This is a genomic window from Streptomyces sp. ISL-36 (assembly GCF_018614205.1).
GTDB lineage: Bacteria > Actinomycetota > Actinomycetes > Streptomycetales > Streptomycetaceae > Streptomyces.
The window spans coordinates 56,414-112,966 of sequence record NZ_JAGGOS010000043.1 but is presented as its reverse complement, the minus strand read 5'-3'; the positions used below and the strand labels follow the sequence as shown (position 1 = coordinate 112,966).

50 protein-coding genes, 1 tRNA gene and 3 pseudogenes (2 of these 54 only partly in view) are annotated in these 56,553 nt (G+C 70.6%); 28 read left to right on the top strand and 26 right to left on the bottom strand.

Translation table 11 applies throughout. The features are described 5' to 3' along the window. The 3 genes from J7E93_RS11765 to J7E93_RS11755 all read right to left on the bottom strand — a co-directional run. On the bottom strand, nt 1-555 hold the 5' portion of the coding sequence (locus tag J7E93_RS11765) for a nucleoside hydrolase (RefSeq protein WP_215068201.1). 408 nt of this gene lie to the left of the window's left edge; only the first 555 of its 963 coding nucleotides appear in the window; the start codon lies at nt 553-555; the stop codon falls past the left edge of the window. A 146-nt stretch (nt 556-701) separates the two neighbouring features. Further along, nucleotides 702-1,661, bottom strand: coding sequence for a D-2-hydroxyacid dehydrogenase family protein (locus J7E93_RS11760; protein WP_215068199.1), 960 nt, complete (start codon nt 1,659-1,661; stop codon nt 702-704). A 179-nt stretch (nt 1,662-1,840) separates the two neighbouring features. Continuing rightward, nucleotides 1,841-2,584: a PP2C family serine/threonine-protein phosphatase gene (locus tag J7E93_RS11755; RefSeq protein ID WP_215068264.1), complete on the bottom strand. Its 744-nt coding sequence runs from the start codon at nt 2,582-2,584 to the stop codon at nt 1,841-1,843. Nucleotides 2,585-2,789: 205 nt separating this feature from the next. On the opposite strand from J7E93_RS11755, the gene J7E93_RS11750 reads away from it, so the two are divergent. Continuing rightward, entirely contained in the window at nt 2,790-3,089 is a 300-nt protein-coding gene (locus J7E93_RS11750; RefSeq protein WP_215068197.1) for a hypothetical protein, read from the top strand. Between the two features lie 108 nt (nt 3,090-3,197). Here J7E93_RS11750 and J7E93_RS11745 read toward each other — a convergent pair whose 3' ends face one another. Further along, nucleotides 3,198-3,374 (bottom strand): hypothetical protein, encoded by a 177-nt coding sequence (locus J7E93_RS11745; RefSeq protein WP_215068195.1) that lies wholly within the window; start codon nt 3,372-3,374, stop codon nt 3,198-3,200. A gap of 222 nt (nt 3,375-3,596) precedes the next feature. On the opposite strand from J7E93_RS11745, the gene J7E93_RS11740 reads away from it, so the two are divergent. After that, nucleotides 3,597-4,052, top strand: a complete 456-nt coding sequence (locus J7E93_RS11740; protein ID WP_215068193.1) for an iron chaperone — start codon at nt 3,597-3,599, stop codon at nt 4,050-4,052. A 632-nt stretch (nt 4,053-4,684) separates the two neighbouring features. Beyond that, a complete protein-coding gene (locus J7E93_RS11735) occupies nt 4,685-5,191 on the top strand; it encodes a hypothetical protein (protein WP_215068186.1) in 507 nt (168 codons plus the stop codon). Between the two features lie 37 nt (nt 5,192-5,228). Here J7E93_RS11735 and J7E93_RS36985 read toward each other — a convergent pair. Then, nucleotides 5,229-5,566, bottom strand: a pseudogene (locus tag J7E93_RS36985) (hypothetical protein); the annotation flags it as partial. Nucleotides 5,567-5,973: 407 nt separating this feature from the next. On the opposite strand from J7E93_RS36985, the gene J7E93_RS11730 reads away from it, so the two are divergent. Together J7E93_RS11730 and J7E93_RS11725 are read left to right on the top strand one after the other, a co-directional pair. After that, a complete protein-coding gene (locus J7E93_RS11730; protein ID WP_215068184.1) occupies nt 5,974-8,079 on the top strand; it encodes a M14 family zinc carboxypeptidase in 2,106 nt (701 codons plus the stop codon). A gap of 14 nt (nt 8,080-8,093) precedes the next feature. Continuing rightward, nucleotides 8,094-11,552, top strand: coding sequence for a S8 family serine peptidase (locus J7E93_RS11725; RefSeq protein ID WP_251066407.1), 3,459 nt, complete (start codon nt 8,094-8,096; stop codon nt 11,550-11,552). A 227-nt stretch (nt 11,553-11,779) separates the two neighbouring features. Here J7E93_RS11725 and J7E93_RS11720 read toward each other — a convergent pair whose 3' ends face one another. From J7E93_RS11720 to J7E93_RS11710, 3 genes are all read right to left on the bottom strand, one after another. Then, complete coding sequence (locus J7E93_RS11720) at nt 11,780-12,775, bottom strand: hypothetical protein (RefSeq protein ID WP_215068180.1); 996 nt, start codon at nt 12,773-12,775, stop codon at nt 11,780-11,782. Between the two features lie 368 nt (nt 12,776-13,143). Further along, complete coding sequence (locus tag J7E93_RS11715; RefSeq protein WP_251066406.1) at nt 13,144-13,998, bottom strand: ABC transporter permease; 855 nt, start codon at nt 13,996-13,998, stop codon at nt 13,144-13,146. Further along, on the bottom strand, nt 13,995-14,915 hold the full coding sequence (locus J7E93_RS11710) for an ABC transporter ATP-binding protein (protein ID WP_215068178.1): 921 nt from the start codon (nt 14,913-14,915) through the stop codon (nt 13,995-13,997). The genes J7E93_RS11715 and J7E93_RS11710 overlap by 4 nt, the downstream gene beginning before the upstream one ends. 348 nt (nt 14,916-15,263) lie before the next feature. Between J7E93_RS11710 and J7E93_RS36980 the strand changes: the two genes are divergently transcribed. The 5 genes and pseudogenes from J7E93_RS36980 to J7E93_RS36975 all read left to right on the top strand — a co-directional run. Continuing rightward, on the top strand, nt 15,264-16,319 hold the full coding sequence (locus J7E93_RS36980) for a sensor histidine kinase (protein WP_215068176.1): 1,056 nt from the start codon (nt 15,264-15,266) through the stop codon (nt 16,317-16,319). Further along, nucleotides 16,316-16,987 carry a response regulator transcription factor gene (locus J7E93_RS11700; RefSeq protein WP_215068174.1) on the top strand — a complete coding sequence of 224 codons (672 nt, stop codon included), beginning with the start codon at nt 16,316-16,318 and terminating at the stop codon, nt 16,985-16,987. The genes J7E93_RS36980 and J7E93_RS11700 overlap by 4 nt, the downstream gene beginning before the upstream one ends. Nucleotides 16,988-17,475: 488 nt before the next feature. Beyond that, a complete protein-coding gene (locus J7E93_RS11695) occupies nt 17,476-17,691 on the top strand; it encodes a DUF6243 family protein (RefSeq protein ID WP_215068172.1) in 216 nt (71 codons plus the stop codon). Nucleotides 17,692-18,325: 634 nt separating this feature from the next. Then, the gene (locus tag J7E93_RS11690; RefSeq protein ID WP_215068170.1) at nt 18,326-19,534 is read left to right on the top strand and encodes a serine/threonine-protein kinase; all 1,209 of its coding nucleotides are present in this window, start codon (nt 18,326-18,328) and stop codon (nt 19,532-19,534) included. Nucleotides 19,535-19,868: 334 nt separating this feature from the next. Beyond that, a pseudogene (locus J7E93_RS36975) lies at nt 19,869-19,967 on the top strand (DUF4287 domain-containing protein); the annotation flags it as partial. A 55-nt stretch (nt 19,968-20,022) separates the two neighbouring features. Here J7E93_RS36975 and J7E93_RS11680 read toward each other — a convergent pair. Next, complete coding sequence (locus tag J7E93_RS11680) at nt 20,023-21,714, bottom strand: helix-turn-helix transcriptional regulator (protein ID WP_215068168.1); 1,692 nt, start codon at nt 21,712-21,714, stop codon at nt 20,023-20,025. Between the two features lie 111 nt (nt 21,715-21,825). On the opposite strand from J7E93_RS11680, the gene J7E93_RS11675 reads away from it, so the two are divergent. Both J7E93_RS11675 and J7E93_RS11670 read left to right on the top strand, forming a co-directional pair. After that, nucleotides 21,826-25,059 (top strand): M36 family metallopeptidase, encoded by a 3,234-nt coding sequence (locus J7E93_RS11675; RefSeq protein WP_215068166.1) that lies wholly within the window; start codon nt 21,826-21,828, stop codon nt 25,057-25,059. 38 nt (nt 25,060-25,097) lie between these two features. After that, nucleotides 25,098-26,207 (top strand): S8 family peptidase, encoded by a 1,110-nt coding sequence (locus J7E93_RS11670; RefSeq protein WP_215068164.1) that lies wholly within the window; start codon nt 25,098-25,100, stop codon nt 26,205-26,207. A 662-nt stretch (nt 26,208-26,869) separates the two neighbouring features. On the opposite strand, the gene J7E93_RS11665 is transcribed toward J7E93_RS11670, so the two are convergent. The 8 genes from J7E93_RS11665 to J7E93_RS11635 all read right to left on the bottom strand — a co-directional run bounded on the left by J7E93_RS11665 (nt 26,870) and on the right by J7E93_RS11635 (nt 31,231). Continuing rightward, nucleotides 26,870-27,526, bottom strand: a complete 657-nt coding sequence (locus J7E93_RS11665; RefSeq protein WP_215068162.1) for a contact-dependent growth inhibition system immunity protein — start codon at nt 27,524-27,526, stop codon at nt 26,870-26,872. A 13-nt stretch (nt 27,527-27,539) separates the two neighbouring features. Further along, the gene (locus J7E93_RS11660) at nt 27,540-27,839 is read right to left on the bottom strand and encodes an RNase A-like domain-containing protein (protein WP_215068160.1); all 300 of its coding nucleotides are present in this window, start codon (nt 27,837-27,839) and stop codon (nt 27,540-27,542) included. A gap of 57 nt (nt 27,840-27,896) precedes the next feature. After that, nucleotides 27,897-28,484 carry a hypothetical protein gene (locus J7E93_RS11655; RefSeq protein WP_215068158.1) on the bottom strand — a complete coding sequence of 196 codons (588 nt, stop codon included), beginning with the start codon at nt 28,482-28,484 and terminating at the stop codon, nt 27,897-27,899. A gap of 23 nt (nt 28,485-28,507) precedes the next feature. Beyond that, nucleotides 28,508-28,957, bottom strand: coding sequence for an RNase A-like domain-containing protein (locus J7E93_RS36970; RefSeq protein WP_285440902.1), 450 nt, complete (start codon nt 28,955-28,957; stop codon nt 28,508-28,510). 185 nt (nt 28,958-29,142) lie between these two features. After that, nucleotides 29,143-30,282 carry a hypothetical protein gene (locus J7E93_RS36965; RefSeq protein ID WP_251066404.1) on the bottom strand — a complete coding sequence of 380 codons (1,140 nt, stop codon included), beginning with the start codon at nt 30,280-30,282 and terminating at the stop codon, nt 29,143-29,145. Further along, nucleotides 30,282-30,587, bottom strand: coding sequence for a WXG100 family type VII secretion target (locus tag J7E93_RS11645; RefSeq protein WP_215068155.1), 306 nt, complete (start codon nt 30,585-30,587; stop codon nt 30,282-30,284). The genes J7E93_RS36965 and J7E93_RS11645 overlap by 1 nt, the downstream gene beginning before the upstream one ends. 19 nt (nt 30,588-30,606) lie before the next feature. Continuing rightward, nucleotides 30,607-31,008, bottom strand: coding sequence for a WXG100 family type VII secretion target (locus J7E93_RS11640; RefSeq protein ID WP_215068153.1), 402 nt, complete (start codon nt 31,006-31,008; stop codon nt 30,607-30,609). A 152-nt stretch (nt 31,009-31,160) separates the two neighbouring features. Then, nucleotides 31,161-31,231, bottom strand: a tRNA-Gly gene (locus J7E93_RS11635). A 152-nt stretch (nt 31,232-31,383) separates the two neighbouring features. On the opposite strand from J7E93_RS11635, the gene J7E93_RS11630 reads away from it, so the two are divergent. From J7E93_RS11630 to J7E93_RS11620, 3 genes are all read left to right on the top strand, one after another. Beyond that, nucleotides 31,384-31,563 carry a hypothetical protein gene (locus J7E93_RS11630; RefSeq protein WP_215068151.1) on the top strand — a complete coding sequence of 60 codons (180 nt, stop codon included), beginning with the start codon at nt 31,384-31,386 and terminating at the stop codon, nt 31,561-31,563. A gap of 65 nt (nt 31,564-31,628) precedes the next feature. Next, nucleotides 31,629-32,204, top strand: a complete 576-nt coding sequence (gene dcd / locus J7E93_RS11625) for a dCTP deaminase (RefSeq protein WP_017240230.1) — start codon at nt 31,629-31,631, stop codon at nt 32,202-32,204. A 13-nt stretch (nt 32,205-32,217) separates the two neighbouring features. Continuing rightward, nucleotides 32,218-32,715, top strand: a complete 498-nt coding sequence (locus J7E93_RS11620) for a phosphoribosyltransferase (protein ID WP_215068149.1) — start codon at nt 32,218-32,220, stop codon at nt 32,713-32,715. 138 nt (nt 32,716-32,853) lie between these two features. Here J7E93_RS11620 and J7E93_RS11615 read toward each other — a convergent pair whose 3' ends face one another. The 3 genes from J7E93_RS11615 to J7E93_RS11605 form a co-directional block, all read right to left on the bottom strand. Then, the gene (locus tag J7E93_RS11615) at nt 32,854-33,708 is read right to left on the bottom strand and encodes a Yip1 family protein (RefSeq protein ID WP_215068147.1); all 855 of its coding nucleotides are present in this window, start codon (nt 33,706-33,708) and stop codon (nt 32,854-32,856) included. Nucleotides 33,709-33,875: 167 nt separating this feature from the next. After that, a complete protein-coding gene (locus tag J7E93_RS11610) occupies nt 33,876-36,173 on the bottom strand; it encodes a (Fe-S)-binding protein (protein WP_215068145.1) in 2,298 nt (765 codons plus the stop codon). Nucleotides 36,174-36,316: 143 nt separating this feature from the next. Beyond that, nucleotides 36,317-36,910 (bottom strand): sugar transferase, encoded by a 594-nt coding sequence (locus J7E93_RS11605; RefSeq protein ID WP_215068143.1) that lies wholly within the window; start codon nt 36,908-36,910, stop codon nt 36,317-36,319. 215 nt (nt 36,911-37,125) lie between these two features. Between J7E93_RS11605 and dnaK the strand changes: the two genes are divergently transcribed. The 4 genes from dnaK (at nt 37,126) to J7E93_RS11585 (ending at nt 41,340) form a co-directional block, all read left to right on the top strand. Further along, the gene (gene dnaK, locus J7E93_RS11600) at nt 37,126-38,970 is read left to right on the top strand and encodes a molecular chaperone DnaK (RefSeq protein WP_215068141.1); all 1,845 of its coding nucleotides are present in this window, start codon (nt 37,126-37,128) and stop codon (nt 38,968-38,970) included. Further along, nucleotides 38,970-39,623 (top strand): nucleotide exchange factor GrpE, encoded by a 654-nt coding sequence (gene grpE / locus J7E93_RS11595; protein ID WP_215068134.1) that lies wholly within the window; start codon nt 38,970-38,972, stop codon nt 39,621-39,623. The genes dnaK and grpE overlap by 1 nt, the downstream gene beginning before the upstream one ends. A 72-nt stretch (nt 39,624-39,695) precedes the next feature. Further along, on the top strand, nt 39,696-40,886 hold the full coding sequence (dnaJ, locus tag J7E93_RS11590; RefSeq protein ID WP_215068132.1) for a molecular chaperone DnaJ: 1,191 nt from the start codon (nt 39,696-39,698) through the stop codon (nt 40,884-40,886). Nucleotides 40,887-40,890: 4 nt separating this feature from the next. After that, entirely contained in the window at nt 40,891-41,340 is a 450-nt protein-coding gene (locus J7E93_RS11585) for a heat shock protein transcriptional repressor HspR (protein ID WP_215068130.1), read from the top strand. A gap of 111 nt (nt 41,341-41,451) precedes the next feature. On the opposite strand, the gene J7E93_RS11580 is transcribed toward J7E93_RS11585, so the two are convergent. Next, entirely contained in the window at nt 41,452-42,435 is a 984-nt protein-coding gene (locus tag J7E93_RS11580; protein WP_215068128.1) for a helix-turn-helix transcriptional regulator, read from the bottom strand. Nucleotides 42,436-42,563: 128 nt separating this feature from the next. On the opposite strand from J7E93_RS11580, the gene J7E93_RS11575 reads away from it, so the two are divergent. Both J7E93_RS11575 and J7E93_RS11570 read left to right on the top strand, forming a co-directional pair. Further along, entirely contained in the window at nt 42,564-42,842 is a 279-nt protein-coding gene (locus J7E93_RS11575; RefSeq protein WP_215068127.1) for a hypothetical protein, read from the top strand. Then, complete coding sequence (locus J7E93_RS11570) at nt 42,839-43,159, top strand: (2Fe-2S)-binding protein (protein ID WP_215068125.1); 321 nt, start codon at nt 42,839-42,841, stop codon at nt 43,157-43,159. The genes J7E93_RS11575 and J7E93_RS11570 overlap by 4 nt, the downstream gene beginning before the upstream one ends. Nucleotides 43,160-43,392: 233 nt before the next feature. On the opposite strand, the gene J7E93_RS11565 is transcribed toward J7E93_RS11570, so the two are convergent. Continuing rightward, entirely contained in the window at nt 43,393-43,806 is a 414-nt protein-coding gene (locus J7E93_RS11565) for a pyridoxamine 5'-phosphate oxidase family protein (protein WP_215068123.1), read from the bottom strand. Between the two features lie 95 nt (nt 43,807-43,901). Here J7E93_RS11565 and clpB point away from each other — a divergent pair, with 95 nt between their 5' ends. Continuing rightward, nucleotides 43,902-46,487 (top strand): ATP-dependent chaperone ClpB, encoded by a 2,586-nt coding sequence (gene clpB, locus J7E93_RS11560; protein ID WP_215068121.1) that lies wholly within the window; start codon nt 43,902-43,904, stop codon nt 46,485-46,487. Between the two features lie 59 nt (nt 46,488-46,546). On the opposite strand, the gene J7E93_RS11555 is transcribed toward clpB, so the two are convergent. Beyond that, the gene (locus J7E93_RS11555; RefSeq protein ID WP_215068119.1) at nt 46,547-46,993 is read right to left on the bottom strand and encodes a hypothetical protein; all 447 of its coding nucleotides are present in this window, start codon (nt 46,991-46,993) and stop codon (nt 46,547-46,549) included. Between the two features lie 107 nt (nt 46,994-47,100). Between J7E93_RS11555 and J7E93_RS11550 the strand changes: the two genes are divergently transcribed. Next, nucleotides 47,101-47,637, top strand: coding sequence for a YbjN domain-containing protein (locus J7E93_RS11550; protein ID WP_215068117.1), 537 nt, complete (start codon nt 47,101-47,103; stop codon nt 47,635-47,637). 12 nt (nt 47,638-47,649) lie between these two features. Here the strand turns inward: J7E93_RS11550 and J7E93_RS11545 are convergent, their stop codons facing one another. Continuing rightward, a complete protein-coding gene (locus tag J7E93_RS11545; RefSeq protein ID WP_215068259.1) occupies nt 47,650-48,735 on the bottom strand; it encodes a glycosyltransferase family 39 protein in 1,086 nt (361 codons plus the stop codon). A gap of 305 nt (nt 48,736-49,040) precedes the next feature. After that, nucleotides 49,041-49,340, bottom strand: a pseudogene (locus tag J7E93_RS11540) (aminotransferase class I/II-fold pyridoxal phosphate-dependent enzyme); the annotation flags it as partial. Between the two features lie 257 nt (nt 49,341-49,597). On the opposite strand from J7E93_RS11540, the gene J7E93_RS11535 reads away from it, so the two are divergent. Beyond that, entirely contained in the window at nt 49,598-50,152 is a 555-nt protein-coding gene (locus J7E93_RS11535) for a Uma2 family endonuclease (protein WP_215068115.1), read from the top strand. A gap of 63 nt (nt 50,153-50,215) precedes the next feature. Then, entirely contained in the window at nt 50,216-52,309 is a 2,094-nt protein-coding gene (locus J7E93_RS11530) for a hypothetical protein (RefSeq protein WP_251066402.1), read from the top strand. 49 nt (nt 52,310-52,358) lie between these two features. Here the strand turns inward: J7E93_RS11530 and J7E93_RS11525 are convergent, their stop codons facing one another. Further along, nucleotides 52,359-53,540 carry a pyridoxal phosphate-dependent aminotransferase gene (locus J7E93_RS11525; protein ID WP_215068113.1) on the bottom strand — a complete coding sequence of 394 codons (1,182 nt, stop codon included), beginning with the start codon at nt 53,538-53,540 and terminating at the stop codon, nt 52,359-52,361. A gap of 121 nt (nt 53,541-53,661) precedes the next feature. On the opposite strand from J7E93_RS11525, the gene J7E93_RS11520 reads away from it, so the two are divergent. The 3 genes from J7E93_RS11520 to J7E93_RS11510 form a co-directional block, all read left to right on the top strand. Next, a complete protein-coding gene (locus tag J7E93_RS11520) occupies nt 53,662-54,276 on the top strand; it encodes a hypothetical protein (protein ID WP_215068112.1) in 615 nt (204 codons plus the stop codon). Between the two features lie 214 nt (nt 54,277-54,490). Then, nucleotides 54,491-55,009 carry a DUF2617 family protein gene (locus J7E93_RS11515; protein ID WP_215068110.1) on the top strand — a complete coding sequence of 173 codons (519 nt, stop codon included), beginning with the start codon at nt 54,491-54,493 and terminating at the stop codon, nt 55,007-55,009. A 75-nt stretch (nt 55,010-55,084) separates the two neighbouring features. Beyond that, nucleotides 55,085-56,553, top strand: partial view of a spermidine synthase gene (locus tag J7E93_RS11510; RefSeq protein WP_251066401.1) — the 5' portion only. The gene runs 283 nt beyond the window's last position; the window shows 1,469 of its 1,752 coding nt (coding positions 1-1,469); it begins with the start codon at nt 55,085-55,087; its stop codon lies beyond the right edge, outside the window.

Below are 56,553 nucleotides of genomic sequence, written 5' to 3'. Positions count from 1 at the left end.
CGGCAGCCCGCTGGTGAAGACGATGTCCGCCGCCTCCGGGTCGCAGAAGATGTTGAATTCCGCGGCCGGCGTGGTGTTCCCGCGCCCCGCCGAACCGCCCATCAGCACGATCCGTTCGATCCGGTGGATCAGCTCCGGATGGGCGAGCAGAAGCGTGGCGATGTTGGTCAGCGGCCCGGTCGGCACCAGTGTCACGGGCGCGGGGTGGGCGAGCAGGGTGTCCCGGATCAGGCCGAGGGCGTCCCGGGGGTCCTGCGGGACGTCCGGTTCCCCCTCGCCGAAGCCCGGACCGTCGAGGCCCGAGCCGCCGTGGATGTTCTCGGCGACCAGGGGCGCACCGTGCAGCGGCCGGTCCCGGCCCGCCGCGATCGGCACCCCGCGGATCCCGGCGACGGCGCAGACCCGGCGGGCGTTGAGGGTGGTCTTCTCCACGGTCTGGTTGCCGGCCACGGTGGTGATGGCGAGCAGCTCGACGGCCGGATGGGCGGCGGCGAGCAGGATGTTGAAGGCGTCGTCGTGACCGGGATCGCAGTCGAGGATCACGGGTACCGGCATACGGCCACCGTCCCACACCGCCGCCCCGCCGTCACGTGTACGCGTGCTGCCCCGCGCGCCTTCGATGCCACCCTTCGATGCCTCCTCCGCGCTTCACGGCGGCTGCCGCCGGGGCGACCGTCGGGGCGACCGCCGGGGCGGGGATGTCACCCGAGGACGCGTACCGGTGCACCGGCAAGGAACGCCTCGATGTCCTCGACCGCCTGCCCGAAGTAGCGGCCGTAGTTGCCCTCCGTCACGTACCCGAGGTGGGGCAGGGCCAGGACGTTCGGCAGCGTGCGCAACGGGTCGTCCGCCGCCAGCGGTTCGGCGTCGAAGACATCGAGGCCCGCCCCCGCGATCCAGCCCTCCCGCAGCGCCCGCAGCAGCGCCTCGCGGTCGACCAGGCCCGCGCGCGAGGTGTTCACGAGGTACGCGGACGGGCGCATCGCGCGGAGTTCCTCCGCACCGATCAGGCCCCGGGTGCGGTCCGAGAGGACCATGTGGAGCGAGACGACATCGGCGCTCTCCAGCAGCTCCGACTTGCTCGCCGCCCGTCGCACGCCGTGCTGGGCGGCCCGTTCGTCCGTCAGGTGCGGGCTCCAGGCGAGGACGTCCATGCCGAAGGCGAGCCCCACGCGGGCGACCCGGCCGCCGATCTTGCCCAGGCCGACGAGCCCGAGCGTGCGCCCGGCCAGGTCCATGTCGACGGTGGACTGCCACGGCCCGCCCTCGCGCAGCGCCTGCGCCTCGGTCCGTACCTGTCGGGCCAGACCCAGGATCAGCGCCCAGGTCAGCTCGGCCGGAGGCTCCGAGCTGCTGTCGGTGCCACACACCGTGATCCCGAGGCCGGCGGAGGCGGCCAGGTCGATGGAGGCGTTGCGCATTCCGGAGGTGACGATCAGCCGCAGCCGCGGCAGGCGCTTGAGCAGCTCGCCGTCCAGCGGCGTCCGCTCCCGCATCACCACCAGGACCTCGCAGTCCTCGACGGCGGCGACGAGCGCGTCCCGGTCGGTCAGGTGCTCGCGCAGCACACGTACGTCGACGCGGTCGGCGAGGGGGCTCCAGTCGGCGGAGGCGAGGGCGACGCCCTGGTAGTCGTCGAGTACGGCGCAGCGCAGCTTCATGGACGCATGATCGCGCAGGGAGCCGCCCGGACGACAGGGTCGACGAGGTGCGAGGGCGGCGGCGCCCACGGGGTGCGCGACGGGGCGAGGAGGCCGTCCACGGGGTGCGCGCGGGGCGAGGAGGCGTCCACGGGGGGCGCGACGGGGCGAGGGGGCTACTCGGGCGGCGTCGCGTCCGCTCAAGCGCCGACGCGGACCAGGGCGAGCGTGATGTTGTCGGGGCCACCGGTCTCGATGGCGGCCTTCCACAGCTCGAAAGCGGCCTTGCCGTCGTCGTCGTGGGCCCGCAGCAGCTCCTCGATCTCCTCGTCGGGCAGCGGATCGGTCAGCCCGTCGCTGCACACCAGGCAGCGTTCCCCCGGGGAGAGCGGGAAGGCCTCCACGTGAGGGGTGACGGTGCTGGGGAGGCGGCTGCCGCCGAGCGTCTGGGTGACGGCGGACGTGGTGCGCCGTCCCGGCGCCGGCGGGGGGCTGTCGTCCACGCTCACCTGCCGCAGCCCGTCCTCCGCCATGCGGTACACCTTGCTGTCACCCACGTTGAAGGAGAGCGCCGACTCCTCCAGAAGGAGGAGCCCCGCGACCGTGGTCCCCATCGTGGTCAGCTCGGGGCGGCCGGCGGCAGCCGTGTACACCGCGTGGTTACAGCCTTCGACGGCCTCGCCGAGGCTCTCCGCGCCGTCCAGCTCCGGCCCGGCCGAGGCGAGACGGCGTACGACGATCGCACTGGCCACTTCGCCGGCCGGCTGGCCGCCGAGCCCGTCGGCGACCGCGACGACGAGCGGTCTGCCGAGCGGGAAGAGCAGCGTCTGGGGACTTTCGGTCACGGTCGCGCACAGGGTCCACGGCCCGACGACCAGACTGTCCTCGTTGTGCTCACGGACCAGCCCTGCATGGCTCAAGGCGGTCACAGCGATGTACGGCACCACGACGTCCCGCCTCTCCACGACGGAAGGGGGCTTCCGGCCCGGGCTCGCACCCGGGCTCCCACCCCATTGTCCCGCCGTCGGCGGGACCGGCTCGGTGGGCGGGGCGCGGCCTCGGCGTGCGGGGTCCGGCCCGGCGGAGCACGCTGGTCCTGGAGCTGCCGGTTCACCGACCGGTAGCCCGGTCAGGAAAGGACTTCCGGCGATGTTCGCGAGGCTGAGCACCTACCAGGGGTCACCGGTTCCGCCGGAGGGCGACCTCACCGCGAAATCGGAAGAGATCGTCCGGCTGGTCCGGGACCTCCCCGGCTTCCGCGGCGCGTACTACCTCGTCGACCGGGCCACCGGGAAGGCGAGGTCGCTGACGCTCTGGGAGGACGAGGCGGCGATGCGGGCGAGCGAGGACCGCGCGGCCGAGATCCGCGAGAAGGCGTCGGAGCGGGAAGGCCAGCGCGTGGTCTCCGTCGACCACTTCGAGGTGGCCTTCACCACGCTCGACCGGTGACGTCCTCTTCGCAGGTCGCAGGGTCGTCCGCTCAGCGTGGCCCGCGAGGCCGCGTCCCGCTGCGCCGCGTCAGCTCCGCGAGGCCGCGTCCCGCGAGGGCCACGAGGGTCACTCCCTCCCGCCCTCGTCCTGGGTGTACGGGGGCTCGTCCACGGGTGGCTCCGGGTCGTGCCACTCCTCCGCCCGGGTGGGGTGGCCGGAGCGGACCTGCCCCTCCACCTCCTTCTTGCGTTCCTCGTCGAGCCTGGGCCCCGACTTGTTGCTTCCCCGATCCGGTTCCTTCATGGGGAGACCTCCTCACGATGTGTTTCCACGTGTTTCCACGTGGGGACGCGTGCCCGTTATGCCCCCGGACATGCGCCCACTGCGGCGCGCCCGCCACTGCGCACCGCCTCGGCGGGGAGGTCGTGGTGGGCGGCGGTCGATCAGTTTCGGAGAAGCCACGGCCGGGGCCGGATCCCTAGCATGAGAGGGACCGAACAGGCCGTGCACGAGGGGAAATCCGCAATGAAGGACACGCAGACGTCCGGCAAGACGTACGACGGATTCACGGACGAGGAACGGGACGCGATGAAGGAGCGCGCCAAGGAGCTGAAGGCGTCCGCGCGCCGCGCCCCGCGCGCGGCCAAGGCGGACGGGGAGAGCGACGTACTCGCGAAGATCGCCGAGATGGGGGATGCGGACCGCGCCCTCGCCGAGCGGATCCACGCCCTCGTCAAGGCCGGAGCGCCGGCCCTCTCGCCGAAGCTCTGGTACGGGATGCCCGCGTACGCCAAGGACGGCAAGGTCGTCTGTTTCTTCCAGAGCGCGCAGAAGTTCAAGTCGCGGTACGCCACCCTCGGCTTCAACGACCCGGCGACCCTCGACGACGGCACCATGTGGCCGACCGCCTACGCCCTGACAGAGCTGACCGCCGCCGACGAGGAGCGCATCGCCGCCCTCATCGCCAAAGCGGCCGGCTGACGGGGCGGGCGGGGCGAGGGCGGCGGGACGGTTGCACACTCTCTTCACCCGGTCCGGGACGACGCCGCAGCATCCCCTCAAATCTTTGCATCAGCATCACAAGGGGTGCGCATCAAGACCGAGGTGTGCCGCTAGCGTTACTGGCCGCTCGATCCCACGTGCGAACGTGAAAGCGCCTCCGGCCTCCTCGGCGGCGCAGTCACCAAGTCACCACAGAAAGATCGCAGATGGACTACTGCTCCTCGTGCCGCCGGAACCTCAATGGGGCGCTCGTGTGTCCGGGGTGCGGTGCCTACGCTCCTGACATAGCCCCGCCTTCCCGTCGTGCCCACAACACGGTCGCCTCCCCCGCGACGACGCTGGAGGTGTGGCCGGCAGCGGAGGGTCTCGCTCCGGGGTCCTCCGGCGGCGCCTCTCACTCCGATGCCGCACCGATCGGTGACGCCGCTTCCGCGGCCGCGGTGGCGGATGCCTCGCACACCGATGCGTCCGGTGGTCTCGAAGGCGCCGACCGTACGGGGCAGGGCCGGGCGGCGCGGCGGCGGCAGTTGGCACGGTGGAAGAAGCACCGGCGTCGGGCCGTGGCCGCGACCGCGGTCGCCCTTGTGGGTGGCGGCCTCACCATTGCCGCGATGCCGTCCAGCAGGCCGTCGACCAGCCACACGCACGCCGCCCCGCCGCCGGAGCCGGTCACGGCGCCGACCGCGTCGCAGGCAGCGGCCACCGCCGGGTCGCAGGAGCAGCCGGACGGAGCGGCCGCACGACAGCCCGGCACCCCTCCCCGTACGACCGGCCGGGGGCAGGACGCAGCCACCGCCATGCCGCGCACGTCGACGACGAACCGGCAGCCGGAAACCGACGCCACGACCGAGCTCTCCGCGTCCCGCAGCGGGACGCCGCACACCGCACCGGCGCCGGCCGCCCCACAGACCGCACCGGCGGCGTCCACGGGGACGGACACCGGCACCGCCGACACCCCGGCCCCCGAGACGACGACACCCGAGACGACGACGCCGGCTCCCACTGCGGAGCACCCCGCGGCCACCGGCACCTCGCTGCTGGGCCTTGTGCCGATCACCTCGCCGTCGGACCCGGCGTCGCCGACGCAGGTGTGCCTGATCGGCGTGTGCCTCGGCTGATCGCTCGACCGCTGATCGCCTGATCGCTCCGGCGCCCTCACGACCCTGACCGGTACGTAGCGGCAGGCAGTGGCAGGCAGCGGCAGGCAGTGGCACGCGGTGGTTCACGCGCACCGGGACGGCCTTTCTCCGCCGACCCCACCGCCGCACCGTCGGTGCGGATCGTGGCGGCCACGGCGGTCGCCCCTGCCCGGGTCCCGGGGGTCAGGGCCGTCTTGAGCGCGACCGACAGGGACTTGAAGGCCGGATTCGGACCGTCGTGCGCCGCGCCGATGCCCAGGTCGGCCAACGACCGGCCCAGTACGGCTGGTCCGCCATCTGGGGCACCAGCACCTCATGTGCACCGGCCCGGGCGGCCGTCGTCGTCGTGCCCGCGTTCCACGAGCGCTGTCAGCCGTCGCGTCCGACGGCCGGGCCTTCGACGACGACCTTTGGCTGTCAACGCTCGGACGGCGGGCGACGGTCGCAGGTGCAGTCGGCCGGAGAGCCGGAGAGCCGGAGCGCCGGAGCGCCGGAGCGCCGGAGAGCAGGGCGTCGGGATTGCCGAGGTCGAGGCGGAACGGCACGCACGCACGCCGCCGTAGTCCGGCGCGCCCTTCACGGAGGGGCCGGAACCGCCGGAGGGTTGCCTTCCGGATCTTTCGCGCAACTGCTCGTGTACATGCCATGACCTGAGGTATGTTCCGTGCGCCTCCCCCCATGGAACGGGCAACGCCCGGTGAGCCGGCAGCCCACAGGCGTGCCGTTCCCACTCGGCGCAGCTCCTTGTGACAGGAGTTCATGTGGTCGCTTCATCCCGACGATCTCGCAGATTCAGGGCGATCGCCGTCACCGTCGCCGTGGCCGCCGTGACCGGTGGCGGACTGCTCCCCATGGGTACGGCGCCCGCTGCCGCGGCGGAGACGTTCCGCCCGCAGCTGGTGACCGTCGACACCCCCACCCGCGCCGACAAGGACAGGCTCGTGGCCCTCGGCCTGGACCTGACCGAACACGCCGGACACGACTACGTCGAGGTCGTCCTGCACCATGCGGGCGATGCCCTCACGCTGCGCGCCGCCGGCCTCGACTGGCAGGTCCGCATACCCGACCTCGTCCGGCGCGCATCCGATGTCAACGCCGCCAACCGCGCCTACGCCGCCGCCACCACCGCCTCGCCGCTCCCCTCCGGGCGCGACTCCTACCGCACGCTCTCCGACTACAACGCCGACCTCGACCGCCTGGCGGCTGGGCACCCCGGCCTCGTCCGGAAGTTCGCGCTGCCGTACAAGAGCCTCGAAGGCAAGCAGGTGTACGGAGTCGAGATCGCGGACCACGTGGACGCCGTCGACGACGGCCGGCCCGTCTTCGTCATGCTGGGCCTGCACCACGCCCGCGAATGGCCCTCCGGCGAGCACGCCGTCGAGTTCGCCTACGACCTGGCCGAGAACCACGGCCACGACGCCCGCATCACCGACCTGCTGCGGAAGGCACGCGTGATCGTCGTCCCCGTCGTCAACGTGGACGGCTTCGAGAAGTCGGTCAACGACGGGCAGCTGGTCGACCTGCGCACCGTCGACGAGGGCGGCACCGGCTCGATCCTGGCCACGCCCGGCAACGCGTACAAGCGCAAGAACTGCCGCATCATCGACGGCCTGTCCCCCCTCGCCGGCGAGTGCGGCCTCGTGAGCAGCCCCGGAGGCTTCGGCGCGGGCATCGACCTCAACCGCAACTACGGCGGCTTCTGGGGCGGCCCGGGCGCCGCGGCGGAGCCCGTACAGGCCACCTATCGCGGCGCCGCCCCCTTCTCCGAGCCGGAGACCCGGAACATCCGCGCCCTGGTCAGCGGCCGCCAGGTGACCGGCCTGATCACCAACCACACCTTCTCCAACCTGGTGCTGCGCCCCAACGGTGTCGCGCCCGACACCATCGGCCAGGACGGGCTGCCCGTCGGCGACCCGCCGGACGAGGTGGCGCTGAAGGAACTCGGCGACCGGATGGCCGCGCAGAACGGCTACACGAGCCAGCACAGCTGGGAGCTGTACGACACGACCGGCACCACCGAGGACTGGTCGTACAACGCGACCGGCGGCTACGGCTACACCTTCGAGATCGGCCCGGACGAATTCCACCCGCCGTTCCCCGAGGTCGTCGACGAGTACCTCGGCGCGGGCGCGTACGCGGGGAAGGGCAACCGCGAAGCGTTCCTGCTGGCCCTCGAGAACGCCGTCGACCCGCGGGCGCACTCCGTCCTCACCGGCAAGGCACCCGCCGGCGCCACCCTGCGGCTGAAGAAGACCTTCGCGACCCCCACCTGGGCGGGCGTCGTCCAGGACACCCTCGACACCACCCTGACCGTCGGCGCGGCCGGCTCGTACACCTGGCACGTCAACCCCTCCACGCGGCCCGTCGTCCAGGCCCGCCAGACCCGGGTGATCTCCTCCGAGCCGCTGAAGCGGCAGTCGTACACCGGCACCACCGCGCCCACGCTCGCCACCGACCAGGAGTTCACGGTCGACCGGGCCGCCGACCTCCTCGAAGTGAAGCTCGACTGGCCGACCCCCGACGACCTCGACCTGCGCGTGCTGCGCAAGAACACCGACGGCACCCTCACCGAGGTCGGCAGCTCCGCCGGATCCGTCGGCGTGAAGGAACGGGTGCTCCTCGACAGCCCGGCGCAGGGTACGTACGTCCTGCGGGTCGAGAACTGGGCCTCCGCCACGCCCTCCTGGACGCTCACAGCCTCCCTGTACGACGCGACCGAGCAGCAGACCGGCGGACTCGTCGAGAACTGGACCCTCTCCTGCGAGAAGAACGGCACGGTCCTCGAACGGGTGCCCGTCGTCGTCGACCGGGGCGGGCGCGTCAAGGCCGACCTGAAGACCTGCGCGAAGAAGTGGAGCAACGGCTGATGAGGCGCGCCTGGTTGAAACGCATCGCCGCCGGCACCTCGCTGGCGCTCGCGGTGTCCCTGCCCCCGGCCGCCGTCGCGGCCGAAGCCCCTGGCATCTCCGTCGGTACGGTCGGCGACCAGCAGGTCGTCGACGGTACGGTCAGGCAGCCGGTCAGCGGCACCGTCGACGTGACCGGCACGGCCCGTACCGGCGCCCCCGGCACGCCCGGGACGCCCGGGACGCCCGGTGAACCCGCCCCGGTCCACGCGGACGCGGGCGACAGCTCCTTCGTCACCGCGGGCGAGAAGGCCGTGCTGATCGGCAGCGCCTACGGCGGCACCGCGCCCTACACCTGGGCCTGGACGGCTACGCACGGCACGCTCACCGACGCGGACGCGGCGAGCGCCGCCTTCGACACGACGGGCCTCGCCCCGGGCACGTACGAGGTGAAACTCACCGTCACCGACGCCGCGGGCGCGATCGCCACCGACACCGTGAAGGTCGCCGTGGGCGAGGAGACCCGCCGCGACCTGCTGAACGAGACCAGGACGGACCCGACCCCCGGCGCGTTCCCCACCGGCCAGACCGTGGAGTTCCCCTTCGCCGTCCCGTCCGGCGTACGGTCCCTGGACGTCACCCTGTCCTGGAAGACCACCGCCCAGGACTACGACCTGCGGGTCACCGACCCGTCCGGGACGGTCGTGGCGAAGTCCGAATCGTCCGGACACCCGGAGAACACCTCCGTCGCCTCGCCCACCCCCGGCACCTGGAAGGTCGTCGCCGTGAAGTGGGCGACCGCGGCCGACGAGCTGACCGCGCGGGTCGTCGCCCGCACGGGCACTGCCGACCCGAGGCCTGTCGTCACGGCCGGAGGCCCGTACACCTTCGAAACGGGTACGGAACAGCGGCTCAGCGGCACGGTCACCGGCGGCACCGCCCCCGTCGCCACCGCCTGGGACCTCGACGCCGACGGACACTTCGACGACGGTACGGGCACGTCCCTTTCGGCCCGACTGCCGGACGGGCGGCACCTGGTCACCCTCAAGGCCACCGACGCGGCCGGCCTGGAACGGCGCGAGACGACCTCCGTGCTCGTCGGCGCCGCCGACCGGCTCGACACCGCGCCCCCGGTCACCGTCATCGGGATCGCCGACACCGGAATCAACCCGTACCACCTGGAGTTCTCCGCCCGTACCTACCCCGACCCCGACGTCCTGGCGCTGACGAAGAACTTCACCCGCCACCCCTCGGAGTACATCCCCGGCTACCCGGCCTCCGCCCGCGCGATCCCCGTCACCCTCGCCAAGGGCTATCTGCCGGCCGAGGACAAGGACCTGTGGACGAGCACCCGGGTGCCGGGCGGCAGCCTGCACTGGATCCCCGGCACGAAGATCATCGGCGCGTACTCGGCGAGCCTCGACGGCGTCCACCCCGTCCTCGACGACCACGGCCACGGCACCGGATCGGCATCCGTCTCGGCCGGCAACCGCTACGGCTACTGCCCCACCTGCCTCCTCGTCATGGTCGAGGGTCTGGACGAGACCGTCGCCACCACCTACCCCTGGGTCGACATCACCTCGCACTCCTTCGGCTACGTCGGCGGCCTCCCGGCCGGCCCGGTCGTCAGCGGCGAGGAGGTGACCAAGGCGGCCGCCGAACGCGGCCAGACCGTCCTGTTCGCCGCGGGCAACGGCGTCGGCAACGCCTTCGACGTACCCGTCAGCACCTGGCACTCCGACCAGACCGGGCCCGACTGGAACATCACCGTCGGCGCGCTGCGCCGCAACGACCAGCGGGCCGTCGTCGGCGACGGCATGCCCGTCCACCTCTCGTCCTGGGGGATCGGCAGCCTCCCCTCGGCGTGTCACACCGGCGTCCACTGCCAGGACCAGTTCAGCGGCACCTCCGCCGCCACCCCGTACACGGCCGGTGTCTTCGGCACCACCCTCCAGCGGGTCCGCGAGGCCCTCGGCGACCCGCGCGCCGGGCAGAAGAGCGGCCAGGTCGTCGCGCAGGGCACGGCCGTGCCCGAGAGCGCGTACCTCCACGACGGCCGGCTCACCCGCGCCGAACTCCGCGAAGCCGTCCTGAAGAACGCCTACCCGCTCGGGGAGGACAACCTGCCCTCCGCGACCTGGCCGGTGGGCTCGCCCCACACGCCGGGCAACGTCCTCTTCGAGGGCTACGGCGCCGCCACGCCCGAAACCGCACGCCGCGCGGTGGACGTCCTGCTCGGCCGTGCCCTGCTCCCCGAACGCCCCGTCGAGGACGACTTCTTCGCCGCCGACCGCGCCGTCCGGGACAGCATCTGGGGCGGCTACGACCGGGACGGCGACGGTACGGACGACCCGTCGCCGCTGCCCACCGGGATGTCGACGGACCTGACCGACGTCGCCACGCCGACGGCCGCGCTGGACGTACTGAACCGCACCCTCAAGGCCCAGGACGCGGCACCCGCACCCCAAGGCCCCTACTCCTCCCACTCCTTCACCTACCACCTCCACCAGCCGCCGGACTGCTCGGCCGAGCGCACCATGGACCGCACGGACCGGGCGGGCGACGCGGACGGCTGCGCCGTCGGCGACACCCTCTCCGCCGCGGCCCCCTACCTGCCGACCGCCGCGCACCCCGCCACGGACACCCTGACCGAGCCGCTCGCCGCGGGCTCGAAGGCGCGGGCCGAGCTGTACGTGAAGACCGGCGCCCCGGCCGCCCTGGTGGGGCCGACGGTCGTCCTCCACGCCACCGACCGGGAGATCGGCCGCGGCAAGGCCACCACCCAGCCGGTCACCGGCGCCTGGACGAAGCTCACGATCGAGTTCGAGACCGCCCGGCACGCCTTCACCGGGGAGCAGCTGACCGTCCACCTGCTCTCCGACACCACCGCGCTGCTGACGGTGGGCTACGAGGGCGACCACGCCACGAAACTGGCTCTGGACCCCGCCCCGCTGCCTGCGTCCGGCCTCGCGTTCGGCGTCACCCTCGCCGCACCCGGGGACGGCACCGAGGCCGTCGAGGGCGAGACCGTCGTCGCCGGAGGCCGGTTCGCCTTCCCCGACCCGGGCACCGACCCGGAGGGCGTCGGCGGCCGCCCGGAGACCCACCGGGTGCAGCTGTCCGTCGACGACGACAGCTTCGCCACCCCGGTCTCCGCACGCCTCGACGACACCACCGGCACCTGGCGGGCCGAGGCCGGCCGCCTGCCCGTCGGCGACCACGTGCTGTACGCCCGCGCCGTCCGGGACGGCACACCGTCCCCGGTCACGCGGACGAGCTTCCGGGTCACTCCGGACGCCCGCGTCGAATGGCAGGTCGTCCCCCGCAACGCCCCCACCACCCCGGACGCCTGGCACCCCGCCGAGGGCCTCGCCGCCTGGTCGTTCCCCCTGCCCACCTCGACGTACGGCACCGGCCACCACACGATCGTCGTCCGCCTCCTGCACCACGACACCGAAACGGCCCGGGACCTGACACGGGCCCGCTTCCGCTGACGCACTGACGCACCAACGACGAAGGCCCTGGTCTCTGACCAGGGCCTTCTTCCTGTGGTTATGGCACCCGGCCGGTCCGCTGGGGCCGCCGTTTCGGCGCTTCTGACGAACGTTGTTCGCCGCTCTTCTGGGCACGGATGGGGCACGGAGCGGCGACGTCGCGTACACCGCCGAAGGTCGGCCGGGAGTTTGCCTGGACCGCAGGCCGGACAGACGCCGGCCGTCCCTCATATGAAGAGCGCCCGGATCGGCATGGCGATGTACAAGGCCAACAGGCCGAAGCAGGCCGCCCCGAGTTGCACACTGCCATCGGAGAACGTGCCCGACAGGTACGGCAGGGCGGCCAGCAGAATGCCCGTGACGGCGGCGGCGTGCACGGTCTGTTCGACCGGGGACCATGCCAGGTCCTGGAGGTTGTCCGCTTCGGCGCCCACCGATATGGGCAACATGCACGCCAGCACCAGCAGTAGGGCGAACGCCGTGATGACCATCCCGTACAGCGTGAGGCCCCACTCGCGGTCCAGGTGGCGCTCGAGTGGTTCGCCCTCTGCCACCACACCGCCCAACGCCGTCGCGGTGGGCGCCCAGAGCACCTCGACCCGGCTGTTCGGCTTCGGTTCGTCCTCGGTGTAGGCACCCTGCGAGCGGACCCGGCTGCCATCGGGCAGGGCCAGGAGCAGTGTGGCGTGGTAGCCCGTCACCCTGTCCTCGTCGTCACGTATCTCCGTGACGTCGACGACCTCCGTCACTGTGGCTGTCGAGTACGCGGCTCCGGCCCGGACCAGCGAGCGGATGTGCTGCGACGTGTGCGAGTGGCCGAGGACGCTCAGCGCCATGAAGGAGAGCAGGACCAGCAGCCAGACGGCGGCCTGCCGCATGTACACCCAGGGCACGCTCGCGTACTCGTACGCCGCCAGTCGCCGCAGAACGCTGGGCCGCTGCCGGCGTACGCTGCCGGCGCCCTTCTCCAAGGACAGGGGCCTTGCGTCCGACCTCTCCGTGCGGGATCGGTGAGCCGGCATCCAGAAGTAGTTGTCGTCGGACCACCAGAGCCAGAGCGCGACGACCCGCAGCCAGACCAGGACGACCACGGCCCAGGCCAGGGCCACGAGCCCGGACGCGGGCAGCGCGACGCCGGCGGGCAGCCCTGACACCCACAGGCTCAGCAGCGCGGCCGCCGTGTAGGCGAGCCCGCCTGATATGCGCACGAACCAAGCCGGCATGCTGTCCCCCCCTGTTGATCGACGACGGCCGAGTATCGCAGTCTCGGCAGGGGGTCCGTGACGACGCGGCAGGCCCCGCCCTGGACGGTTCTCGCTGACCTCGCTGACCTCGCTGGGCGTCGCTGAGAGAGGGTTGCGGGTGCGAGCAGCGTCGGCCCGGGCCATCGGCCTGGTGCGGTCTCGTTCTTCCGCTTCGGTCGTCAGCGCATGCGGAGGCAGGGGTCCCACCGACTCGGTGAGGGCGCCCGAGACGCACCCCGTGGGAGTGCGATGTGTACGCGTCGCTCGACTCCACGTGCACCCGCTGTCCAGGCTACGGCCGTTGCGGTCATGGCCGACGTCCGCACCGGCGCGCCCCGACGGCATGTTCACACGTCGCGGCGCCGTACGACGACCACCGCGAGCGCGACCGCGATCAGCGGCCAGAGCGCATACACCAGCCACGAGCCGGTGACCGAGGCCATGAAGATGTGGCTGTCGGGCGACGGCCCCCAGTTCTGGACCAGGCGCTTCCAGGCGGCGGACACCATGGTGTGGTTGATGTCGGCGGACCAGCGCTCGCCCTCCGAGAAGAGCGTGGGCAGCATCAGCAGCGTGAAGACGGTGGTGACCATGGTCGTGGCACTGTGCCGGATCAGGGCGCCGAGGCCGAGGCCGACCAGCGCGCAGACCGGGGCCAGCAGCGCGGACGCCACGAGTGCCCGAAACACCCCGGGGTGGGTGATCGGGACCCCGGCGCCGTGCCCGTTCAGGATGGCCTGGGAGACCAGGAAGGAACCGGTGGAGACGACCGTGCCGACCGCGGTCCACAGCGCGGCGGTGACGACCGCCTTGGCCAGTACCGCCGAGCCTCGGGCGGGGACCGCCACGGTGGTGGTGCGGATCAGGCCGCTGCTGTATTCGCTCACGACGGTGATGGCGCCGATGCTGCCGGCGACGAGGATCAGCGTCCAGTAGCCGGCCGCCGGATAGGCGTCGAAGGCCAGGAATTCTTTGGGCCGCGGGGCGTTCGGGCCGGAGTTCGCGAGGTGGTCGCGGTCCGCCAGCGTCGCCGCGGCGGAGGACCCGATGACGAACAGGGTGATGAGTCCGATCGTCCACGTGATGGAGCGCAGGGACCGCGTCTTGATCCACTCGGAGGCGAGCAGGTCGCGGAAGCGGACGGGCGGCTCGTCATCGGGTCTGGCCGAGGTGGTCGGGGGGACGGAGGCGAGTGGGGTCATCGGGGCTGTCCTGCCAGGTATTCGGCGCTGTCGGCGGTGAGTTCCATGAAGGCTTCCTCCAGAGAGGCGGTTCTGGTGGTCAGCTCGTTCAGCAGGATCTGGTTCTGGGAGGCGAGCGCCGCGATACGGTCCGCCGGAAGCCCGGTCACGGCGAGCTTCTCGGCGCCCGCCGAGCCCTCGGGCTCGACCGACGCGCCTGCGGCGGTCAGCACCGCTGCAAGCTCGGCGGCCTGCTGTGTGCCGACCACGACGCTGAGGCGGGTGCCTCGGGCGGCGAAGTCCCGCACCGATTCAGCGGCGATGAGCCGGCCGCGGCCGATGACGACGAGCTGGTCGGCGGTGTTCTCCATCTCCGACATCAGGTGGCTGGAGAGGAAGACCGTGCGTCCCTCGGCGGCCAGGCGCCGGAAGAGGCGGCGCATCCAGAGCACGCCCTCCGGGTCCATGCCGTTGACAGGCTCGTCGAACATCAGCACGGGCGGGTCGCCGAGGAGGGCGGTGGCGATCCCGAGCCGCTGCTTCATGCCGAGCGAGAACCCACCGATGCGGCGGGTCGCCGCCTCGGCCAGCCCCACTTCCTGAAGCACCTCGTCCACCCGGCGCCGCGGGATGCCGTTGCTGCGGGCCAGGGCGGACAGGTGGGCCGAGGCGCTGCGTCCGCCGTGGACCTGGCCCGCGTCGAGGAGGGCGCCGACGTGCCGCAGTCCGCGCGGGTGGCTGCGGAAGGGGACGCCGCTGACCGTGGCTGCGCCGCCGGTGGGCGCCTCCAAGCCGAGGATCATCCGCAGAGTGGTGGTCTTGCCTGCTCCGTTGGGGCCGAGGAAGCCGGTGACCTGGCCCGGCCGCACGGTGAAGGACAGATGGTCGACGGCGGTCCTGCCGCCGTAGCGCTTGGTGAGTTCGCTGACTTCGATCACAGGGAAAACCCTGCCGGGATGCCCCCGTCCGGGCATGGGGCCGTGGGCGGCAATCGCGCGGTCGTGTTGGCCCGTGGGCGTACGTCCCCGGGCCGATGCCGCGCGGGCAGCGGCTGGCTAGTCTCGCGCCATGGAGCCCACACCGACCACTCCCTTGCCTGAGCGCGTTTCGCATCGCGGTCTCCCTCTCGAAAGGGCACACCGCCGATGACGGGAACAACGGGAACAACGGGAACAAACGTCGTGGCCTGGGTGGGTGGTGTCCTCTACCTCTTCATCGTGGGCCTACTGGTGGGGGGTGCGACGCGGGCTTCGGGCACGCTTCACGCCGTCGGAGCACTGCTGGCTGTGAGCCTTCTCGTCGGTGTGCTGCGACGGACGCCGCTGCTGGCTCTGGCCATGACGCTCTTCGGATCCACTGCCGTGGTGGTGGGCACTCCCAGCTCCGTCCACGCGAGCCTGTCGGTGTCGTACCAGGGCCAGTTTCTGTCGTATCTGGCGGTGGACCTCGTCCTGGGTTTCATCGTCGCCACCCGCGCGCGGCGAGCTTCGGTCCTCGCCGTGGCCGTCTCGTTCGTCGTGCAGCTCCTGGTCGTCGGCAGCTTCTCCCACGGGGACAACCTGACCGTCAACGGCGTGATCGCCCTCCTGGCGATGGGCACATCCTGCATGGTCGGTCTGCTGAGCCGCGAGCGGCGCGAGCACGCGGTGGCGCTGCGTACGCAGGAGGTGGCCGAGGCGGTGACCGCCGAACGGCTGCGGATCGCACGGGAGTTGCACGACATGGTCGCGCACAGCATCGGCATCATCGCCATCCAGGCCGGGGTGGGGAGCCGGGTCATCCGGACGCAGCCCGCAGAGGCCCGCGAATCCCTCCTGGCCATCGAGGCCACCAGCAGAGAGACTCTGTCGGGCCTTCGGCGCACCCTGGTGGCGCTTCGGCAGGCCGACTTGGGCGCGGCGACCTCGGAAGAGGCGCCCCTTGCGCCCTCGCCGGGGCTTGCGGACATCGAACGGCTGGCGGCGGCGACCGCGGACGCCGGGGTACGCGTCGACCTGCGCCGCAGCGGGGAGGAGCGCCCGCTGCCGGCCGACATCGACCTGTCCGCCTACCGCATCGTGCAGGAGGCCCTGACCAACGTGGTCCGCCACGCGGGCACCGGGTGTTGCCGGGTGGCCATCGACTACGGGGGCGAGGAGCTGTCCGTGGAGGTCGTCGACGACGGGCGCGGCCCCACGGCGAACGGGGGCGTGACCCACGGCTTCGGCCTCGTGGGCATGCGGGAGCGGGTCGGCCTGCTGCACGGCCACCTCAGCGCCGGACCGCGTCCCGAGGGCGGCTTCCGGGTGGCGGCTCGGCTGCCGCTGCCCGAACCCGTCGGAGCTTCGGTGGAGGCCCGATGACCGGCCATCCCGTACGTGTCCTGCTCGCCGACGACCAGCCGCTGGTGCGGTCCGGTCTGCGGGTTCTCATGGCCGAGCACCCCGACCCGGAGGTCGTCGGTGAGGCCGCCACCGGCGCCGAGGCGGTCCAACGGGTCGGCGAGGTCGGTCCCGACGTCGTGGTGATGGACATCCGGATGCCCGTCATGGACGGGATCGAGGCCACTCGCCTGATCACCGCCGGTGCGGCAACCACCCGCGTCCTCGTCCTGGCCACCTTCGACGAGGACGACTACGTCTACGGCGCGCTCCGGGCCGGCGCGAGCGGCTTCGTGGTCAAGGACATGGCGCTGGACGACATCCTCGCGGCGATCCGCGTCGTCGCCGCAGGCGATGCCCTGATCGCACCGGGGGTGACGCGCCGCCTGATCAAGGACTTCGTCGGCCGCCCCGGGGCCGCCCCGGAGCGGGTCCCACGGCCTGTCGAGGGCATCACCGAGCGGGAACGGGAAGTGCTGACCCTGGTCGGACGCGGCCGCTCGAACACCGAGATCGCCGCGGATCTCTTCATCACGGTGGCCACCGCCAAGTCGCACGTGTCCCGGCTGCTCGCCAAGCTGGGCGCGCGGGACCGGGTTCAGCTCGTGATCACCGCCTACGAGATGGGCCTGGTCACGCTGCCTCACTGAGCGCGCCCTGGGCCTTCCCACAAAGCGGATGACGGGAATCGACCCCGCGCTCTGACCTTGGGAATCACCCGACGCTTCGGCCAGGACAGGGTCCTGACCTGCGGAAACGACCGTCAGTGGCCCCGATACTTGGTGCGGTGTGGTGTCGGTCCTCTTGCTGACCGCTGTTTACCGTCCCTACCGGCACGTTGTGGCACGACGTTCGCCGGGGATCAGGAGGGATCCGCGGCCCACCCGGCGGTGCGGGCGGTACTGAGATTCCCGGAAGGAAGCTCACCCCGGGCGCTCGCCGAAGGCCCGGCCGACGCCGGGGCGGCGAAAAGCCTGGCGTGCGCGGCCGACGGAACCGGGTAACGTCTTTGTCATGTTCTTCCAGACGCCGATTTACAGGTGAGGGCGTGACGGGCCCCCGCTGACGTCCTTCGTCGCCGCGCCCGTCCCCAACCGATGAATCCGTAGATCACTTCACATCATCACCGGGAGAACCCGTGACCGACAGCAAGAACATCAACAACCCCGTGGGCCAGGGCGGCGGCCAGCGCAAGAAGCTGTCCCGCGCCGAACGGCGGAACAACGGTCCGCATCGCAACCTCGACCGCCAGGGTGCCGCCGAGCAGAAGGCGGAGCTGGTGCGCAAGATGCGAGAGAAGGCACGCGCGGCTGAGGGCGCCGGGCAGGCGGGCGACGACACCGCACAGAGCTGACACCCCGCCGCCGCAGGACGGCACTGCCCGGGGCTGGGCCCGGGAAGTGGCGGCCGGCCTTGACGGGTGGTGCAGGCGGCTCGAGAGAAGGCTGCCGCGCAGACGTAACGGAGAGCATGTGGTGCACAAGTGGTGCGCGGCTCCTGGATAGGCCTAGACAACGAAGAAGGCCCAGGTCACTGCCCTGGGCCTTCGTTCAAGAGCGGATGACGGGAATCGAACCCGCGCTCTGAGCTTGGGAATCACCCGGCACTTGGGCCCGGGAAATGACCCTGACCTGCGGGAACACCCATCGAAGGCCGCTTTCTGGACGCCTCGTCGACCCCTTTGTTGTCCGCTCTTTACCGCCTCTATTGGCACGTTATGGCACGACGGGGCTGCCTGACCGTTGTGTGCCTCGACGGCCCCACGGCACAGCGTGCGCTGCCGGAGCGAGAACGCGGTGCCTGCTGCAGCGGACACGTCAAGTGGAAGTACGATGCGGGGGCAGATCACCTCGATCCCTGGACGCGTGGGTTCCCCCGTGCTCGCGTGTGCCTGCCGGACGCGGGCGAGATCCTTCGCCCGCGTCCCGCTTTGTCGTTGCCATGGGGGGTGGGCGAGACAGGGGACCGTGTTGGACACCGGCCTACTGATGGCGAACCGTTACGCGCTCGAAGAGCTGCTGGGCCGTGGGGGCATGGGGGAGGTCTGGCGGGCCACGGACCGGATGCTGAACCGGCCGGTCGCGGTCAAGCTGCTGCTCCCCGGGGGCGACGGCGTCGCGGCCGAGCGTTTCCAACGAGAAGGTCGTATCTCGGCCCGTCTCAATCACCCGAACATCGTCGCGGTGTACGACTACGGCACACACGACGACCGCCTTTTCCTCGTCATGGAGTTCGTCGAAGGCCGCAGTCTGGCCCAGGAGCTGGCCGCCCATGGGGCGCTCGCGCCTGACCGGATGGAGCGCATCGCCGGCCAGGTCGCGGAGGGTCTGGCCGACGCCCATCGGCATGGCGTCGTCCACCGCGACATCAAGCCCGGCAACCTCGTGCTCGCCGCCGACGGCTCTGTGAAGATCGCCGACTTCGGGATCGCGTACCTCGCGGACGACGTCGCTGCCGCGCTCACCACCACGGGCGAGGTGATGGGCACCACCACGTACCTCGCTCCCGAGCGTGCCCAGGGCCGACCGGCCGTGCCGGCCTCCGACGTCTACGCGCTCGGCTGTGTCCTGTATGAACTTCTCGCCGGACAACCGCCGTTCCGCACGCACAGCGTGGGCGGCACGATCTACCAGCACATCAGTGCCGCGCCCACGCCGCTCGGTAAGCTCCGCGCGGGGGTTCCGGGCGCCGTGGACGACTATGTCCATCGTCTGCTGGCCAAGGACCCGGCCACGCGTCCCACCGCGGCCGAGGTGGCGGACTGGTTCAACAACTGGACTTCGTCAGGCACATCCCGGTGGCCCGCTGCCATGCCGCCCGCCTCTCCGAACCGGACGGCGCGCCTGGCCGTGCCCGGCCCGCCCCGGAAGCCGCCCACCCGACGGCGCGGGCGGGCGAGGATACTGGCGGGCGTCGTCGGCGCGGCAGCCGTCGGTACCGTCGTCGTCGTGGGCATGACCGTGAACAGCGGGGAGCGGGGCCAGACCGGCCCCCAGCCCGCACCGCCGAGCCTGACGCCGCCTCCCGCAACGGCCTCCCCCTCGCCTTCGGACACCGCCACCAGTGTGCCGTCGACGGAGACAGCCCCTACGCTGACGACCGAGCGGAGCAGCACGGCCCCGTCCACCGCGCCGGCGAAGAAGACGGCGGAAAAGAAGACGGCGGAGAAGAAGCAGGGAAAGAAGGGCCGACGGTAGCCGGTCGCCCGTCATGCGAAGACCGGCCAAGGCCGTCGTCTTCGCGATCGGCGTCGGGCCAGCCGAATCGCCGGAGCGGATCACGGTGCCGCACGTTGGCTTCAAGGGCTCTCGCGGGAGCGTGGCTGACAGTGGCGAGGGGACGCCTGCCGTCATCGATTCGGTGACGCGCCGGCTCGCACCGGCGGTCAGGGCCACCACCCTCTCACCCGCGGCCACGACGGCCTGCCGGGCGTTCACGGCGGCGACGGTCGCCTGCCGGTTCTGGAGCGGAAGCGTCATGGCGCTGTCGAGCTCTTCCGCGCAGCGGTCGCGCCATCAAGATCATTTCGTCGAGTGGAAGGACCTTATCCGCGCCTCCCCGCTGGCCCGGCACATGGAGCTCGTCACCTGGCTCAAGTCCGACCACGGCGTGGGCCACGCCCTTGCTTCGCCATGGCAACGGCCGGGCATCGCCCCGCACCCGGTGCTCCTGCGTGCCGGCGAGTTCAGTCGAGCTCGCAGCCGATGCCGAGTATCAGCGCCAAGCGCCTCTTGGGTACGGAACCGAACTTCCGGCGAACGTTCATGATGCAGTTGCGCGCGGTTCCGACGGTGATGCCCAGACGGTCGGCGATTTCCACCGCGGTGAACCCCTGGGCCGCGAGCACCACGACATCGCGCTCGCGGGGCGTGAGCCCGGCGTTCACCTGGTGGCGCTGGTTTTCCGGCACATGGAGCAGGCCGCGGTGCAGTGAGCGGTCGCGGGCGAGCATGGCCAGTGATCTGTCGGCTCCCGCCGAGGTGAGGAGCTCGGCGGCGCGGTCGAGGGCGTGGGCCCGTCCGGGCGGGAAGGGGGCGACCTTCGCCGCGGCGTGGTAGGCGCGGCCCGCGGTGATGGGTTCGTCCATGTCGGCGAGGGCGTCCGCGCCCTCGATGAGCGAGGCCCAGCCGCGCTTGCCGGCGAGGCGTCCCTCGACGACCGAACGGATCGCGGCGGCGCGCGGATGGGGCGACCAGAACCGGGACATGGCGGCGGCCTCGTCCCGCGCCGCGTCCGGTGCGATCTCGGTCAGCGCGAGCAGGGCGTCCTCCCAGCCGAAGTGGTGCTCGGCATCGCGTGCCTTCCGCAGGATCTGCGGCAGGCCGCGTGCCGGGCGCGGCTCGCGGCGCGCATGCCGTATGTACGCGAGGGTCGCCGCCGCGCTCGCGCCGCAGGGAGGCGACGTCGCGTACGCCACCGTGACGACCGCCTCGAGGTCGTCGTGCTCGAGGCGGCGGGCCGTCTCGAACGTCACCGCGGCGGCGACCGCGCTGCCGATCTCGCGGATGCCCGGTGCGGCGCCCGCCATCGCGACCGCGGCCTGCTCCCGCGCGGCGTTCAGGTCTCCCGTACGGTGACGCACCAGCGCCTCGACTGCGGCGAACTTGTTGACCCAGGGCCCTCGGCCCACCACCCGGCCGCGCGCCACGGCCTCCAGGGCGGTCGAGTAGTCCCCGACGTACACGCAGGTCAGCGCCCAGTTCACATAGTTCAGCGAGGCGATCTCCCCGGTAACCGCGTCGAGGTCGGCCGGCAGCAGCGAGGCGGCCTGGCGCCAGCGGCCGGGTGCGCGCTTGCGTCCCTGGTAGGTCTCCCCCGCGGCGAGCATGCCGGCGACGAGAGCGATGATCCACGGCTTGCCGGACCGCTTGGCCAGAGACAGCGCCCGGCGGGCGAGCTCGCGCCGGTAGGAGGGGCTGAGGCCGGCGTCGGCGGGGAAGGACATGCGGCTCAGGGCGAGGGCCTGTCCTCCGACGTCGCCCGCCGCGGTGAACTCGAAGAGGGCCCGGGTGCCGTACTCGGCCATCGCCTTCCCCCGCGCGGCCCGTGCCTGGGCGAGGAACACCGCACCCCGTGCGCGGGGGGTGTGGCATGCGGCGGCCAACTCGTCGAGAAGCGCCCAGGGACCGGGGCCGGGAGCTCCCCACCGGGTGAGCATGGAGGCCATCTCGGCCAGGGCGATCCGGTCGTCGTCGGCGAGCCGCGGCCCCTCGGCCAGCAGGGTGCGCAGCGTGTCGAAACCGAGGTCGGCCCGGCCCCTGAGCGCGGCCAACTCCGCGACACGGAGCTGTTCCTGCACCGTGGCCGACACGTTCTCGGCGAAGGACGCGTGGGACGAGCCCGACAGGAGCGGGCGCTCGGAGGCATTGTCGGTCATGGGTGAAGCAAGAATAGGTGCAGTTCTTGGATTGTCCAGGGGGCGGAACCGAGGCTTTCATTTGCGTCGACGGACCGCGGCCGTCGCCTCTCTTCCAGCCGAGGACTGCCCATGAACGCATCCCGCAAGTTGGTCGTGTCCGCGCTCACCGCTGCGCTGATGGCGACACCGACGGTCGCCAGCTCCGCGACCGATGACCAGCCTGCCGGCCCGGCTCTCGCCGTCGCCGGTGACGTCCCGCAGGAATCCACGGACGTACGGCGTGGCCTGCCGACCCTGGCGCCCACCGAAGAGCAGCACGCGGCCGTGGCGGCGCTGTTGAAGTCCACCCCGGGAGACGTATCGCCGAAAGTCACCTGGAACCCCACGTACGGGACGCCGCGCACCGTGCGCGTGCCCGGTGGATATCTCACCGGTCCGCGGGCCGGCGACCCGCTCGCGATCGCGAGGGACTGGCTCCAGGCGCACCGCACGGCCTTCGGCCTGTCCGTCGTGGACGTCGAGGCGCTCGCGGTGCGGCGTAACCACGAACTCCCGGGCATCGGTGCCAGGGTGGTGAGCTTTACGCAGACCTTCGACGGCGTCGAGGCCGTGCACGGCGGCGTGCTGACCGTGACCGTGGCCAAGGACGGCCGAGTGCTCTCCTACGCCGGTGACCCGGTACGGAGCGGCGGCCTGCTCGCCGGGTTCGACAAGTCCCCGTCCGACGCGCTCGTCGCCGTCGTGTCGGCGCTGTCTCCCGCGTCGGACTACGTTCCTCTGCCGACAGGCAAGACCCAGGCCGGCTACCAGGTGTTCGCGGCCGGGCCGTTCGCACAGGTGCAGCGCGTCCGCAAGGTCGCGTTCCCGACGGCCGGCGGCGCCCGCCCGGCGTACAGCGTGCTGTTCGTCAAGAGCCTCGACGAGGCGTGGGGCGTGGTCGTCGACGCGGCGACCGGAGACACGCTGGCCAGGCAGTCGCTGGTGCAGCACGAGGGCCCGCTGGAGCCCGAGGGCACGGTCTACGAGAACTTCCCGGGCGCTCCGCAGGGCGGCGGGCCGGTCATCAAGAGCTTCGGCCCTAATCCGTCGTCGCCGGGCGGCTGGGTAGACCCGAGCGGGGCCGCGGGGCTGCCCGGACCCACCACGCTCGGCAACAACGCCAACTCCTTCGCGCAGTACACGGCGCCCCTGGCGCCGACCGACGAGCACAACCGGCCGCTCAGCCCGACGGCGCAGTTCAACTACGCGTACGGCGCCAACTGGGCGCGTACCAAGGGCCAGACGCTGCCGCCGTCGTACGTGCTGGACCGCGACCCGGCGGTGACCAACCTCTTCTACCACCACAACCGGATCCACGACGAGTACTACCAGTTCGGCTTCACCGAGACCGCGGGCAACTTCCAGGTCAACAACTTCGGCAAGGGCGGCCAGGGCGGCGACCCCATCAGCGGCCTCGCGCACTCCGGTGCCGCGACCGGTGGCGCGCCGACGTACCTCGGTCGGGACAACGCCAACATGCTGACCCTGCCCGACGGGATCCCGTCGTTCTCCAGCATGTACCTGTGGGAGCCGATCAACGACGCGTTCGAGGGGCCGTACGCCGACGGCAATTTCGACCAGACCGTCATCCAGCACGAGTTCAGCCACGGCCTGTCCAACCGGTACGTCGGCGGCGGCGGGCTCGGCTCGCTCGGCGGTGAGCAGTCCGGTGCGATGGGCGAGGGCTGGGGAGACTGGTACGCCATCAACCACCTGGGCCGCGAGGGGCTCTACGACAAGGCCGTGGTCGGCGAGTACGCCGTGGGCAACGCCGAGCGGGGGATCCGCAACTGGGCGTACGACAAGAGCCCGTTGACGTACGGCGACTACGGCTACGACATCACGGGTCCCGAGGTCCACGCGGACGGCGAGATCTGGACCGCCATGCTCTGGGACCTGCGCCGAGCCCTGGTGGAGCGGTACGGCGAGAAGGCGGGCAGCGACGTCGCCGAGCACCTGGTGACCGACGCCATGCCGCTGGCCCCGCCGTCGCCGTCGTTCCTCGACATGCGCGACGCCATCCTCGACGCGGACACCCTCCGGTTCCACGGCGACAACACCGACACCATCTGGACCGCGTTCGCCCGCCGCGGCGCGGGCCGGTCGGCGGCGACGGCAGGGCCCGACGACACCGACCCGAAGCCGGGCTTCGACCACGCGGCCCCCTCGCGCAACGGCATGCTCGCGGTCAAGCTGGTGAACGCCTCCACCGGCGAGCCCGTCCAGGACGCCCGGGTGATCATCGGTGAGTTCGAGGCCCGGGTGACACCTCTCGGCACGTCGAGTCCGGGCGGTGTCGTCTCGGCGCCGATGGTCGACGGCACCTACACGATGACCGTGCAGGCGCGCGGTTTCGGCATCCAGAAGTTCCGGGGCATCCAGGTGCAGTCGGGCAGGACGACCGCACGCACCCTCAAGCTGGCGCCGAACCTCGCCTCGAAGCACAACGGCGCGACCGTCGTGAAGACGTCCAGCCAGGACGACGGCCTTCCCGCGAGCTTCCTGATCGACGACACCGAGGCGACCGCCTGGAAGACCAAGGACTCGGGCAAGCCGTACAACTCCGGCGCCCACCAGGTCGCCGAGGTGAAGCTGGCCAAGGAGGCGAAGGTCTCCAGCATCGCGGTGAGCACGCTCAAGCCGACGACGGTCGGACGGTTCAACGTCACGAAGGACTTCACGGTCCAGACCTCGACCGATGGTGTGCTGTGGCAGACGGTCGAGGCGGGCACCTTCGGTGCTGCCGCCCCGCGGCCGGCGGCCCCCGACATGTTGATCCAGACCCTGAAGCTGGACACGCCGGTCAGGGCGAGCCACGTCCGGGTCTTCGTCGACTCCATCCAGGGCGAGACGAAGACGTACGCCGTGCTGTCCGAACTGCAGGTGTTCGGCGACGCCTCCGGTGTCGAGCCGCTGCCGTTCACACCGGACGCACCGGTCAGCGAGTCGGGAACGATCCAGGCCGGTCAGCCGCAGGGACTGTGGTACCTCCCGGGCACCGAGCCCTACCGTCCCGGCGTGACCGTGGCCTCGTGGCAGGCCGCCTGCGGCACACCGCCGGCGGCTCAGGGCGCCGACGCGTGGATCACGAAGCTGCCGGCCGGCTGGGGCGACGGACTGCACGTGGCGTCGTACACCGAGCCGGAGAGCCAACTTGGCGAGATGCAGATGTTCTTCTACGACTCGGCGTGCAAGCCGATCACCGGCGACTTCGCGACTCCCGGCCAGAAGGCCGTGATCGCCCCGGGCGCGGCCTACGTCGGGCTGCTCTACCTGTACGGCGCCGACTACAAGTTCACCCTCACCGCTCGGCAGGCCGGCTGACCATCGGTGCTCCCGTCCGTCACCCAGGAGAGGAACACATGTCCCACAACCGCAGATTTACTCTGGCCGCGTCGCTCGTCAGCGCCGCCGCCCTGTTGAGCACATCGGCCGGCCTCGCGCATGCCGGCACCAACGACCCGCTGAGAGGCGGTCAGTGGGGCCTGGACCAGGTCCGCGCCGAACAGGCGTGGACCACCAGCACCGGCACGGGTGCCGTCGTGGCCGTCGTCGACACCGGGGTGGACCTGACCCACCCCGATCTCAAGGGAAACCTGGCGGCCGGCGCTACGTTCACCGGCTGCGGCAAGCAGGCCCAGCCGTGTGGGAACGGCGACTTCCGCGGCCCCGACGGACAGAACAACGGCGACGAGCACGGCACCCATGTCGCAGGCATCGTGGCCGCCGTCGCGGGCAACGGCACCGGTGTCGCCGGTGTCGCGCCGAACGCCAGGATCATGCCGGTCAAGGTGCTGGAGGACGGCAGCGGCACCTTCGAGGACATCGCCGCGGGCATACGGTGGTCGGTGGACCATGGTGCCGATGTGATCAACATGAGCCTCGGCGGGCTTGCGGGAACCCAGGTCCTCACGATCACCGGCCTGGAGACTTCGGTGACCGACGCGATCGCGTACGCCAACGCCCAGGGCGCGACGGTCATCGTCGCCGCCGGGAACTCGGCCACCGCGCTCTGCAACACCCCGGCGTGGGAGCCCGGTGCCATCTGTGTGGCTTCGACCGACCGCAACGAGCTGAAGAGCTGGTTCTCCGAACTGCCGAACAAGCCCGGCCTGAAGGCCGTCGCCGCTCCCGGCGGTGCGGGTCTGATCTCCTGCGAGGACGACATCGTGTCCACCGTGCCGGCCGGCACCGGATCCGCGTCCTGCGGCCAGAAGGACTACGACTATTACGCCGGCACGTCGATGGCCACGCCGCACGTGGCGGGTGTCGCCGCCCTGCTCTTCGCGCAGGGCCGGACTCTGGCCAACGTCGAGGACGCGCTGCTCGACACGGCCCGTCAGCCGGGCACCGGACTGACGGGGGTCTACTCACCGGCCTTCGGCTGGGGCGTCGTGGACGCATCTGCCGCTGTGCAGTATGCCGGTGCGGCCGCCGGCAAGGGCCGTAAGGGCACTACGCAAAAGCGCTGAACCGATCGCTCTCCACCGATCGACACGAGGCGGCCACCTGGGTGCACTGGGTGGCCGCCCCCGTCCATCCGTGCAGGCGAAGGGCGACGAGCAGGCGTGACACGGGCTCTCAGATGCCGGGCGGGAAGGTCGACCAGGCGAGTAAGAAGGGCGGGAAGGGCACCGGGATCACCGGGGCCGCCCGGGACCTCGCGTTCGTCACCGCCGGCGAGGCACCGGTCACCACGCCCGGGGCTGCCGCTCCGGCCGCGATGCTCATCGAGTGGGGCGATAAGAACTGGACCACGGTGTACGCGGTGCCCCCGAAGCCCAGTCGGGCGCCACCGAGATCTCGGCGGATGAGGACTTCGCCCTCGCGCTGAAGGACGGCCGGGTCATCGCGTGGGACAACGGCAAGCGGAAGGCACAGCAGAATAGGTCTAGATAATAAACAAGCCCCAGTCGCTGACCTGGGGCTTCGTTCAAGAGCGGATGACGGGAATCGAACCCGCGCTCTGAGCTTGGGAATCACCGCTGTCCGGCTCGATCATCTCGCTTTTGACCTGCGGGAACATGCTCTGGTGGGACTGGTTCCCCAGGCTCGTGGGCACCCGTGTTGACCACTGTTGTCCACCCTGAAGGGCACGGTTGGGGCACGCGCGAGAGCGGCCACCAAGGCCGGGTCAGCCGTTGGACAGTGTCGTCGCCACCGACTGGAACCAGGCGCCGTAGGAGAATGGCTCGGGCGGGCCGACCTCCATGCCGAGTTCGGCAGCGGCCAGGGCGTAGTCGCCTTCGTCCAGGGGGAGCGCGAGCAGCTCGTGCAGCTCGCCCACGAGGCGTGCGACCAGCTGGGGATCGGTGGTGGCGGAGTAGTCGGCGAGGGCGGCGTCGTGGTCGGGGAACTCGTCGACGATGTCCTGAGAGAACCAGCTGCCGAGCAGTTGTGCGGTCTCGGGGAAGCGCGCGTGCCACTCCCAGTGCGTCTGGGGGGTCGACGGTTCCGGGACGTCGCCTTCCTCGATGCTCTTCTTCAGGTGGTCGGCCAGCACCATCAACCAGTCGCGGATCTCGGACTGGGGCATCCCGGTGTCCGGGATCGCGTAGAACTCGCCCAGGTCCCGCCGGATGCGGCCCGGAGGGTTGCGGCTGTACTCGCGCAGCTGGCGTTCCGCCTCGGCGATGGCCGAGGGGCGGGTGTGCCAGGTGTGACGGAGGTACGCCTCAAGGGCGCGGCTGCGCCGCTCCGGGGTGTCGTCGGCAGGCTGCCCCAGGTACGCGCGCATCACCTGGTCCAGCTCGCCGTAGCGGCGGTCGTGTTCGAGGGGCTTCATGGACATGTGCGTGCGGTCCCTACAGGTAGAACGGGAGGGTCGTGTGGACGACGAAACCGTGCGGGCTCGACGGCTCACGTCGCAGCACCACGCGCGCCGCGCGCACCTCGACGGGCCCGCGTCCGGCCAGCAGGTCGCCCTCCAGCTGGACCCGGCCCACGGACTCCTCGCGGGAGGGCCAGGCCGCCTCGATGGCGAGGCGGGCCCGGGTGCCCTGGGCGAGCCAGCGGTGGATGACCTGCTCGTTGGCGTTCACCACCTGCTGGGTGGCCCAGTGGGCGGTCTCCCGGTCGGGGTATGTCGCGGATCGCGTCAGCATGGTCACCTTCCTCCAAGACACCGGGAACGGTTGATTCCCGGTCCCTCTGCGTATTTCTCAGTTCGCGTTGAACGACCAGAAGACCCCGACCTCGTCCGCGCTCACGGCGATCAGTCCGAGGTCCATCATGTAGTCGGTGAAGGCCCGGCCGCCGGCGAGTTCACCGGCGAGGAATTCCGGCGAGGCGGAGGTCCGGGCCAGGTCGGAGGAGGTACGGAAGACGGCGTCGGCACCGAACCGGCCGAGCACCGTCCGGGCGTCGGCCAGCACATCGTCCCGGTCTGCGCGTGTCCGGACGGGGCGGGTCTCGAAGAACCACTCCTGAGTCAGAGAGGCGAGCAGCTCAACGGCGGCACAGGCTGTGACGGGATACGTCCACGCGTGCACCTGCTCGGCTGTGAGCGGCAGGAAAGGATAGGAAGGACGGATGTTCTCGCGTCCCCCCTTGTCGATCTGCCACTTCAGCGTCCGCCGACCCTGGGGATCGGTGACCGACCGGTCCATGACGGCCAGGACGTCCCACGCCCAGTCGTCGTGCCGTCGGGGCCCGGTCATCGCAAAGGTGTACACGTCGTCGAGGAGCCGCTCCAGCGCGGCGTCCCAGGCAGTGCTGTCAGAGCTGTCAGCGCTGTTAATGGGGTGCATTCGGCTTCCGGTCGGTCGGTCGTTCACGGGGTGGGCATGGAGGTGTAGATGATGTAGGGCGGATCGAGCCTGGAATCGTATTTCAGGATCGTTTTCACGTTCTTGACGTCGACCGCCATCGCGTTGAGCCCGTGGTCCTTGTACCCGGTCCCCGGGAGGTTCTTGGTCGGGTCGTTCGGATCGGGGGTGGGCTGCTTACCCATGTACGTGCCGTTGACCTCGCCGTTGGGGGCCGGGCTCGTGAACGCCTCCGTCTTCCCCTCCGGAGGATTGGTGGCCAGCCACGCGTCGATCTCGGACTGCTTGGCCCGCAGGTTGTGTTCCGTCAGCCGCTGCGCATTGGCCGTGTCCTTGAAGGACGACGAGCCGCCGATCGTGGGCCTGCGCTGTTCCGGCCAGTTGTTGTGGTCTTGGGCCTGGTCGCGCAGGCGTTGGGCGAGCTGCTCGTCGGTCTTGCCGACGTGCTTGTCCAGGGTGTGGCCGCCACCCAGGTACTCGTTGCTCGCCAGGTCGAAGGCGTGATTGCCGTTGGAGCCGGTTTCCGTCCACCGCTGCTGGTGTTTGAACTCGTCCAGGGCACGGGCGCCGAAGCCGTGCGCGCGGGCGACGCCGGCCTCGAACTTGGGGGCGCTGAGGTACGCCTCGTCCAGCGGCGCCTTCAGACGTCCATGCGGGTGGTCAGACCCGCCAGGATGCCGGTGTACGTGTCGACGATCCGGTTCAGCTTGGCCGTGTCGATGTTCAGCACGGTCTTGACGTCGAACGACAGGATCAGGCCCGCGCCCTTGCCGATCACGGACGTGACGGTGCCGAGGAGGCTCTTGGGGTTCTTGGGCTTGGCGAGGTCCTCGATGATCTCCTTGGCGGCCTTCCACATGGCGCGGTGGAGCTCGTCCGCGACGTCGCGGTTCAGATCGACGGCGGCTTCGGCGTACTCGCGCAGGATGGTGGCGATGTTGTCGGCCGTGTCCTTCAGCACGGCCAGGACGGGCTCGCTGCCCGTGGGGACGCGGGGCGTGCCGGGCCCGGAGTTGGCGGTCTGACCCCACTGGTAGCCGTGGAGCGACCGCCCCCAGTCCGTCCCGCCCCACAGGGCGCCGCAGAACGTCCGCATGGCGGCTTCCCAGTCGGCCTGCTGGTGGTTGGTGATGGCTCCGACGGCCTGGGTGAGCTGGTCCGCCCCCAGCGACGCTGTGATGGAGACGTTCATCCAGCTGTGGCACAGGGAGTTGAGATAATGCTGCTGCGGGAAGGGGTGGACGTCCGCGACCTTGCCGACCCGGAACACGTGCTTGCACAGCGGTTGGAGGACGTCCCGGACGATCTCCGGGATTCCCTCCATCAGACCGCGCAGGATGTCGTCGCCGCCGTCGTCGTCACCCCACTTGATGTCGGGTACGGAGCCGAACTTCGGGGCCTTGTCGATGACCGCCGGCCGCGGGCGCTGCTCGGCCGTCGTGCCCGGCTTGGGGTGGGCCGCCGCGTCCGCCTTGCTGTAGGCGTTGGCCGTCTCGGTGAACCCCACGGCGACGCCGCCGACGCTGAGCACGGACCGGCCCCAGACCTCCAGCCAGCGGTCGCCGATCTTCTTGTACGCCTGGGCGAACTTCTGGGCCTCGGTTCCCGCGCCTCCGGCGTCGGGGTACTGGCCCAGCTCCTCCAGGAGCGTGTGGGCACCGCGCACGAGGAAGTCCTGCTGCGCGGCGACCCGGCCGGAGACCGACCAGAGGTCGCTCGGCTTGACGTCGATGGTGCCGTTGCCGCCGGGCGGCTGGGCGGGGGTCGACGGTCCCGCCATCAGGCGCCGCCTCCCCAGCCTTCGAGTACGGACCTGTTGGCCGCGGCGTAGTTGAGGTGGCCCTTGACCACGACCTCGTGGAGCCAGGCCTGGGCGGCCTTGAGGTCGTCGGCGGAGTGGCTCCACTTGTCCAGTTCGTCGATGAACGCCTCGCGGGTCTGGCCGTCCCAGCTCAGTACGACCTTGGTGGCCCGCCGGTACAGCGCCTCCAGCTTCTCGTTGAGGGCGCCGAGGATCTCCTCCAGCTCCCCCGAAAGGCGCTGCAGCGTGGCGAAATCGACGGTGATCCGATCATCGTCCTGCATGGTGCTGATCCCCCGTGGTTCAGACTTCAAGAATGCGGCTCTTCGGCTGCCCGGCGTCCGGCGCGGGCGCCGGGTCGGGCACGCCGAGGGCGCGGGCGGCGGCGGCCACGTCCTCGCCCTCCTGCATCCGCCGTATCCGGGCCAGGGTGTCGAGCTCCTGCTCGGTGAAGCCGTCGCGCGAGGCGCGTATGGCCGCCTCCAGGAGGATCATCACCTGGCGGATGCGTACGGCGTCCTCGGCGACGCCGCGGTGCAGGGAGCGGTACGCGGTGGCCGTGGGTCCCTGCCAGCCCGCGGCGATCCTGTCGACGACCTCGTCCATGCGGCGGGTCTGCTGTTCCAGATGCCCCTGCATCTCGTCGAGGTCGTTCGCCAGCCTGGTGAGGCTGTCCTCCGAGACGTCCAGATCGGCGTTTCGCATCCTGAGCCCCCGCTCGTCGCGCTGTTCACACGCATGTCCCCCTGTACGGCTGTTTCACCCTATGGGGCGGGCCCTGTCGAACGGGGGCGGGGGCTGTGTAAAGGCTGGAAAACGACGTAGCCCCAGGTCCCTGACCTGGGGCTACGTAGAAGAGCGGATGACGGGAATCGAACCCGCGCTCTGAGCTTGGGAAGCTCATGTTCTACCATTAAACTACATCCGCGCAGCGGACCGGTGATCGGTACCGCAGACTCGGACACTGTACCGCATGCCGAAGTTGTGGCGTACCTCCCTGTGACGGAGTGCCGCCTGGAGTGGTGTCCCGTTGATCCCCTAATGTGGCTGTCTCGTCACGCTCGTTGGGGAAGGGACTTGATGGGTTCGATGGAGCGCACCGTCGTCCGCTGTGCCGAGGGGCACGTGTTCAGTACCGCTTCGTTCCCGCTGCAGCAGCTCGGTGCCGGGCGGATCGGGCCGGGGCGGCTCATCCGGTGTCCACGGTGTGCGCGGCTGCGGCACGCGGTGCCGGTGGTGGAGTTCGAGCAGCGGCGCTGATGGTGGCCGGGGCGCGGGACCCTGCCGATTGGGGCAGGTCCGTGCCCTCTGCGTATCGTGGGGGCGTGCTTCTCTCAGACAAGGACATCCGGGCCGAGATCGACGCCGGACGGGTGCGCATCGACCCGTACGACGAATCCATGGTGCAGCCCTCGAGCATCGACGTGAGGCTTGACCGCTTCTTCCGGGTGTTCGAGAACCACCGCTACCCCCACATCGACCCCGCCGTCGAACAGCTCGACCTGACGCGTGAGGTCGAGCCGGAGGGTGACGAGGCGTTCATCCTGCACCCGGGCGAGTTCGTGCTCGCCTCGACGTACGAGGTCATCACGCTGCCCGACGACATCGCGTCGAGGCTTGAAGGCAAGAGCTCCCTCGGGCGGCTGGGGCTGGTCACCCACTCGACCGCCGGGTTCATCGACCCCGGCTTCTCCGGGCACGTGACCCTGGAGCTGTCGAACCTCGCCACGCTGCCGATCAAGCTGTGGCCGGGGATGAAGATCGGGCAGCTGTGCATGTTCCGGCTGAGCTCGCCCGCCGAGTTCCCCTACGGCAGCGAGCGGTACGGCTCGCGCTATCAGGGACAGCGGGGGCCGACGGCCTCGCGCTCGTTCATGAACTTCCATCGGACCCAGGTGTGAGGGGGCAGTCGTCATGAGTGAAGTACGCGAGAACCTGACGTACGAGGGGTTCGGGCGCGCCGTCCGCGAGCTCGCGCAGACCATCGCCGACGACGGCTACGAGCCCGACATCGTGCTCTCCATCGCCCGTGGCGGCGTCTTCGTCGCCGGCGGTCTGGCCTACGCGCTCGACTGCAAGAACATCCACCTCGTGAACGTGGAGTTCTACACCGGCGTCGGTACGACGCTGGAGATGCCGGTCATGCTCGCGCCCGTGCCGAACGCCATCGATTTCAGCGACAAGAAGGTGCTCATCGCCGACGACGTCGCCGACACCGGCAAGACCCTCAAGCTCGTCCACGACTTCTGCGTCGACCATGTCGCCGAGGTCCGCTCCGCGGTCGTCTACGAGAAGTCGCACTCGCTAGTGAAGTGCGAGTACGTGTGGAAGAAGACCGACGAGTGGATCAACTTCCCGTGGTCCGTCGAACCGCCCGTCGTGAAGCGTGAGGGCCAGGTCCTCGACGCCTGATCCCGTACGCCTGATCCCGTACGCCTGATCACGTACGCCTGATCCCGTACGCCTGATCCCGTACGGCTCATCCCGTACGACGACGAGAAAGAGGCCCCCACCGGCATCCGGTGGGGGCCTCTCCGTGTCTCCGTGTTCCTACAGCGTGCCCAGCTTGATGAGCGACAGCAGCGCGATCAGCTGGATCGCCGACGCGCCCAGCGCCTTCGGCCACGGCAGGTCGTGCGAGCGGCTCACCATGAGCGTGAACAGTGCGCCCGCCGCCAGCCAGGTGGCCCAGCCGAGGACCTGCACCAGGCCATTCTCGCCGCCCAGGAAGACGGCGAAGATCAGGCGGGGCGCGTCCGTGATCGACATGATCAGCATGGAGAGGCCCACGGTCGGCTGCCAGGAGCCGTCGCCGCCGAGCTGGCGCGCCAGGGTGTGCGTGACCGCGCCCAGGATCAGTCCGGCGACGACGAAGCCGGCGCCCGTCATCAGGACGTACGGGATCGCCGTCGACAGGGTCGCGTTGATCGCCTCGTCGCGCGCCTTGTCGAAGCCGAAGATCGCGAGCAGTCCGTACAGGAAGGTGACGACCAGCGCCGGGCCCCAGACGGGGTGGTCCCGCATCTGCAGGAACGTCGGCGCCGGACGCAGCACTATGCCGCTCAGCAGGGCCTTCCAGGGCAGCCGGGGGCCCGTGGGGACGACGGGGGCGGCCCCGGCCTGGTAGGCGGCGGCGTCGCCGTAGGGGTCGTCGTGGATGCTGAAGGCCTGCGTGTGGCCCGGGTTGTTCGCCGTGCCGGGATGCTGCTGCGGGTACGGGTCCCCGAAGTACTCCGGCTCCCCGTATCCCTGCGGCGCTCGCTGCGGGGCCCCCTGGGGTGCCTGCGGGGGCCACTGCTGCTGCGGGTAGGGCGGCGGGGCCGCGTTGTACCCGTACGGCGCCTGCTGCGGTTGTTGTTGCGGGGGGCGGTTGTCCCGGCCGCGTCCGTTCCTGAATCCAGCCACGTCAATGAACGTACCCGCTTCCGCTGTGCGGGCGCTCCTTTGCCACTGAGCTGTGACATCCCCTAAGGGGCCCCTCGGGGGCGGAGCGGCCCCCCGATGCGGGCGCCGAGCAACGCGGAAGGGCCGCCCCTCACGGGACGGCCCTTCCGTCGTGTCCTGCGTACGCCTTACTGCGCCGGTTCCGGCTCCTGCTCGGGCTCCGCCGGGAGCTCCTCCGCCGGGGTCTTCACCGAGTCGAGGAGCAGCTGGGCGACGTCGACGACCTGGACGGACTCCTTGGCCTTGCCCTCGTTCTTCTTGCCGTTGACCGAGTCGGTCAGCATGACCAGGCAGAACGGGCAGGCGGTGGAGACGATGTCCGGGTTGAGGGACAGGGCCTCGTCGACCCGCTCGTTGTTGATGCGCTTGCCGATCCGCTCCTCCATCCACATCCGCGCGCCGCCGGCGCCGCAGCAGAAGCCGCGCTCCTTGTGGCGGTGCATCTCCTGCTGGCGCAGGCCCGGGACGGCCGACATGATCTCGCGCGGCGGCGTGTAGACCTTGTTGTGGCGGCCCAGGTAGCAGGGGTCGTGGTAGGTGATCAGACCCTCGACCGGGGTGACCGGGATCAGCTTGCCCTCGTCGATGAGGTGCTGCAGCAGCTGCGTGTGGTGGATGACCTCGAACTCGCCGCCCAGCTGCGGGTACTCGTTCGCGATCGTGTTGAAGCAGTGCGGGCAGGTCGCGACGATCTTCTTCGCGGACTTCGGCTTCTTCGTCGACTCGTCCACCCCCCCGTCCTCGTCGAGGGACTCGCCGAAGGCCATGTTCAGCATCGCGACGTTCTCCTGGCCGAGCTGCTGGAACAGCGGCTCGTTGCCCAGGCGGCGGGGCGAGTCACCGGTGCACTTCTCCTCGCCGCCCATGATCGCGAACTTGACGCCCGCCATGTGCAGCAGCTCGGCGAAGGCCTTGGTGGTCTTCTTGGCCCGGTCCTCCAGGGCGCCCGCGCAGCCGACCCAGTACAGGTAGTCGACCTCGGTGAGGTCCTCGATGTCCTTGCCGACGATCGGGACCTCGAAGTCGACCTCCTTGGTCCACTCCACGCGCTGCTTCTTGGCCAGACCCCAGGGGTTGCCCTTCTTCTCCAGGTTCTTCAGCATCGTGCCGGCCTCCGAGGGGAAGGCGGACTCGATCATCACCTGGTAGCGGCGCATGTCGACGATGTGGTCGATGTGCTCGATGTCGACCGGGCACTGCTCGACACAGGCGCCGCAGGTGGTGCAGGACCACAGCACGTCCGGGTCGATGACGCCGCCCGTGGCGAAGCCACTGTCGGACACAGGCTCGGCGGTCCCGATCAGGGGCCGCTCGGCCTCCGCGAGGGCCGACGCGGGGACGTCCTTGAGCTGCTCCTCGGTCGCCTTCTCGTTGCCCTCCATGTCCTTGCCGCCGCCGGCCAGCAGGTACGGGGCCTTGGCGTGCGCGTGGTCGCGCAGCGACATGATCAGGAGCTTGGGGGAGAGCGGCTTGCCCGTGTTCCAGGCGGGGCACTGCGACTGGCAGCGACCGCACTCGGTGCACGTGGAGAAGTCGAGGATGCCCTTCCAGGAGAACTGCTCGACCTGGGAGACACCGAAGACCGCGTCCTCGGCCGGGTCCTCCCAGTCGATCTCCTTGCCCGCCGTCGTCATCGGCTGCAGCGCGCCCAGAGCGGTGGAGCCGTCGGCGTTCCGCTTGAACCAGATGTTCGGGAAGCCGAGGAAGCGGTGCCAGGCCACACCCATGTTGGTGTTCAGCGAGACCGTGATCATCCAGGTGAAGGACGTGACGATCTTGAGCGCCGCGAAGAAGTAGGTGAGGTGCTGCAGCGTGGACAGGCTCAGCCCGTCGAGGGCGGCGATCAGCGGGTACGAGGCGAAGAAGCCCGGCTCCCAGCTGGTCACGTGGTGCTGGGCGCCCTCCAGCGCGCGCAGCGTCATGATGCAGACGCCGACGATCAGGATGACGGCCTCGACGAAGTACGCCTGGCCTGTCTTGGAGCCCGCGAAGCGGGACTTGCGGCCCGCCGCGCCCGGCCTGCTCAGCTGCCGGATGACGATCAGGGTCAGGATGCCGAGGACCGTCATCAGGCCGAGGAACTCGGTGAAGATCTCGTACGGCAGCCAGTCGCCGATGATCGGGATCAGCCAGTCGGCCTGGAAGAGCTGGCCGAAGGCGTTGACGATCGTGAGCAGCAGAGAGAAGAAGCCGACCGCCACGAACCAGTGGGCCACGCCGACGACGCCCCAGCGGTTCATGCGGGTGTGGCCGAGGAACTCCTTGACCAGGGTGATGGTGCGCTGTGTGGGGTCGCCGGTGCGCGTGCCCGCGGGGACGGGCTGGCCGAGCTTCACGAAGCGGTAGATCTGCGCGATGGCGCGGCCGAACAGCGCGACGGCCACCACCGTGATGACCAGCGACACGATGATCGCGGCGAGTTGCATGAGGGGCTCCTCGGGCGGGCCTGCGAGGCGGAGTACCGACACTGCCGAGTGTGGCACTACTAAGCGGTAACTTATTCAGTCCGTGCTGAGATTACCGCTTCACGGCTCCGCGCTGTAGCGGCGCCCGCGGTGATCTGTGTCGCTCAGGCAAGCCTTGCCGGCCGGGTCTTCCCCGCCGCCGTACGACGCCTGTGAACTGCTGGAAGCGTACGCGCCAGGATGGCCAGATCCATCCCCAGCCAGTGGTGGTCCACATAGTGGAGATCGAGCAGCTCACGCTCCTCCCACGGCAGCTCCGAGCGGCCGCTGATCTGCCACAGCCCGGTGAGGCCGGGACGTACGGAGAGGCGGCGGCGCGCCTCGCCCACGCACTCCGGGTGATCCGGGACCAGGGGGCACGGGCCGACCAGGGACATCTGCCCGCGGACGACGTGGAGCAGGAGTGGCAGCGCGGCGTACGGACCGGGTGTGCGGAAGGTCAGTATCGGGAAGGTGTGTCCGTCCCGGCCGGCCATCGTCCGGCGGCGCAGCAGCGTCGACGAGCCTCGGCCGTCCCGGCGCAGCAACCCCTTCAGGTCGGGCGCCCTCACGTCCCGGCCCTTGTGTCGCAGGACGCCTTCGGCGCCCCGGCTCTCCCGTCGCAAGGTGATCAGGAGCGCGACGGCCAGGAAGAGCGGGGACAGGACGACCAGCAGGATCACTGCGCCGATGAGGTCGAATACGCGCTTGGCCGTCATGCTGCCCCACACCCTTTCGTGGGATATTCGGGAGGTATCGGACTCTCTCACGGAGGGGCCCGCCGGGCCCGGGAGCGACGCGCCCCAGGCCCTCCTTTGAGCGACTCCCAGAGCGAAGAGTTGAGTCGCCCTCACTCAGGTCTGTTGACTCGTTGGTGCCGGTGGTGCATCCTTGAGTCAGTTCCACTCAAGTCAGGTCAGCTGGAGGAATCGAAATGGCACGTGCGGTCGGCATCGACCTGGGCACGACTAACTCCGTCGTCAGCGTTCTGGAAGGCGGCGAGCCCACCGTCATCACCAACGCCGAAGGCGCCAGGACCACGCCGTCCGTCGTCGCTTTCGCGAAGAACGGCGAGGTGCTCGTCGGCGAGGTCGCCAAGCGTCAGGCGGTCACCAACGTCGACAGGACCATCCGGTCGGTCAAGCGCCACATGGGCACCGACTGGAAGATCGACATCGACGGCAAGACCTTCAACCCGCAGCAGATGAGCGCCTTCATCCTGCAGAAGCTGAAGCGCGACGCCGAGGCGTACCTGGGCGAGAAGGTCGTCGACGCGGTCATCACCGTCCCGGCGTACTTCAACGACTCCGAGCGTCAGGCCACCAAGGAGGCCGGTGAGATCGCGGGCCTCAACGTCCTGCGCATCGTCAACGAGCCGACCGCGGCCGCCCTCGCCTACGGCCTGGACAAGGACGACCAGACGATCCTCGTCTTCGACCTCGGTGGCGGCACCTTCGACGTGTCCCTCCTGGAGATCGGCGACGGCGTCGTCGAGGTGAAGGCCACCAACGGTGACAACCACCTCGGTGGTGACGACTGGGACCAGCGCGTCGTCGACTACCTGGTGAAGCAGTTCCAGAACGGTCACGGCGTCGACCTGGCCAAGGACAAGATGGCTCTCCAGCGTCTGCGCGAGGCCGCGGAGAAGGCGAAGATCGAGCTGTCCTCCTCCACGGAGACCTCGATCAACCTGCCGTACATCACGGCCTCCGCCGAGGGCCCGCTCCACCTGGAGGAGAAGCTCACCCGGGCGCAGTTCCAGCAGCTCACCGCCGACCTGCTCGAGCGCTGCAAGACCCCGTTCCACAACGTCATCAAGGACGCGGGCATCCAGCTCTCCGAGATCGACCACGTCGTTCTCGTCGGTGGCTCCACCCGTATGCCGGCCGTCGCCGAGCTCGTCAAGGAGCTGACCGGTGGCCAGGAGGCCAACAAGGGTGTGAACCCGGACGAGGTCGTCGCCATCGGCGCCGCGCTGCAGGCCGGTGTCCTCAAGGGTGAGGTCAAGGACGTCCTGCTCCTCGACGTGACCCCGCTGTCCCTGGGTATCGAGACCAAGGGCGGCATCATGACCAAGCTGATCGAGCGCAACACCACGATCCCGACCAAGCGGTCCGAGATCTTCACGACGGCCGAGGACAACCAGCCGTCGGTGCAGATCCAGGTCTATCAGGGCGAGCGCGAGATCGCGGCGTACAACAAGAAGCTCGGCATGTTCGAGCTGACCGGTCTGCCGCCGGCGCCGCGTGGCGTCCCGCAGATCGAGGTTGCCTTCGACATCGACGCCAACGGCATCATGCACGTGACCGCGAAGGACCTGGGCACGGGCAAGGAGCAGAAGATGACCGTCACCGGCGGCTCCTCGCTGCCGAAGGACGAGGTCGACCGGATGCGCCAGGAGGCCGAGCAGTACGCGGACGAGGACCACCGTCGCCGCGAGGCCGCCGAGTCCCGCAACCAGGGCGAGCAGCTCGTCTACCAGACGGAGAAGTTCCTCAAGGACAACGAGGACAAGGTCCCCGGTGAGGTCAAGACCGAGGTCGAGGCCGCCGTCGCCGAGCTGAAGGAGAAGCTCAAGGGCGAGGACACCGCGGAGATCCGCACCGCCACCGAGAAGGTCGCGGCCGTCTCCCAGAAGCTCGGCCAGGCGATGTACGCCGACGCGCAGGCGGCCCAGGCCGCCGGCGGCGAGGCTCCGCACGCCGAGGCCAAGGCCGATGACGACGTCGTCGACGCCGAGATCGTCGACGACGAGCCCAAGAAGGGTGGCGCTGCCTGATGACGGAGGAGACCCCGGGCTTCGAGGAGAAGCCCGACGTCCCCTCCGGCGCCGACTCTGACGACGCCGCCGAAGCCGCCGAGACCCCCTCCACGGAGGAGGGCCCGGCGGCCCCGGCCGGGGACGTAAGCCAGACGGCCGGTCTGACGGCTCAGCTGGATCAGCTCCGCAGCGCGCTCTCCGAGCGCACCGCGGACCTCCAGCGGCTCCAGGCCGAGTACCAGAACTACCGCCGCCGCGTGGAGCGCGACCGGGTCACGGTCAAGGAGATCGCCGTCGCGACCCTCCTGACCGAGCTCCTGCCCGTGCTCGACGACGTCGGCAGGGCCCGGGACCACGGCGAGCTCGTGGGCGGGTTCAAGTCGGTGGCCGAATCGCTGGAGACCGTCGTCGCCAAGATGGGACTGCAGCAGTTCGGCAAGGAGGGCGAGCCCTTCGACCCGACGATCCACGAGGCCCTGATGCACTCGTACGCGCCGGACGTCACCGAGACGACCTGCGTGGCGATTCTGCAGCCGGGGTACCGGATCGGCGAGCGGACCATCAGGCCCGCGCGCGTGGCGGTGGCCGAGCCCCAGCCCGGGGCGACGCCGGCCGCGAAGGAAGAGAAGTCGGCCGACGAGGAGAGCGGTGGCCCCGACGAGGGTGCGTGACCTGGTCCCCCACGGGACCGGCGCACGCGCCCTGCGGGCCGGCGTGATGATCGTCCGAGAGGAGGGACGTCGATGAATACGAAGGACTTCGTCGAGAAGGACTACTACAAGGTTCTCGGCGTCCCCAAGGACGCCACCGAGGCCGAGATCAAGAAGGCGTACCGGAAGCTCGCCCGCGAGAACCACCCGGACGCCAACAAGGGCGACGCGAACGCCGAGGCGCGCTTCAAGGAGATCTCCGAGGCGAACGACATCCTCGGCGACCCCAAGAAGCGCAAGGAGTACGACGACGCCCGCGCGCTCTTCGGCAACGGAGGCTTCCGGGCCGGACCGGGCGGACCGGGCGGCTCGTTCAACTTCGACCTGGGCGACCTCTTCGGCGGCGCCCAGGGCCCCGGCGGCGCGGGCGGCGCCGGTGGCTTCGGCGGCGGACTCGGGGACGTCTTCGGCGGACTGTTCAACCGGGGCGCCGGCGGCGGCCCGGGCACGCGGACGCAGCCGCGCCGCGGCCAGGACATCGAGTCCGAGGTGACGCTCAGCTTCACCGAGGCCATCGAGGGCGCGACCGTGCCGCTGCGCATGTCCTCCCAGGCGCCGTGCAAGGCCTGTTCGGGCACCGGCGACAAGAACGGCACGCCCCGCGTGTGCCCGACCTGTGTCGGCACCGGCCAGGTCTCGCGCGGCGGCACCGGCTCGTTCTCGCTCACCGACCCGTGCGTGGACTGCAAGGGCCGCGGCCTGATCGCCGAGACCCCCTGCGAGGTCTGCAAGGGCAGCGGGCGGGCCAAGTCCTCCCGCACCATGCAGGTCCGTATCCCGGCGGGCGTCTCCGACGGCCAGCGGATTCGGCTGCGCGGCAAGGGCGCGCCGGGCGAGCGCGGCGGCCAGGCGGGCGACCTCTATGTCGTCGTCCATGTCGACGCCCACCCGGTCTTCGGCCGCAGGGACGACAACCTCACCGTCACCGTGCCCGTCAGCTTCCACGAGGCGGCGCTCGGCGGCGAGATCAAGGTGCCGACCCTGGGCGGCCCGGCGGTGACACTGAAGCTCCCCGCCGGCACGCCCAACGGCCGGACCATGCGTGCCCGTGGCAAGGGCGCCGTCCGCAAGGACGGCACCCGCGGCGACCTGCTGGTGACGGTCGAGGTCGCGGTGCCCACGGAGCTGGACGACAAGGCCCGCGAGGCGCTCGAGACCTACCGTGAGGCGACGGCGGGCGAGGACCCCAGGGCAGAGCTGTTCCAGGCCGCGAAGGGAGCTTGACGCGATGGACCGACCAGGACGTAGCCGCAACCCCTACGAACTGACCGACGAGAGCCCGGTGTACGTCATCTCGGTGGCGGCCCAGCTCTCCGGTCTGCACCCGCAGACGCTCCGCCAGTACGACCGTCTCGGTCTGGTGTCCCCCGACCGCACGGCCGGGCGGGGCCGGCGCTACTCGGCCCGCGACATCGAACTGCTGCGCACCGTCCAGCAGTTGTCGCAGGACGAGGGCATCAACCTGGCCGGCATCAAGCGCATCATCGAGCTGGAGAACCAGGTCGCGGCGCTGCAGGCACGGGTCGCCGAGCTGTCGGCGGCGGTCGAGGGTGCGGCGATGGCCATGCAGCAGCGTGAGGCGCAGGTGCATGCCTCGTACCGGCGCGATCTGGTGCCGTACCAGGATGTGCAGCAGGCGAGCGCGCTGGTGGTCTGGCGGCCCAAGCGCGGCGAGTGACCCGAGCGACCCGAGTGACTTGCGTGACCCGAGTGACTTGAGTGACCGGACAGGACGAAGGCCCCCTCCACGGAGGGGGCCTTCGTCCGTACGTCCTCAGTCCGTACGACCTCAGCCGTCCTGGTCCAGGATCCCGGACTGCGCGATCAGGTAGCCGAGCTGGGCACGGCTGCCGCTGCCGAGAGCGGCGGCGAGCTTGGCGATGTGGGCGCGGCAGGTACGGACGTTCATGCCGAGGCGGCGGGCGATGGCCTCGTCGACGTGACCCTCCACGAGGAGTTTGGCGATCGAGCGCTGCACCCCGCCGATCCCGTCCACGGACGGGCTGTACGGGATCTCCTCCTCCCACGGCACGCCGTGGAGCCAGAACTGGTCGAAGACGCCGACGAGATACTGGACGAGGCCTTCGTGGCGCAGTTCGAGCGCGACCCGCCGGTCCCGGCGCGCCGGGACGAAGGCGATCTTGCGGTCGACGATGATGAGCCGGTCGATGATCTCCTCGAGCGTGCGCACCTCAAGGCCGAACGGAGCGATCCGCTCCACGTATCCCATGGTCGCGGAGTGGTGCCGCGCGGTGTGCTGGTAGAGCGTGCGCATCCTGATGCCGCGGTCGAGGAGGGGCTCCACGCGGCGCAGTCCGGCCTGTACGACCTCGGGCTTGCGGCCGCTGCCCGGCTGGATGGTGAGCAGCTCCTCGGTGCACTCGTTGATGACACGGTCGAGCGTGGCGTTGATGAGGCTGAGGCCTTCGAGGACGGTGATCGCCTGGGTCGCGGAGGGGTCCGGGGCGTTGATCGTCATGAATGGCTCGAACGTGTCCGCCAGAGAGATGGCGAGCTGCCGGCGCTGCTGGATCTCCCTCTCGATGGGGTGTATGAGCTTGTTCAACGCGATGGACGGCGGTATCGGCCGCAGCCACTGGGAGTCGTCCGGATCCGGGTGCAGCAGGGCCAGTTCGAGCAGGCACGGGACGGATTCCACCTCCGCGCGGGAGATCCGGCCGGCGCGCAGCGCGGTCGCGTAGAGACGCCTTCCGGCATCGCACAGCTCGCCCGGACCGTGCCCGGTGTCCGTATCGCCCTGTTTCGGCTCCATTTGCACCCCCCTCAGGGTCCTGAATTACAGGAACATGATGCCTGGCACCGCTGGTGGAAGGGTTCGGAGTGAGCCATCGTCTTATTCGCGGGGGAGGAGGTAATGATCAAAAGAGGTGGAGATCGGCCATGACCAGGATGGTTCGTGCACTTGGCGCCATAGCTTTCGCTGCAGCGGCTGCTCTTGGCGCTCTCGCCGTCAACGGCGAGCCGACGTGGGACACGCCGCCGGTGAACAACGTTGTCGCGGCTCCGGGTGAGCCGACGTGGGACTTCGTGAAGACGGTCGCGGGTGAGCCCACGTGGGACCTCGCTCCGACGCTCGAGGGTGAGCCCACATGGGACTCCGGCACGACCGGCGAGCGTGAGCCGACATGGGACTCTGCCCCGGCGGGCGCGGACGCATGACCGTGCCGCCGGACGACCGGGTCTTCCGGCGAGAGATGGCCTCGGCCTATCGATCCGGGTGGCATTTCATCGATCTCGTCACGGCCATCCCCCACCGTGGTGATTCGTTGATGGTCACCCTCTTCGGAGAACCGATCGTCGTCGCTCGTGAGCAGGACGAGGACGTTCGCGCCTACCGGTGTCTGCGGAGGCCCCGAGGAGCCCCGCAGCCCGTTCGCTGTGCCATCCGGTACGGCATGATTTTCGTCAATCTCGATCAGCGTGACCACCAGCTGCTCGAGCCCGAGACCACCACCGCCACCCCCCGCAGTGCCTGAGCGGTTCCCCCGTCGTTGTAGATCGCTCAGGTGCTTCCCCCACACAGCGGCGCCATCGCGGACCTGAAACGCGATGGCGCCGTTGTGCTGTGCCCGTACGGGACCGGTTGCGTCCCCCGTACGGGACCGGTTTCCGTGTCCCCGTACGGGAGCGGTTGCCGTCCCCCCCCGTACCGGAGCGGTTGCCGTGCCTCCCTACGGAACGGCGTCATGCTCCCCCTACGGAAGCGGTGTCACGCCCGGCCCATCGCCCGTGTCAGCGCGATCTCGATGACCACCCGGTCCGGATTCGGCGCCGGCGTGCGGCCGTAGCGCGCCGCGTAGCGCTCCACCGCGTCCGCGACGACCTCCGCCTCCGTGCGGATCCGCGCGACGCCCTCCAGGGTCGCCCAGCGCCCCTTGTCCACCTGGCAGACCGCGACCCGCGCGCCCTCGGGGCCCGCCGCCAGGACGTTGGCGACCTTGTGGCTGTGCTTGTTGGTGATGACCCGCGCCAGTCCGTTCTCGCCCCCTTCGGGGTCGTAGCTGACGCCGACCGCCACGACGTGCGGCGTGCCGTCCGCGCGCGGGGTCGTCAGGGTGCACATGTGGTACTCGCGCCAGAAGCTGAGGTACGAGTCGTCCGGGTTCCTCGGGTCAGTCGCCATGCCGCGAGCCTATCCTTGAGTGGAATAGACTCAACTTTGTGCACGTTGGACGAGTCATACGAGTCGTGCCGCGATGACAGGAGGAGAGAGCGCCCGTGGACGCCGAACTGACCAACAGGAGCCGTGACGCGATCAACGCGGCCACCAGCCGCGCCGTGTCCGATGGTCATCCCGACCTGACCCCCGCGCACCTTCTCCTGGCGCTGCTGGCCGGTCAGGACAACGAGAACATCATCGACCTGCTCGCCGCCGTCGAGGCGGACCAGGCCGCTGTACGGTCCGGTGCGGAGCGGCTGCTCGCCGCCCAGCCCAGCGTGACCGGTTCCACGGTCGCGCCGCCGCAGCCCAACCGTGAGCTGCTCGCCGTCATCGCAGATGCCGCCGAGCGTGCCAAGGAGCTCGGGGACGACTTCCTGTCCACCGAGCACCTCCTCATCGGGATCGCGGCGAAGGGCGGAGCGGCGGGCGAGGTGCTGGCCCAGCAGGGGGCGAGCGCCGCGAGGCTGTTGGACGCGTTCGAGAAGGCAAGGGGAGGGCGCCGGGTGACCACACCCGACCCGGAGGGTCAGTACAAGGCGCTGGAGAAGTTCGGTACGGACTTCACGGCGGCCGCGCGCGAAGGAAAGCTGGACCCCGTCATCGGGCGCGACCAGGAGATCCGGCGCGTGGTGCAGGTGCTGTCCCGCCGCACCAAGAACAACCCGGTCCTCATCGGTGAGCCCGGCGTCGGCAAGACCGCCGTCGTCGAGGGCCTCGCCCAGCGGATCGTGAAGGGCGACGTTCCCGAGTCGCTGAAGAACAAGCGCCTCGTCGCGCTCGACCTCGGCGCGATGGTCGCCGGCGCCAAGTACCGCGGCGAGTTCGAGGAGCGCCTGAAGACCGTCCTCTCCGAGATCAAGGCGAGCGACGGCCAGATCATCACCTTCATCGACGAGCTGCACACCGTCGTCGGCGCGGGTGCCGGCGGCGACTCCGCCATGGACGCCGGCAACATGCTCAAGCCCATGCTGGCCCGCGGCGAGCTGCGCATGGTCGGCGCGACCACCCTCGACGAGTACCGCGAGCGGATCGAGAAGGATCCCGCCCTGGAGCGCCGCTTCCAGCAGGTGCTGGTGGCCGAGCCGTCGGTGGAGGACACCATCGCCATCCTGCGCGGACTCAAGGGCCGGTACGAGGCCCACCACAAGGTCCAGATCGCCGACTCCGCGCTGGTGGCCGCGGCCACCCTCTCCGACCGGTACATCACCTCCCGCTTCCTCCCCGACAAGGCCATCGACCTCGTCGACGAGGCCGCCTCCCGGCTCCGGATGGAGATCGACTCCTCGCCCCTGGAGATCGACGAGCTGCAGCGGTCCGTGGACCGGCTGCGCATGGAGGAGCTCGCGCTCAAGAACGAGACCGACGAGGCGAGCAAGCAGCGGCTGGAGAAGCTGCGGCGCGACCTCGCCGACCGCGAGGAGGAGCTGCGCGGTCTGACCGCACGCTGGGAGAAGGAGAAGCAGTCCCTCAACCGCGTCGGTGAGCTCAAGGAGCGGCTCGACGAGCTCAGGGGGCGGGCCGAGCGCGCCCAGCGCGACGGCGACTTCGACACCGCCTCCAAGCTGCTGTACGGCGAGATCCCCGCGCTCGAACGCGAGCTGGCCGAGGCGTCCGAGGCCGAGCAGGAGGTCGCCAAGGACACCATGGTCAAGGAGGAGGTCGGCCCCGACGACATCGCCGACGTGGTCGGTGCCTGGACCGGCATCCCGGCCGGCCGCCTCCTGGAGGGCGAGACGCAGAAACTGCTGCGCATGGAGGAGGAGCTGGGGCGGCGGCTGATCGGCCAGACCGAGGCCGTCCAGGCCGTCTCCGACGCCGTGCGCCGTACCCGGGCCGGTATCGCGGACCCCGACCGGCCCACCGGCTCCTTCCTCTTCCTCGGCCCCACGGGCGTCGGCAAGACCGAGCTGGCGAAGGCGCTCGCCGACTTCCTCTTCGACGACGAGCGGGCCATGGTCCGCATCGACATGTCGGAGTACGGCGAGAAGCACTCCGTCGCCCGGCTGGTCGGCGCGCCGCCCGGCTACATCGGCTACGAGGAGGGCGGCCAGCTCACGGAGGCGGTCCGCCGCCGGCCGTACAGCGTGGTCCTGCTCGACGAGGTGGAGAAGGCCCACCCGGAGGTCTTCGACATCCTGCTCCAGGTCCTCGACGACGGCCGGCTCACCGACGGACAGGGCCGGACGGTGGACTTCCGCAACACCATCCTGATCCTGACGTCCAACCTCGGAAGCCAGTACCTCGTCGAGCCGCTGACCTCGGAGGAGCAGAAGAAGCAGCAGGTTCTGGACGTCGTGCGCGCCTCCTTCAAGCCGGAGTTCCTCAACCGGCTGGACGACCTGGTGGTCTTCTCGGCGCTCGGCAAGGAGCAGCTGGGGCGGATCGCGCGGCTCCAGATCGACCGGCTCGCGGCGCGGCTGGCCGAGCGCCGACTCACGCTCGACATCACCCCGGCCGCGCTGGACTGGCTGGCCGAGGAGGGCAACGACCCGGCCTACGGCGCCCGCCCGCTGCGCCGGCTGATCCAGACGGCGATCGGCGACCGGCTCGCGAAGGAGATCCTCGCGGGCGAGGTCAGGGACGGCGACACGGTCCGGGTGGACCGGTTCGAGGACGGCCTGATCGTGGGCGCGGCCCAGTGACCGCCTGACCGCCTGACCGGCCGAGCGCCTGACCGGCCGGTCGGGCCGTGGGACCGGCGCTAGTGGTCGAAGGCCGTGAGACGTACGAGGACGGTGTCACCGTCCTCGTACGTCACTCCGAGCGTCACCGAGAGCACCGCGCCGTACTCCACACGCAGGCACCCCGCCTGGCCGTGCGGGCAGTACGGGGACGGCTTCCGCTCCGGATAGACCGCCGCCAGCCAGGGCTCGTACTTCCCGCGCTCCATCCGGAACTCGGCTTGGACCCGCGTCTCCTGCCAGTGGGCGGCGGTGCACCGGGCGTCCGTGGCGCCCGGTGGCAGCGTCCCCCGGGCGAAGTCCATCGCCTCGGTGCAGTCGACCGGCTTCGGCTCACCGGCCTCGCTCCAGGCCGTCGCGCCCCAGATCAGCAGGGCGATCGGGCCGCCGCACAGGACCGTCAGCAGCGCCGCCCACCGGATCCAGACGCCCCGGCGCGGCCTCACCGTCTTCTCTTCTTCCCCCATAGGCAGCAGATCTTGTCAGCCCGCAGCGGATCGCGGGAGGTGGGGCTTGCCACGGACCGCCCGGCATGGGAGAGGATGGCGGGCAACCGTACGAAGGGATATTCACGGTGAGCATCGACCCGTCCTCGATTCCGAATTTCGGGGGCCAGCCCCAGCCTCAGGCCGCAGGACCGGCGGGCCCCGTCGTCCCCGACCAGGACCTGGTCAAGCAGCTCCTGGACCAGATGGAGCTGAAGTACGTCGTCGACGACGAGGGTGACCTCGCGGCGCCGTGGGAGGAGTTCCGGACGTACTTCATGTTCCGCGGCGAGGAGGACCAGCGGGTCTTCTCGGTGCGGACGTTCTACGACCGCCCCCACTCCGCCGACGACCGCGTCAAGATCCTGGACGCGATCGACGACTGGAACCGCCGCACCCTGTGGCCCAAGGTCTACACGCACCTGCACGAGGAGGAGGACGGCTCCGCCACCCTCCGCCTCATCGGCGAGGCGCAGATGCTGATCGGCACCGGCGTCGCCCTGGAGCACTTCGTGTCCTCCACGGTCAGCTGGGTCCGCGCCTCGATCGAGTTCGACAAGTGGCTCGTGGAGCAGTTCGGCCTGGAGTCCCCCGAGAACAAGGAGCCCGGCGAGTCCGGCGAGTAGCCGGACCCTGCGTCACAGGGCCATGCGCGCGAGCGTCAGCGCGTACACCCCGTAGCCGAACGAGAGCCCGGCCAGGGCGGTGACCACCACGATCGCCGCCCTCGGCCGGGCTTTCGTCAGCGCCTGCGCCAGCGGCATCAGCAGCGGGAACGCGGGCAGCAGAAAGCGCGGCTTGGACTCGAAGAACCCGGAGCCGCAGACCGTGATGACCACGAGCACGCCCGTGTAGACGAGAACGGGCAGCGGGGGCCGCTCCACGAGCGCCAGCAGCGCGAACAGCAGCACCCCGGCCGCCGTGAGCAGCAGCGCCATCCCGAAGCCGAACTGCGTCGGCCCCCTGAGCATGTCCCGTACGAAGCGCAGCGCGCCGTCCCCGAAGTCGAAGCGGGACGTCCAGCCGTCCTGGACGGCGAAGTAGCCGCCGAGCAGATCACCCCGCCGGGCGCCGACCCAGAGCAGGTACGAGAGCCAGCCGGCCGGTGCCAGCGCCGCCGCCGCCGACACCCGCCACACCGTCGCTCCGCCGTCCCCCCGAGCGCGCCCATGCCCGCGCCCGCGCTCGCGCCAGAGTTCGTACGCGGCGGCCGCCAGGACGGCCGCCGCGATGGCGATGCCGTTGGGCCGCGAGAGCCCGGCGAGGGCGGCCAGCGTGCCGGCCCACAGCCAGCGGCCGGTGAGCAGCGCGTACAGCGACCAGGCGGCGAAGGCGGTCATCAGCGGCTCGGTGTACGCCATGGTCAGCACGATCGAGTGCGGCAGCAGGCCCCAGAGCAGCACGAGGACGACGGCGGTGGGCCGTCCGTACAACCGCTCGCCGACCAGGAAGATCCCCCAGGCCGCGGCGCCGGCCGCGAGCCACGACAGGATCAGTCCCGCGGTGCCGCCGGTGACCGGCAGAAGAGTGGTGACGGCCCGGACGAGCCCCGGGTAGAGCGGGAAGAAGGCCAGATCGGACTGGACCACCCCGTCCGGCCAGTGGAGCGTGCGGCCGTACCCGTGCGCGGCGATCCGGGTGTACCACTCGGAGTCCCAGGACTTCGCGAGTAGCGCGCGCGGCGAACGCCCGATGTGCCAGGCCCAGCCGGCGAGGACGAGCATCCCGGTCAGCCGCGCGGCGGCGAAGAGCCCGAGCGCGGGGGCGGCCCGGTGCAACGAGGCCCACCATCGGGGGACGCTCCGGACACCGGCGGTCGCCGGGCGGTCGAGAGTCTCGGCGGACAGGGTGCACCTCCGTGCGCGCGGGAATCAGGTCGGCCCGACAAATCGGTCTACCCGACAATCACCGGGGCGCGCGGAGGGCGCGCGCGAGGGGCGGGCCCAACCGGGTGGATCTTTCCCGGGCGCGGGCAGGTATGTGCGTGGCGCCGTGACGGTGGTGCGCGCGGCCGCTACCCGGCCCTGTCGCGCACCGGGAGGGAGCGGCAGAGCGCGAAACCGTCGGTCTCGCCGAGGGAGCGGATGTCGGTGGTGACGAAGTAGGTGCCGGCCGGTCGGTAGACCGCGAATCCCGCCCGGGTGAACCCGTCGCACAGGAGGTCGCGCCTGGCGCGCAGGTCGGCGCGCAGGGCGTCGTAGTACGCGTCGGGCAGCCGCAGCGCCTCGGCCACGGCGTACTGGAACGGGCCGGAGGAGACGTACGTCAGGAACTGCTTCGCGGACCGGACGGCGCCGGTCAGTTCGGGTGTGGCGGTGATCCAGCCGACTCCTCGTTCGTACGCCTCTTCGCGTGTCGTGCCACAAGCCCACCCCGAGGGATGCCCGGTGCCGCCGGTGAGCGGCTGCGGCCCGTGCCCCACGATGTACGCCCGAGGACCTGCGCCTCCCTCGTGCCCTCCCGCCGGACGGCGGAGCCGGGCCCCGGCCGCAGAACATGTCCCGACCGTCCTCACAGCCGTACCGTCATGCTCGATGGCAAGGCGCTGCCCGCCGTATCCTGACCACACACGGGAAGGAGCCGTCCATGAGCGTCGACGCGATCGTGCGCACCGAGTTCCCCAAGGGGTACACGGTCCTGTTCGGGGCCGACGGAAAGGTGATCATGACCCCGCAGAGCGAAGAGCACTCCAGCACCATCAGATCGATGCAGATCGACTCCGCTCTCGCCCTCGGTCGTCACGCGAAGGTCACCTCCGACGTCTACATCGACTTCCCCGCCGACGAGAACTCCGCCCCAGATCTGGCGATCCTTCGCGAGGACGCCCGCCGGGAGGGCAAGCGCTACAGCTTCGAAGACGTCCTGCTGATCTCCGAGGTCGTCTCGACCTCCTCCGCACGCAAGGACTACGACGACTGCACCGCGAAGTACGGCCGCTACGGCATCCCGATCTACCTGGTGGTGGACCCCTACGCCCAGGAAGTCGTCCTCCACACCCAGCCGACCGACACCGGTTACATCGCGGCGCACACCCACAAGTACGGCACGGGCAAGCTCCCCATCTCCCTGGCCGACGGCCGCACCTTCACTCTCGACCTCGACGAACTCCCGCGTCCGGAGCCCGAGGCGAACGCCCACTGACGCAGGACTCCCGGCGGTAGCGTGCCACCGTAAAGACTGCTGCGGACAGGCGGGACGGGTTGCATGCGGATGAGGGTCGAGTCCGAGGCCGAGGAGGAGTTCGAAGCGGCGAGGGGGCTGCTGGTCGACCGCCTGGTCCGGTGGGCCGGGGAGCGGGGGCTGCCGGTGGACGGGTTCACGGCCGAGGCGGTGCTGGACTACCGGCACCGGGCGACGGCCGACGGCCGGACGGGTCTGTGGGAGGCGCGCCATGTGGAGGAGGTCCTGCTTTCCTGGCTGCCCCAGAACGTCACCGAGCTTCCCGGGGAGGAGCGCTCGGGCACCCCGGGCACACTGCGCACGTTGCTGCGCTATCTGCACGCCGCGCAGTTGGCGGACCCGCGCGGCCCCTCACTCCAGGATTCCCTCGCCGCGGTAGACAGGGTCGCGGAGCGGTATCCCGCGGCGATGGCGGACCGCACTCGCTGGGGTCTGGCGAAGTTCTGGGCGATGACGGCCGCCGAGCAGGGTGTGGACGTCCGGGACGGGGAGGCGTTGCAGCGCTTCGCGGACCGGGCGCGGAGCGGAGAGGTCGCCTACGATCAGCACGCTCTCGACGCGATCACGGAAAGGCGGCGCACCGGCAGTGCGCTGTCCGGCGCGGCCCGCGCTGAGCCGCAGCTGCCTGTGGCCCTTCCTCAGGACGCCGAACTGCGCCGGCCGGCCGGGGCGTCGACGGCTGTCGCTCAGTTGCGCGGATTCACCGAGTGGGCGGGACGGGACGGCCGTGCCGTGACGGCGACGGGGCGGCTGCGGATGGCGGACGCCCGCGAGTTGGCCGGCCTGCTCGGCACCGGGGACAAGACCGACGGGGTGCGCTCCTCGGCTGACCTGCCGAGGCTGGGACTGCTGGTGGAGTGGGCGAAGAAGGCGCGGCTGGTCCGGGTGGTCAAGGGGCGCCTGTACGCGGTGGCCAAGGCCCGGCCGGTGCTGGCCGACCCGCTTCAGTTGTGGCTGCGCGCCTTCGACGCGTGCTTCGAACTGAGGCAGCCCCTGCTCGGGGCGCGTAGCGGCTGGCACGTCGAGTCGATGCTCTTCGACGTCTACGAGGACGTCCTGGGGGATGTGCTGAACACGCTCTACAGCCTGCCGTACCCGATGCCCTGGCCCCGGCTGCGTGACACGGTGCACCTGGCCTATCGGGCAGCCTTCCAGTTCGACGGCGGGTCGGACCTCCGGCATCGGATGTGGTTCGGGCACGCCGACCGGGACCTGCGCACGGTGCTCGACCTGCTGGAGGACCTGGGTGCGATCGAGCGTGAGCGCGGGATGGCTGACCCGGTGTTCCTCGACGTCGACCTCGCCGACGCCGGTCCCGAGCTGCTCGCGGACATGCCGCCGGAGGTCGCGGAGCTGCTGGGTGTCCCGGGGGCCTCGCCGGACCCGGCGGCGCGGGAGCGGGCCGATGCACGGCGCGCGGAGCTGACCGCCGGGCCGGTCGAACTCATCCGCCTCACCGATCTCGGCACCCGGGCCGTACGACAGCGGCTGCTGGCGGTCGGCAGGGACGCACCGCTGATCGGTGAACTGGCCCGGGCACCGGCGGCCGGCCTGTTGGGCGTGTTGGCCGAGGAATATCCACCGGACGCCGCCCGGGTGGAGCTGGCCGGCTGGATCACGGCCCGTGGCGAGCGAGCGGACGCACTGATGGAACTGACCGATGCCGTACGGTCTATGTCCTTCCACGCGCGGGCGCAGGCGATGCTCGGCGTGCTGTCGGCGGCGTTGCCGGACGGGGAGGGCGAGCGGCTGCTGCGCACGCTGCGCCGCGACCCCCAGCTGGCACCGCTGGCGTTGAACGCGCTGGCGCAGGGTGAGCTGCTGTCACCGGAGGACATGACCGACGCCGAGCATCTGCTGGTGCTCGCCGAGAACCTGCTCCAGCTCGTGGAGCTGGCGGGCGGCCCGGACGGCGCCGAGGAGGCGCTGCGCGCCCAGGGCCCCGAGATCGGGGACGCGATCGCCGCGGCGTCGGCCTCCGCGCACCCTGACACGGCCGGTCTCGAGGAGCTCAGCCGGCTGGCGGCCCGAGCGCTGCGCGCACCCGCCGCCCGTCTCGGCCGCGCTCACAAGCGTGGACGCGGTACCGGCCGGAGCGGCCGCAAGCGGTACCGCTGACGGGCGACGGCACCACCGTACGCTCCCGGCGGCGGGCGCCGCCTCGCGTTCAGGACGCGAGGCGGCCAAGGCGGCTGGTGGCCTCGGCGAGAACGTCGTCCCTCTTGCAGAAGGCGAAGCGGACCTGGGTGCGGCCGGCGTCGGGGTCGTCGTAGAAGACGGAGTTGGGGATGGCGACGACGCCGCAGCGTTCGGGGAGGGTGCGGCAGAAGGCGTAGGCGTCCTTCTCGCCGAGGGGAGTGATGTCGGTGGTGATGAAGTACGTGCCCTGGGGCTGGTAGACCGTGAATCCGGCCGCGCGCAGGCCGTCGCCGAGCAGGTCGCGCTTGCGTTGCAGGTCGTCGCGCAGGCCGGTGAAGTACGTGTCCGGCAGGCGCAGCGCCTCGGCGACCGCGTACTGGAACGGCCCGGCGGAGACGTAGGTCAGGTACTGCTTCGCCGAGCGCACCGCGGCGATCAGTTCGGGCGTGCCGGTGGCCCAGCCGACCTTCCAGCCGGTGAAGGAGAAGGTCTTGCCCGCGGAACCGATGGTGACCGTGCGCTCGCGCATCCCCGGCAGGCTCGCGATCGGAAGGTGGCTGGCGTCGTCGAAGACGAGGTGTTCGTACACCTCGTCCGTGACGACGAGCAGGTCCCGCTCGATCGCCAGTTCCGCGACGGCGGTCAGCTCGGCCCGGGTGAGGACCGTGCCCGTGGGGTTGTGCGGGGTGTTGAGGAGGATGAGCCGGGTCCGGTCGGTGACGGCGGCCCGCAGTTCGTCCAGGTCGAGGACGTAGCGGCCCTCGTGGGGGCGGAGGGTGACCGGCACGCGGGTCCCGCCCGCCATGGCGATGCAGGCGGCATACGAGTCGTAGTACGGCTCCAGGGCGACCACCTCGTCGCCGGGTTCGAGCAGGGCGAGGAGAGAGGCGGCGATCGCCTCGGTCGCGCCCGCGGTGACCAGGACCTCGGTGTCGGGGTCGTACGCCAGGCCGTACCGCTTCAGCTGGTGCTCCGCGACGGCGGTGCGCAGCTCGGGGACGCCGGGGCCCGGCGGGTACTGGTTGCCGCGCCCGTCGCGCAGTGCCCGGACCGCGGCCTCCCGGATCTCCTCCGGGCCGTCGGTGTCGGGGAACCCCTGACCGAGGTTGATCGCTCCGGTCCGGGTGGCCAGCGCGGACATCTCGGCGAAGATCGTCGTTCCGAACTCGGCGAGCCGGCGGTTGAGCAGCGGTCGTGTCATGGCGGCCATCCTGGGCCGAAGCTCTGGAGTTCCTCAAGTGCGCTTTGACAGGGACTCGGCAAGGGGATCGCCGGGTCATGGGAATCCTTCTCTTCACGGCCGGTCTCGCGGCCGTCATCGCAACCGTGGTGTGGGTGGTGTCGAGGGGGCTGAGGAGCACCGCACGGTCGGGCTCCGACAGCTGGTGGGCCGGTTCCACCACGTCGTCGTCGTCCGCCTCGTCGTCCTCCTCGTGCTCCTCCTCTTCCTCGTCCTCCTCCTCTTCCTCGTGCTCGACGTCCACGTCGTCGTGCTCCAGCTCGTCGTGTTCGAGTTCGTCCTGCTCCTCCTGCTCCAGCTCCTCGTCCTCCTGCAGCTGAAGCGGTCGAAACAGAAGCTCTGGAGTTCCTCAAGTCAGGTTGGGGCTCGAAGCGTGAGGGGCATCTCCCTCACAACACAGACACACGGGGGTGACACACATGGCGGTACTGCTGATCGGAGGAGTGATCCTCCTCGTGATTTTCATCGCGGCGAACGGCGGTGGCCGGTCGCGCAAGCGGCGGCGCAGCTGGTGGGAGGGCGGCGGTTCCTCCGGCGGGGGCGGCTGCGGAGGCGGCTCCTCGTGCGGGGGCGGAGGCGGCTGCGGCGGCGGGGGCGGCGGAGGCGACTGACACGGGGCAGTCGTCTCCGCGATCAACCAGGGTGCCCGGCCGGTCAACATCCGCCGGGCACCTCTGTGTTGGCGCACCCGATCGACTTTGATTGAACAATTGAACTGTGGGGTCCCCGAAGGGGATGGAAACCACGCCAAGTTGGGTAAAAACGCTGCGAGTCGTTCGGCGTCCATGATTCCCTCGCTGTTGATAAGAGACAGCCCTCGGACCGTTTGTGGACCCGAGTCGGCGAACCCCCACACCCGTTGGACCTCTCTCCGGGGCGCCCCAGGCCCACCCGTCAAACCCTGTTTGCGGAGCCGACCCATGCTCACGACCCTGAAGACCACCTATACCGACACGCGCGCGGACGACCTGGCCTGGGCGCTGGGGCGCGAACCGCTGCCCGCCCTCGCCGTACTCGATCTCGAACTGACAGGCGCCAAACTGCAGTTGAGGCTGCTGGGCGCCTCCCATCAGGTCCTTCTGGAGGAAGAGAAGCACAGCTGTTCGGAGACCGTCGCCTGCATGCCCGGCAGCAGTACCCCGCTGCCGCTGGGTGTCTCCAAGCGCGTCGGCGAGTGGGAGTACGAATTCGCCGCCCGCGTCGAAACGTTGTCGGACGGCTCCTTCGCGGGCCGTGCCCAGGAGTTGCTCGCCCTCGTCGCCGACCATCCCAACGGCCTCGCGGGGACGTTCCCCGGCTCCCCGCACGCCTTCACGGCGATGCTGGCGCAGCGCCACGAGGGCCAGGTGCGGTGGCGTACCTGGCACGCGTACCCGCAGGAGGGGCAGTTGGTGGTCACCAGGACCCGGATCGGCATTCGTATGCCTGCCACGCTGTAATACGCCGTCCTGGACCCTCAGATGCACTCGTGTGGGTGACGAACCGCAACAGTTGTGTGACGTAGCGTTACGAACATGATCGATTCGCCCGTGGCCACGCCACCCCCGAGGGTGGCGCGGCTTCCCGTGCGGCCGAGTACGGTGCGGTATCCGGTCCTCGCCGTGGTGTTCGTCTGCGCCGCGTGCGGACTCGTCTACGAGTTGGAACTGGTCGCCCTCGCCTCGTACTTGATCGGCGACTCGGTCACCCAGGCCTCCGTCGTCCTGTCCGTGATGGTCTTCGCGATGGGTGTGGGATCGCTCCTCGCCAAGCGGCTGCGCTGCCGCGCCGCCGTCGGCTTCGGCCTGGTCGAGGGCGGTCTCGCCCTGATCGGCGGGTGCTCGGCGCTCGTGCTGTACGCGGCGTTCGCCTGGCTCGGGGAGGCGCGGTACGTCCTCGTGGCGTTCTCGCTGGCGATCGGTGTGCTCATCGGGGCGGAGATCCCCCTCCTGATGTCGCTGATCCAGCGGGCGGACTCGGTGCGTTCGCACGGCGTACGCGAGTCCGGCGGACGTGAACCCGGCACACGCGAGTCCGGCCCCGGCACACGCGAGTCCGGCCCCGGCACACGCGAGTACGGCCTACGGGAGTCCGGCTCGGGCGAGGGGGACGATCCGGCAGGGACGGTCGCCGATCTGTTCGCCGCGGACTACGTCGGGGCGCTGGTCGGCGGCCTCGCCTTCCCGTTCCTGCTGCTGCCCTGGCTCGGCCAGCTCACCGGGGCGCTGGTGACCGGCGCGGTGAACGCGGTCGCGGGCGGCGGACTGGTGCTGTGGCTGTTCCGGCGCGACCTGACGGCGAGGTCCCGGGCTCTGCTGATCGGGGCGAACCTCACCGTGCTCGTCGTCCTCGGCACCGCCGCTGTGCTCGTCGACGACTTCGAAGATGCGGCGCGGCGGGCGGTGTACGGCGACAGCGTGCGGGTCGCCGTCCACACCGACCTGCAGGAAGTGGTGGTGACCGGGGAGCGCGGCGGACCGCCGGACCTGTTCGTGGACGGCCGCCTCCGGGTCGGCGGACAGGACGAGCGCCGCTACCACGAATCGCTGGTGCACCCCGCGATGAACGGACCCCGAGGACGGGTTCTGATCATCGGAGGCGGGGACGGCCTCGCCGCGCGTGAGGTACTGCGCTACCCCGAGGTCCGCTCCGTCACCGTCGTCGAGCTCGACCCCGGCGTCGTACGGCTCGCCCGGACCAACCCCGACCTCGCCGCCCTCAACGGCCAGGCGTACCGGGACCCACGGGTCCGGGTGGCGTTCGCGGACGCCTTCCGCTGGCTGCGCGGCGCGGGCTCCGACGGGGCGTACGACGTGGTGATCTCGGACCTCCCCGACCCGGGGATCTCCGCCGGCGCCAAGCTGTACTCGGAGGAGTTCTACGGGCTCGCGGCCCGGGTCCTCGCCGACGGCGGACGGTTCGTCGTCCACGTCGGCAGCCCCTCCGCCCGCCCCCGCACCTATTGGACGGTGGACGCCACGCTGCGCGCGGCCGGCTTCGCCAC

What these genes read in the sequence shown, in the direction of transcription:
- J7E93_RS11760 (WP_215068199.1), bottom strand. Translation starts at nt 1,661, where the DNA reads ATGAAGCTGCGCTGCGCCGTACTCGACGACTACCAGGGCGTCGCCCTC.
- J7E93_RS11750 (WP_215068197.1), top strand. Translation starts at nt 2,790, where the DNA reads ATGTTCGCGAGGCTGAGCACCTACCAGGGGTCACCGGTTCCGCCGGAG.
- J7E93_RS11745 (WP_215068195.1), bottom strand. Translation starts at nt 3,374, where the DNA reads ATGAAGGAACCGGATCGGGGAAGCAACAAGTCGGGGCCCAGGCTCGAC.
- J7E93_RS11740 (WP_215068193.1), top strand. Translation starts at nt 3,597, where the DNA reads ATGAAGGACACGCAGACGTCCGGCAAGACGTACGACGGATTCACGGAC.
- J7E93_RS11735 (WP_215068186.1), top strand. Translation starts at nt 4,685, where the DNA reads ATGCCGTCCAGCAGGCCGTCGACCAGCCACACGCACGCCGCCCCGCCG.
- J7E93_RS11720 (WP_215068180.1), bottom strand. Translation starts at nt 12,775, where the DNA reads ATGCCGGCTTGGTTCGTGCGCATATCAGGCGGGCTCGCCTACACGGCG.
- J7E93_RS11715 (WP_251066406.1), bottom strand. Translation starts at nt 13,998, where the DNA reads ATGACCCCACTCGCCTCCGTCCCCCCGACCACCTCGGCCAGACCCGAT.
- J7E93_RS11700 (WP_215068174.1), top strand. Translation starts at nt 16,316, where the DNA reads ATGACCGGCCATCCCGTACGTGTCCTGCTCGCCGACGACCAGCCGCTG.
- J7E93_RS11690 (WP_215068170.1), top strand. Translation starts at nt 18,326, where the DNA reads ATGGCGAACCGTTACGCGCTCGAAGAGCTGCTGGGCCGTGGGGGCATG.
- J7E93_RS11680 (WP_215068168.1), bottom strand. Translation starts at nt 21,714, where the DNA reads ATGACCGACAATGCCTCCGAGCGCCCGCTCCTGTCGGGCTCGTCCCAC.
- J7E93_RS11675 (WP_215068166.1), top strand. Translation starts at nt 21,826, where the DNA reads ATGAACGCATCCCGCAAGTTGGTCGTGTCCGCGCTCACCGCTGCGCTG.
- J7E93_RS11670 (WP_215068164.1), top strand. Translation starts at nt 25,098, where the DNA reads ATGTCCCACAACCGCAGATTTACTCTGGCCGCGTCGCTCGTCAGCGCC.
- J7E93_RS11665 (WP_215068162.1), bottom strand. Translation starts at nt 27,526, where the DNA reads ATGTCCATGAAGCCCCTCGAACACGACCGCCGCTACGGCGAGCTGGAC.
- J7E93_RS11660 (WP_215068160.1), bottom strand. Translation starts at nt 27,839, where the DNA reads ATGCTGACGCGATCCGCGACATACCCCGACCGGGAGACCGCCCACTGG.
- J7E93_RS11655 (WP_215068158.1), bottom strand. Translation starts at nt 28,484, where the DNA reads ATGCACCCCATTAACAGCGCTGACAGCTCTGACAGCACTGCCTGGGAC.
- J7E93_RS36965 (WP_251066404.1), bottom strand. Translation starts at nt 30,282, where the DNA reads ATGGCGGGACCGTCGACCCCCGCCCAGCCGCCCGGCGGCAACGGCACC.
- J7E93_RS11645 (WP_215068155.1), bottom strand. Translation starts at nt 30,587, where the DNA reads ATGCAGGACGATGATCGGATCACCGTCGATTTCGCCACGCTGCAGCGC.
- J7E93_RS11640 (WP_215068153.1), bottom strand. Translation starts at nt 31,008, where the DNA reads ATGCGAAACGCCGATCTGGACGTCTCGGAGGACAGCCTCACCAGGCTG.
- J7E93_RS11630 (WP_215068151.1), top strand. Translation starts at nt 31,384, where the DNA reads ATGGGTTCGATGGAGCGCACCGTCGTCCGCTGTGCCGAGGGGCACGTG.
- J7E93_RS11620 (WP_215068149.1), top strand. Translation starts at nt 32,218, where the DNA reads ATGAGTGAAGTACGCGAGAACCTGACGTACGAGGGGTTCGGGCGCGCC.
- J7E93_RS11610 (WP_215068145.1), bottom strand. Translation starts at nt 36,173, where the DNA reads ATGCAACTCGCCGCGATCATCGTGTCGCTGGTCATCACGGTGGTGGCC.
- J7E93_RS11605 (WP_215068143.1), bottom strand. Translation starts at nt 36,910, where the DNA reads ATGACGGCCAAGCGCGTATTCGACCTCATCGGCGCAGTGATCCTGCTG.
- dnaK (WP_215068141.1), top strand. Translation starts at nt 37,126, where the DNA reads ATGGCACGTGCGGTCGGCATCGACCTGGGCACGACTAACTCCGTCGTC.
- grpE (WP_215068134.1), top strand. Translation starts at nt 38,970, where the DNA reads ATGACGGAGGAGACCCCGGGCTTCGAGGAGAAGCCCGACGTCCCCTCC.
- dnaJ (WP_215068132.1), top strand. Translation starts at nt 39,696, where the DNA reads ATGAATACGAAGGACTTCGTCGAGAAGGACTACTACAAGGTTCTCGGC.
- J7E93_RS11585 (WP_215068130.1), top strand. Translation starts at nt 40,891, where the DNA reads ATGGACCGACCAGGACGTAGCCGCAACCCCTACGAACTGACCGACGAG.
- J7E93_RS11580 (WP_215068128.1), bottom strand. Translation starts at nt 42,435, where the DNA reads ATGGAGCCGAAACAGGGCGATACGGACACCGGGCACGGTCCGGGCGAG.
- J7E93_RS11575 (WP_215068127.1), top strand. Translation starts at nt 42,564, where the DNA reads ATGACCAGGATGGTTCGTGCACTTGGCGCCATAGCTTTCGCTGCAGCG.
- J7E93_RS11570 (WP_215068125.1), top strand. Translation starts at nt 42,839, where the DNA reads ATGACCGTGCCGCCGGACGACCGGGTCTTCCGGCGAGAGATGGCCTCG.
- J7E93_RS11565 (WP_215068123.1), bottom strand. Translation starts at nt 43,806, where the DNA reads ATGGCGACTGACCCGAGGAACCCGGACGACTCGTACCTCAGCTTCTGG.
- J7E93_RS11555 (WP_215068119.1), bottom strand. Translation starts at nt 46,993, where the DNA reads ATGGGGGAAGAAGAGAAGACGGTGAGGCCGCGCCGGGGCGTCTGGATC.
- J7E93_RS11545 (WP_215068259.1), bottom strand. Translation starts at nt 48,735, where the DNA reads ATGCTCGTCCTCGCCGGCTGGGCCTGGCACATCGGGCGTTCGCCGCGC.
- J7E93_RS11535 (WP_215068115.1), top strand. Translation starts at nt 49,598, where the DNA reads ATGAGCGTCGACGCGATCGTGCGCACCGAGTTCCCCAAGGGGTACACG.
- J7E93_RS11530 (WP_251066402.1), top strand. Translation starts at nt 50,216, where the DNA reads ATGCGGATGAGGGTCGAGTCCGAGGCCGAGGAGGAGTTCGAAGCGGCG.
- J7E93_RS11525 (WP_215068113.1), bottom strand. Translation starts at nt 53,540, where the DNA reads ATGGCCGCCATGACACGACCGCTGCTCAACCGCCGGCTCGCCGAGTTC.
- J7E93_RS11515 (WP_215068110.1), top strand. Translation starts at nt 54,491, where the DNA reads ATGCTCACGACCCTGAAGACCACCTATACCGACACGCGCGCGGACGAC.